Origin of the sequence: Burkholderia sp. BCC1972 (genome assembly GCF_905339605.1) — a bacterium.
Taxonomy (GTDB): domain Bacteria; phylum Pseudomonadota; class Gammaproteobacteria; order Burkholderiales; family Burkholderiaceae; genus Burkholderia.
Map to the genome: position 1 here is coordinate 228,624 of NZ_CAJPGH010000005.1, position 57,671 is coordinate 286,294.

Sequence of the window (57,671 nt, forward strand, 5' to 3'; positions counted from 1 at the left end):
CCGCGGCGCCCGACACGTTCACGGCTGCGCCGACGTCATGGTTGCCGAAGTGATGGATCGCGCTTTTCGTCGACTTGTCGCCGAGCTCCGCGTGCAGGCGGTCCCAGTAGTAGTTGTTGATGATGCCGGTCAGCACGCCGCCGCGGTTGACGGCCGCCGTCACGCCTTCGTCGTCGTCGAAGACCTGCGCGTTGGCCTTCAGGCCCTTCAGCCATTGCAGCGTCGCGGCCTCGCCGTGCAGCGCGAGCACCGCGCTCACGAGCGGCAGGAAGTCCGCATCGCTCGGCGCGACGCCGACCTTGCCTTTCCATTCGGGTTTCGCGAGATCGAGCAGCGACGCGGGCAGTTGTTGCGGCTGGAGCTTCGCGGTGTTGTAGACGAGCACGTTCTCGCGTGCGAGCACGCCGACCCAGTTGCCGTCGGCCGGGTTGAAGCGCGCGGGCACTGCCTGCAGCGCGGCGCCGTCGGTCTTCGCGAGCAGGCCCTTGCGGTCGAGAAGCACGAGCTCCGGCGAGTTCTCGGTGAAGTACACGTCGGCCGGGGTGCGGTCGCCTTCCGCGACGATCTGCGCGGCGAGCGCGGGGCCTTCGCCCGAGCGCACCTTCACGGTGATGCCGCTCTGTGCTTCGAAGTCCTTGACGAGCTGGTTGACGACCTGCTCGTGCTGCGCGTTGTACAGCGTAAGCGTCGCGGCATGCGCGCGCGTGGCGTGCAGCGCGCCGGTCAGCATCAGCGCGGCGGCCGCCGCGGCGATCAGGTGCCGCAGCGGGCGGCTAACGGGAAAAGTGTTCATGTCGTCGTCGTGAGTTGCGTCCGGGCGGGCCGGGGAAAGAGGTGCGCGGCGTCGCGATGCCGTTACGCTTCGAACAGCGCGGCGCCGATGTACGAACCGGGTTGCGCGCCCGGCGGACACGCGAAGATCGCGCTGCCGACGTGCGTGGTGAACTGGTTCATGATGTCCAGCTTCGCGAGCTTCTCGTTGATCGGGATGAAGCCCTTGCGCGGGTCGCGCTGGTGCGCGACGAACATCAGCCCCGCGTCGTACTCGGTCTGCTGGCGCCACGGCGGCCAGCGCTCGATGTAGAAGTTCGCGCTGTCGTTGTACGAATACGCGCGGCGCAGGATCTGCGCGCCGTTGTTCACCTGCGGCGACGCAAGACGCGCATGCGCGTTGTCGGGGATCACCGGATTGCCGTCCTTGTCGACCGCATCGAGGTCGAGTGCCTCGAACTCCTGCTTGCCGCCGATCGGCGCGCCGCTGTACTTCTTGCGGCCGAACACCTGCTCCTGGAAGCCGAGCTCGGTGTTGTCCCAGTGTTCGAGCGTGATGCGGATGCGGCGCACGACCGTGTAGGTGCCGCCGTTCATCCACGCCGGGCCTTCGTTGCCGGCCCACACGAATGCGTTCATCGCGGCCGGATCGTCGCGCGACGGGTTCATCGTGCCGTCCTTGAAGCCCATCAGGTTGCGCGGCGTCTCGCCCGGCTTGCCGGACGTGAAGCCGGCCTGGCCCCAGCGCATCTGCACGGCGTTGCCGCCGAGGCGCACGAGCTGGCGCACCGCGTGGAACGCGACCTGCGCGTCGTTCGCGCACGCCTGGATGAACAGGTCGCCGCCGGTCTTCTCCGGGATCAGCTGGTCGCCGTTGAAGCGCGGCAGGTCGACGAGCGCGGCCGGGCGCTGCTTCGCGAGGCCGTAGCGGTCCTTGCCCGCGACCGCGAACAGCCCGGGCCCGAAGCCGAACGTAATCGTCAGCCGCGACGCGCCGATGCCGAGCGCGTCGCCCGAGTCGGCCGGCGCGACGTCGTCGCCGCCGGTTGCCGGCAGCGGCTGCGCGGTGTCGCCGCGCGTCAGGCGCGCGGCCGCGTCGGTCCACGTCTTCAGCAGCGCGATCACGTCCGCGCGCTTGGTCGTCGTGAGGTCGAGCGCGGCGAAGTACGCGTTGCGCTGCTGCGGCGTCGTGATGCCGCCCTGGTGCTTGCCGTAGAACGGCTCGATGTCGTCGTCGTGCGCGTGCGCGTCCGGTGCCGCAGCGGGCGCCGCATCGGCCGCGCGGGCGGCCGGCATCGTGCTCGCCGCGAGACCTGCGGCCACCGCGGCGCCGCCGGCCTTCAGGAAGCCGCGGCGCGCGGGGCGCGACGGCGGGTTCAGTTCGTCTGCCATGGTCGGTTCCGTTACTTCGCGAGCATCAGCGTGTTGACGTCGTCCTGGACGTAATAGAAGCCGTCGCCGGCCGGCGTCATCGCGATCCCGAACAGGTCGCCGTTGCCGGGCGGCGATTGCGCCTTGTCGGTATCGATCCAGCGCGCATAGAGCTGCTTGCCGGCGACCGGATCGATCTCGACGACCTGGCCGTTCAGTGCGTTGGTCGCGAGCAGATGGCCGTTCGGCGCGGTCGCGAGCGCGAGCGGGCGGCGCAGGAAGCCGTCGGCCGTGACCTGGCGGCCGACGCCCGCGCTCGTGTCGCGCGTGAGCGGATCGTCGATCTCGACGACGCGGTTGCCGATCGCATCGGATACGTACAGCTTCTTCTGGTCGCCCGACAACGCGAGGCCGGTCGGGCCGACCAGGAACACGCCTTTGTCGGCCTGCGCGCCGAGGCCGCTCGCGACGATCGTTTCCTGCTTGATGACGGGCGGCTTGCCGGCCGGCACGTCGAGGTCCAGACGCAGCACGGTCGCCTGCTTGTAGACGGGCGGGTTGCCGTCCGCGCCGCCGACGCCGAAGCCGGCCATGCTGACGAACAGCGTCGCGCTGTCGCCGCGGTCGACCACGGCCATGTTGCCCCACGGGTCGTTGATGTTCGCGCTCGACCACGTCGACGCGATCTTGCCTTGCGGATCGAGCACGATCAGGCAGCCGGCACCCTTCGTCGACGTCGTGCCGTCGTTGCTCGGCGTGCTGCCGACGATCACCCAGCCCGACCTCAGCATCGTCATCGCGGTCGACAGGCCGACGCCGCCGGGGCACGCCTTCAGGTCGCGCGGGATCGATGCGAACAGGCTCAGCTGCTTCGTTGACGGGCGATAGTCGACGATCGTGCTGCCGGTGCCCTGCAGGTTCGCCGCGTTGTTGAAGTTGTCGACGAGCACGTCGCCTGCCTGGATCGTGCCGGCCGACACCGGCGCGACCGCGATCGCATACGGGTTCTGGTCGCCGTTGTCGGGCACCGTGTTGACGAGCAGCGTATGGCGATGCAGCGTCTCGAGGAAGCCTTGCGGCTCGGCGAACGCGCCGGCGGCGGCCGTCAGCGCGACGGCGGCCAGCGCGCCCGTCGCGAGGCGGCGAAGCGGGGCGGATTGAATCATCGGGATCTCCTGGGGAGCGCGCCGCGCCGGCGGCGCGCGAAAACGGGGTGGCGTAGGGCGACTGGCGTGCGCGTGCGGCGCTCAGAACGTGATCGTCGTGCGTGCGCCGAGCACGAACGTGTTGCGCAGCGGCTGGGTCGCATCGCTCGGGTTCTGGCCCGCGCCGGCATTGAACGTGTACTGCGCATCGGCCGCGATCACCCACCACGGGTTGACCTGGTACTGGTAGGTCGCCTCGACCGTCGTCTCGCGGGTGCGCACGCCGTACGGGCCGGCCGCGAACGTCCGCGCGGCCTGGTCGAGGTCGGTTACGTGGCTGCCGACCTGGATGTACGTGACGGCGAGGCCGACGCTGTCGTTGTCGCGGCCGTCGAACGGCGCCTTCAGCACGATGCCCGCGTTCGCCGCGAAGCTCACGAGGTTGCGGTCGCCCGGCGCGCCCATCACGCGCGCGAACACGCCGAGGCTTTTCGCGCCGGTCGGGTCGGGGCGCCAGATCATCTGGTCGGCCACCGCATAGAAGCTGTAGTCGCCGTGATGCTGCTGCGCATTGCCGTTCGAAGCAGGATCGGCGAGCGACAGCCCGTCGGTGCCGATGCCCTGGTCCGCGAAGCGGCCGTTGTGATACCAGACGCCGATCTTGTAGGTGCCCGGCAGCCCGTTCGAGTGGCCGGTGTCCATTTCGCCGTCGGACGGCTGGTTCAGCGCGTATTGCAGCTCGCCGATATAGAGCGTGCCGTTGTGCAGGTTGAAGTTCGTGCCGCTCAGGTTGCCGGGGTTGTTGCCGAGCGGATCGCCGTCGAACACGCCCGCGAGCGCGGTGAGCTTCGGCGTGATCTGCGCGCGCACGCGCACGCCGAGGCCCGCGAGCGGATAGGCGGGGCCGCCGTTCGGCAGATCGTACGACGGCAGCGCGGGCCAGCCGAACATCGTGTTGACGAACGTGTTCGCATACGTGCTGACCATGAATTCCTGGTCCAGGCTTTGTTGGCCGATCTTCACGTCGACGCGCTTGTCGAGGAACGACTGCTGGTACCAGAGCTCCCACAGGCGCGTCGTGTCCTGCGCCTCGATGCCGCTCGCGGTGTTGAGCGTGCCGAGATTGCGCGCACTCAGGTTGCTGCCGTGGATCTGCAGCGCGCTGACGTTGAAGGTGCCGCCGGGCAGGCCGATCGCCTTCTGCGTATCGACCGTCAGCGTCGCGGTCGTCAGCCCGTCGTACGTGCCGCCGCGGTTCAGGCCGCCGCGCAGGTTCGCGAGGTATTCGCTGGTTTCGGTGATCTGCAGCGTCGCGCCGTACTTGCCGAGCCACGGGCGGATGCCGCCCATGTCGCCGAGCAGGCTCTGGCGCGTCCAGATGCCGGTCCACATGTCGGTCGGCTTCGCCTGGATCGCGAGGTCGGCCTCGGGTGCTTCGGGCTGCGCATCGACCGACGCGGCGGCGAACGCGGCGCCGCTCGCGAACGATGCACACGCGAGGACGGCCGCACAGGCGGCGGGGCGCATCCTGGCACGGACGCGGTCTCCATGGAACGACACAACCTTCATATCAAATCCCTGTTTCTAATTGGTTTGGAGTCCTGCTTGTCGGTCGCTGTCCCGACGCTCGGCACCGATCGGCCAGGGCATGAAGAAGAGCGCAACGCGGCGCATCGTAGGAGTCTCAAATGAGAAAGTCAATGTAAACGAGAATGATTCGCATCTAAATTACTGAATGTAATGGGATGCCTTACGGAAGAGGCCCGATGGGTGTTTTTCGGGAGGAGGAACGTAAATATCGGCGTAATGAAAATGAATGCTTAGATGCGTAGCGATGGATCGCCGGGGAGCGGGCGCGACGGTCGTCGGGCGCGGTGAGCGGGCATGTTGCGGCGGACGGAATCGGCGCCTGTGCAGGTTTTTCGATGCGATGCCGCCGGTCGCAGGAACTCCGTGCTTACCCGGTGTCCAAACGGGGCTGGATGCGAATCGCGGGCCGCGCGGGCTCGTGTGTCGGGCCGGGTAGCGTGGGTCGGAGTCTTGTTTTGAAAGGGTTTTTTGTGATTTTCGGGTGTTTTCCCCGCTGCGGTGCCGCGTTGAAAATTCGTCCGGTTTCCCTTCTTGAATTTGTCAAAACCCGTCCATATAATTAGCACTCGCTGCACGAGAGTGCTAACAATTCTCTGCCGGGCGACAAGCCGGGCAGATTCCCTAAGCGTTCTTCAATCTCAGTCAAGAGAGGAGTGAATATGAACCTTCGTCCTTTGCACGATCGCGTGATCGTCAAGCGCCTGGATCAGGAAACCAAGACCGCCTCGGGCATCGTGATCCCCGACGCCGCTGCTGAAAAGCCGGACCAGGGCGAAGTCCTGGCCGTCGGCCCGGGCAAGCGCGACGACAAGGGCGCCCCGATCGCGCTCGACGTGAAGGTCGGCGATCGCGTCCTGTTCGGCAAGTACGCAGGCCAGACCGTCAAGGTCGACGGCAACGAACTGCTGGTCATGCGCGAAGAAGACATCATGGCCGTGGTCAACGCCAAGTAAGCGTCCTCCGACGGTACATATTCCCAAGAATTCAAGGAGTTAGAAGATGGCAGCTAAAGACGTCGTATTCGGCGATTCCGCCCGTTCGAAGATGGTCGAAGGCGTGAACATTCTCGCCAACGCAGTCAAGGTCACGCTGGGTCCGAAGGGCCGCAACGTGGTGCTCGAGCGCAGCTTCGGCGGCCCGACGGTCACCAAGGACGGTGTGTCGGTCGCGAAGGAAATCGAGCTGAAGGACAAGCTCCAGAACATGGGCGCGCAAATGGTCAAGGAAGTCGCTTCCAAGACCAGCGACAACGCAGGCGACGGCACGACGACGGCAACCGTCCTCGCGCAATCGATCGTCCGCGAAGGCATGAAGTACGTCGCATCGGGCATGAACCCGATGGACCTGAAGCGCGGCATCGACAAGGCAGTCGCAGCGGCTGTCGAAGAGCTGAAGAAGATCAGCAAGCCGTGCACGACCAACAAGGAAATCGCACAGGTCGGCTCGATCTCGGCGAACAGCGACACGTCGATCGGCGATCGCATCGCTGAAGCGATGGACAAGGTCGGCAAGGAAGGCGTCATCACCGTCGAAGACGGCAAGTCGCTGGCCGACGAACTCGACGTCGTCGAAGGCATGCAATTCGACCGCGGCTACCTGTCGCCGTACTTCATCAACAACCCGGAAAAGCAAGTCGCCGTCCTCGACAACCCGTTCGTGCTGCTGCACGACAAGAAGGTGTCGAACATCCGCGATCTGCTGCCGGTGCTCGAGCAAGTCGCGAAGGCTGGCCGTCCGCTGCTGATCATCGCTGAAGACATCGAAGGCGAAGCGCTCGCGACGCTGGTCGTGAACAACATCCGCGGCATCCTGAAGACCGTTGCGGTCAAGGCGCCTGGCTTCGGTGATCGTCGCAAGGCGATGCTGGAAGACATCGCGATCCTGACGGGCGGCCAAGTGATCGCCGAAGAAACCGGCCTGACGCTCGAGAAGGCAACGCTGGCAGAACTGGGCCAGGCGAAGCGTATCGAAGTGGGCAAGGAAAACACGACGATCATCGACGGCGCAGGCGAAGCCGTGAACATCGAAGCACGCGTGAAGCAAGTGCGCGCGCAAATCGAAGAAGCGACGTCGGACTACGACCGTGAAAAGCTGCAAGAGCGCGTGGCCAAGCTGGCCGGCGGCGTTGCAGTGATCAAGGTCGGTGCTGCGACCGAAGTCGAAATGAAGGAAAAGAAGGCACGTGTCGAAGACGCACTGCACGCAACGCGCGCAGCTGTGGAAGAAGGCATCGTGGCAGGTGGCGGCGTTGCGCTGATCCGCGCTCGCACCGCGATCGCAGGCCTGACCGGCGCGAACGCCGACCAGAACGCCGGCATCAAGATCGTGCTGCGCGCAATGGAAGAGCCGCTGCGCCAGATCGTCACGAACGGTGGCGAAGAAGCCAGCGTCGTCGTGGCGGCAGTGGCTGCCGGTACGGGCAACTACGGCTACAACGCAGCAACGGGCGAGTACGTCGACATGGTTGAAGCCGGCGTCGTCGACCCGACCAAGGTCACGCGCACCGCACTGCAGAACGCAGCTTCGGTTGCAGGCCTGCTGCTGACGACGGACGCAGCTGTCGCAGAACTGCCGAAGGAAGATGCACCGATGCCGGGCGGCATGCCGGGCGGCATGGGCGGCATGGGCATGGACATGTAATCGACTTCGGTCGATGGTGTCCGGGGCGCGCAGCGATGCGCGCTCCAGCCAAAAGAAAAGACCCGCAGCGATGCGGGTCTTTTTTATTGGCGCGAGGATTTTGGTGCAAGGTGGAAAGTGGACCGCGCGATGACCGTGTCATTGACGCGGCGTGATCAAGGTGTAGTAGGGGCGTGTTTTAACGACGAAGCGGGGATTGGCCGAGAGCGCGTTGACCACGGCAGCATAGCGTGTGCGAGCGTGGTCCAGTTCAGCCGACGATGGCGGCCATCGATGGGCATTCCATAGCAGATCGACATAGCTGATGGCAACGGCATTTGCACTACGGTCCGTCAGCACGTGTTCGATGTTGTCGGCGAGCATCGCCGTGTCGGACGAAAACAGCGTCGAGATGGATGCAGGCCAGTGCGTTTGCGCGAGCGCGACGTTCTTGTCACCACCAACGTTGTACGTGCGCGTATCGGACGTCGCGGCCAGATAGGCGGCCAGAAAGTCGTTGCCCTGTGGAACGAATGCCGTGATGCCATCTTTCGGAGCGTCCTGCCGGAAGTCTGCAACGATTGACCGATCGAGCATCGCAAACTGGTCGCGGAAGTCCAGCGGTGCATGTAGCGGCACCTGCCGCTCGTAGTGACGCACTTCGGAATACACGAGGCGGGAATCCGGATTCGGCAGGTTCGATGTGAGCATCAGACCCAGCAGCAACCACGCAACGTTGTGTTTGTCGCGGCGCGACAGCTCCGTGATCAGCAGGATGAACAGCGCCCAGAACGCGAACGCAGTCAGTGCGCTCCAGCGGTAGGATGCGCGCATGTTCTTGAAGCCTGGTACGTGAGTCGACAGATAGGCCGTTCCGGTGGGCGCGATAGCGTATTCGGGTGGCATCGTCGCCTGGAAATTGCCTGCGGCCCGGTCGGCATCGGGGCGTACGGAATCGACTTTCAGGGACGGGCCGAGTGCGAGGTACGTTGCCAGGATGCCAAGCACCAGCAACGGGACGCCGCAGGCGCGGTCTTTCGTCAGCGCGAGTCCGGCCACGCCCGCAATGACGACAGGCGAGACGAACGTGGTGAACCACACGGATGCGTCGCCGAAGTACGCTGCGTCGCTTCTCGGGGCGCTCACGCGCAGCGCATCCCATAACCACAAGAGCCCTTGCGTCGGCCGGACGAGCATGGTGACGTCCACGCCGAAGCCGCGAAATACGGACAGCGGATCGGCGGCGAAGCTTTGTGTGCCGACATATTGCTGGTAAAGCACGAACGCGATTCCAAAGCCCGCGGCATATAGCGGCACACCGACTGCGAGCCGGCGTATCCTGCGGCCGCCCGGCTGCGCGATCCGGCCCGCGTACTGGACGAGTGCGCCGAAAGCGAACATGACGAACGTATAACCGTCGGTGAAGACGGCCAGGCAGGCGACGGCGACGAGTGTCATCCCCAACATCGCGATCGTCCGCGAGCCGTTCGTATCGATCGCGTTGCAAAGGCGATGTGTTGTCCATAAGTAAAGCGGTAACAGCGCGATGCCGATCGACAGCATCGAATATCCGGAGTGGGCCCATACGACAGGCATGGTCGCCCACACCACGGCAAGCGCCAGCGCATATCGTGCCGGGGCGCCCAGTGCCGACGCGTAGCCGCTTGCGCCCCACAGCGCGAGCGCCAGGAACAGCAGCATCGTCGCGCTGTAGGCGTCCGCGGGATTCAGCCGCGTGGCGGCAAGCAGTGCACTCTCGACGAACGCGCCAGACAGGCCGAACGCGATCGGCGCGGGAGCAGGAAGGCCGAACTGGTGGGCGAATATCGATGGCCAGCCGCTGTTGGCGAATGACTGTGCGAACGACGAAACCCATAGCGCCTGGCCGAGCGTCGGAAGAGCCACGAAGGGCACGGCACCGTAGACAACGACGACCACGGCCAGCGCTACCACGAACAGTAGTGACTTGAGCAAGGTCGGTCGGAATGGCAGCGGGTTTCGTCGAGTGTCGCGCATGCGTGATCAGTGCGGGTGCTTGGGAGCGAGCGTTGCGCCGATAAAGAACAGCAGGTCGCCAGCGACCGTCACCATTCGGCCGAAGACAATCGCAGTGATGAGATCGGCTTGGCCGACGACACCGTGCATCAACCCGTAAAGGACGGCTTCGCGAACGCCGACGCCGGCGGGGGCGCCGGGCGTGACGAGTCCGGCGAACCACGCGATGACGTAGGCGCCGCACACCGGTAACCAGAAAGCACCGCCGTGCGTGTCGATCTTCGCATGTTGCGACGTGATTGCAAGCAGCAGGCTGAAGATCAGGCCGGCGACGAGCAGAAACGTGGCATGCAGCGATACCGCCTGCGCAACGCGCGGGGACCAGCGGGTTCCGATTCCCCACACGGCGATCGCGAGCACGACGGCGAATGCGGTGACGGCGGGTTCGACGCCGATGGCAGGCCATCTGAGTGGGGCCGCGAGCAGGGCAAACGGAACGGCGGTCGATGCAATGACCGCGAGTTCCCATCCGATCGACTTGGCAACGGGCCAGGCCGGTATGCCGGCGGCAATGCTGATCGCTTGCCGGCCGGCAAGGTGGAAAATGTTGCCCGGCGTGTATTTGGCCAGTTGTGAGACGCCGTACGTCCTGATGGCCCAGGTGCGCGACCGCGCGACACCGTGGTGGGCAAGCAATTGGCGCCACGCAAGCGCAAGCAGCAGGCCGCAGGCGCCGTAGCCGGCACTAAGTGACGCGACAGCGCTCCATGTCGCGACAGAGAAGGCGTCGAGCGAAAGCTGGCGACTGTACTCGAGCAACTTCGCGCCGACGAACAGGGTGCCAAGCGCACCCAGTGCGCTACCGGCGAGGTGCACCCAGCGCCGCTCCCGTTTGCCGAACTTCACTACGGGGTCGTGCTGCGAGGACGGCAGAGCAACATCGTCCACGGCAATGGCGTACGCACGCACACGATATCGAAGCGCGTGGAAATGAATGCGATGAATGCCCGTTTCGACCAGCGTTGAACGTGACCGGGCGTGTTCCCGAGTGCGGAAATATACTTGCCGCGCGCGAGATTCATTGCGCTCCAGACCGGTTCGCGCGGTACGCTGAAAATCACGTGGCGTGCGCCGAGCGCGTGGATGTTGTGCAACGCGATTTCCGGCTGCTCGAGATGTTCCAGCACTTCGCAGCAGACGACGAGATCGGCGTGGACGTCCTGCGCTTCGATTCGATAGACATCCTGACGGGAGAAATACGAAGGGTCGACGCCTTGCGCAACGGCGTTTTCCCGAGCGAGCTCGATCACGCGACCGGAGAAATCGCTGCCCGTTGCCTGCAGGCCTTGCTGCCGCCACTGGAGGACCCAATAGCCCTCGCCGCAACCGATTTCATGGATCGACGACGGTGCGGCTCGTGTCACGACGTCGGTCAGTGCGGCGTCGAAACCTCGCATGAGACGTCGCACGATCGGATTCGTCGAGCCGTACTTGTCGAAATTGTTGCCGACGACAATGCCTTGTTCTGCCATGCCGCGCGCCATCTTCATCGGACGACCCCGAACGCGCGCGGCGCTTCCTTTTCCATCGAGGCTGCCTGCTCGCGATCCGTTTGCATCTGCTTGACCGCGAATCGCACGTCCTCGAGGAGCTTGCGGTTCGTGGACAGGAGGTCTGCGATGATGGCGATCAGCAGCGTCTGGAAACCGGCGCCGACGAGTATCGACGCAAGAATGAGTGACTGGACGTGTCCGGTGCCGTTGCCGGTCGCCCAGAAGTACATGAAGCGCAGCCCGGTCAATACGCCTGCGCCAAACAGGATCGCGCCCAGCGAACCGAAGAATGTGGCAGGCCGGTAGATGACGAAGATCCTGAAGATCGTATGGACCGAACGCGTAACGTACGAACCGATGCTTTTGACCAGGCGTGACGGGCGCAGGAACCCGTTGACGCGAATCGGCACCGAGACGATCGACATGTTGCGTTGACCGGCCTGGATGATCGTTTCGAGCGTATAGGTGTAGTCGCTGAATACCGTCAATCGTTGGGCGGCACGGCGGCTGTATGCGCGAAATCCGCTGGTTGCATCGGGAATGTCGGTGCGGCTGACCGCGCGGACTACCCAGCTGCCGATTTTCTGAAGTGATTTCTTGATTGGCGAGAAATGATCGATTTCGTCGATTGGCCGTGAACCGACCACGATATCGGCTTCTCCCGCATAAATGGGCCGAATGAGCGCAGGAATGTCGGCTGCATTGTATTGGTTGTCCGCATCCGTATTGACGATGACATCGGCTCCGCGTTGCAGGCAGGCTTCAAGTCCGGTCGTGAAGGCGCGCGCCAGACCCTGGTTGTGTGGGTGTCGAACGATGTGATCGACGCCGGCGGCACGCGCTACGTCGATCGTCGAATCGGTGCTGCCGTCATCGACGATCAGCCATTCGACCCTGTCAAACCCCGGGACCCGGCGAGGCAGTGCGGCCAGTGCAATCGGCAACGTGGTGGCCTCGTTGAAACATGGGATTTGAATAATTAGTTTCATCGCCAATGACCGGTAGATTCACCCCCCAAGCTGCCGGATTTTTGGTCGCTGAACTTCAATATTGTTTCCGGCCGATATCGACGAAATATAAATCAAACCGAATTCACAAAAAATTACGATAAATTACTTTTGCCGACCGATCGCTTTCTATCGATCTCGGATCATGCGCGACGTTGCAGTGCGGAAGACGATTGATCACGCGTGGGAGAACAGGCCGGACGCTACGTGTGTCGTCCTGTTTGGCCAGTGAACGGAGCGAGGGATTGGGGAGGGGGCGCTACCAGGAGCGAGCGGGCAATGCCGGCGGACCCGCGCTAGTAGCAGGTGCACCGGTCGAGTGCCTGTCCATTGGCTCAGTGCCGAGCGATTCTCGGCGAGCTCTTGCTTCCTTCCGACATCGGACGCTCATTGTCTTCATTGCTGCGCGCCCAGAAAAACCGGTCGGGCAGGTACGCGCCCATGCCGGGCCGGAACGCGTCGCGCACGGCCTGGTACAGGTATTCCTGCGCCTCGCGAACCGCCTCGGGCGGCTCCTGGCCGTTCGCGAGCAGCGCCGCGATGGCTGCGCCGAGCGTGTCGGTGATGCCCATCAGCCGGTGCGGCGAGCGATCCCACATGTCTTCGCGAAGCTGGCCTTCCTCGCCGTACAGCGTGTTGACGAGCCGGTGCGAACCCGTCTCCGACGACAGGATGTACTCGCAACCCTGCGACAGCAGGTGCGACACGGCCGCATCGAGATTCGGCGCCTCGGCGTCGCCGTCCGGCTGCGCGAGCGCGATCAGTGTCGCGTGATCGGCCACCAGCAGCGTGGTTTGCGGCGCCAGCAGGTCGGCGATCGATTCGCGCAGGTCGTCGGCCGCGAGCACGTGCTCGTCGTCGAGCGTGAAATCCGGCGCGAGCACGAGCGGCACGCCGTCGTAGTCGGCGACGACCTCCGCGATCGCGCTGACGACTTCCGCGCGCGTCGCCGCGCCGATCTTGAACGCGGCAACCGGCATGTCTTCGAGCAGCATGCGCGCCTGGGCGGCGACGACGTCGGGGTCGAGGCCGGTCACTTCTTCGCAGGCGGCCGAGTCGCGCACGGTGTAGCCCGTCAGGACGGACACGCCGTGACAGCCCATGCTCGCCAGGGTCATCAGATCGGCTTGGAGGCCGGAGCCGCCGGTGGGATCGGACAGGCCGAAGGTGAGGACGATCGGAGGGGCGTTGCTGGACATGTAAAAATGGGGCAAGAGAAAAACGGGAAAGCGACGGAGATGCGGACGGCGAGGCGAGTGGCCGTTTTCGGCCCTGTGTTGCCCGGCAGGCCGCACTTTTCAGCCATTATGCGGTGGAATCCGGCCCGCACGACGGATTTTTTAGCGCAGCGCAACGTAGTCGCCGTCCTCCAGCGCGATTGCTAGGCAGTCCGGCCCCGACACGGTACCATCATGGCTCCCGAATTTACCGACTTTTCCCGACGCGGCTAAGATGGAATACAAGAGCTGGATGTGCCTGATTTGTGGCTGGATTTATGACGAAGAAGCCGGGCTGCCGGAAGAGGGCATTGCCCCGGGCACGCGCTGGGAAGACGTCCCGATCAACTGGACGTGCCCCGAATGCGGCGCCCGCAAGGAAGACTTCGAGATGGTCCAGATCTGACCGGACCGCTGGCCCACGGACACCCCGCTCAGGCCTCGCACCGGCCCGGCGCTCGCGCGCCGCGGTTTGCGCGAGCGACTTGACGATGACAGGCGCGCGTGTCCATGACGTCCGATCCGGCGAACGTTCCCCTCCCTGACGCACTGCCCAACCCGCGTGGCGGCGCCGTGCGCGCGGCCGATGCATGGCTTGCGGCGGCTGCCGACGCATTCGAGCGCCACGACGATGCGGCTGCGCCGCTGTCTGCTGCCGCGGCCGTGCTGGCGGAAGCCGGCTGGCTGCCGGCCGCGCGGTTCGCCGGGCAACTGGCGGCCGCCGCGCCGCTGGTCGCCGCCGAGCCGACTTCGGCCGGCTGGCGTGCCGCGCTGCGCGATTTCCGCGCGGCCGTCGGGCGCCACAACCTGCGCGAGCTCGCCTGCTCGCCCGTTCTCCTCGACCATTTCCGTGCATTGCGCGCGCAATGCGCCGCCGACCTGCGCGCCAGCGCGCCGCTCGATGCGCTCGCGCTCGTCGGCCGTGCGGTGCCGCCGGCCACGCTGCGCGCGCTGCCCGACGCGCTCGCGGCCCGGATCCGCGCCCGCTACGAGCAGGCGCTGCTCGCCGTGCTGCGCCCGGAGCACGGCGCGCCAGACGCGGCGCTGGACGAGCTCGATGCGATGCAGGTCGCGCTCACCGACGACGGGCCGTACGATTTCTGGCGGCTCGCGAACGCGTGCCTGCGCGCGCTGCGCGCAAGCGGCGCGCCCGAGCTGAAACGCTTTCTCGCACGGACCAACCTGCTGCTCGGCGAGCATGCGCAGGGCCGACGCAGCGCGCCGCCCGAGCTCGTGCGCGAAACGGTGGCGCTGCTGTGGCGCGATTTCGCGCTGTTCGGCGCTGCGGCCGAGGACGTCGCGTTCGTCGACATGCTGCACGACTACGGGCTGACGGTCGACTGGCACGTCGCCGGCACGCCGGCGTCCGAGGCGTTGTGGGAAGCCGACGCCGCGCGGGCCGAGCACGATGCGGTTGCCGTCGCGCCGACCCGCGCGCTCGGCGTCGTGACCGTCAACGCGCATGCCTATGAGGATTTCCTGCAAACGGCCGATGCGTCGATGGCCGATCTCGCGGCCGACCCGGCCAGGGCCGACGCAGGCGCTGCCTGGCACGCATCCGGCGCCGCCTACCGGGTCGGCACGGCCGCGTGCGCGCTCGGGCTCGGCCACGCGGCGCTGCTGGCCGACACCCTCGGCCTCGCGTGGCGCCGTGCCGCCCACGGCGTGCCGCTCGCCGACGGCGGCCTCGATGCGCAGGGCCACGCGTCCGACATGCTGCGCGCGGCGTTGCTGAAGATCGCGGCCGGCGTTGCGCCGCCGGACCTCACCGCGGCGTCCGAAGCGCTCGGCACGGCGCTCGGCCGGACCTGACGGACAAGGGGACGGACACCTGGCGGCGCCCCTTGCCGCGCGGGGCAGCAACACGCTGCCGACAGCGCCCGCGCGCGTGTTAGAGTGCCGTGTGATCCGCGCGCGCCGTTGCCAGCGTGGCGCGGCGTTGCTTGTTGATCGCGGCCCGGTCAGGTCGCGGCGTCTTTGCTAAAATTCAAACCATGTCAAAGCCTTCCGATCGCATCAATCTCACCAACCAGTTCCTGATCGCCATGCCCAACATGGCCGATCCGACGTTCTCGGGAACGGTGGTCTATCTTTGCGATCACAGCGAGCGCGGTGCGCTCGGCCTCGTCATCAATCGTCCTACCGACATCGATCTCGAATCGCTGTTCAACCGTATCGACCTGAAGCTCGACATCGAGCCGCTGCTGCACATTCCCGTGTACTTCGGCGGCCCGGTCCAGACCGAGCGCGGCTTCGTGCTGCACGAGCCGGTGGAAGGCGCGAGCTACAACTCGTCGATGTCCGTCGACGGCGGGCTGGAGATGACGACGTCGAAGGACGTGCTCGAGGCGGTCGCGACGGGCACCGGCCCGAAGCGCTTCCTGCTGACGCTCGGCCATGCCGGCTGGGGCGCAGGGCAGCTCGAGGAAGAAATTTCCCGCAACGGCTGGCTGACGGTGGCCGCCGATCCGCGCATCGTGTTCGACACGCCGGCCGAAGAGCGCTTCGAAGCCGCACTCGGCCTGCTGGGCGTCAGCTCGTCGATGCTGTCCGGCGAAGCAGGGCACGCATGAGTGGCGCGAGCGCGCGCGATGCGACGCTCCTGGCGTTCGACTACGGCGAAAAACGGATCGGCGTCGCGGTCGGCAACGCGCTGACGCGCTCGGCCCGTGCGCTCGTCGTGATCCAGAACCTGAACCGCGAACACCGCTTCAAGGCGGTCGGCGACCTGCTGGCCGAATGGCGGCCGGACGCGCTCGTCGTCGGCTTGCCGATGCATCCGGACGGCACGCCGCACGACATGACGCAGCAGGCGAAGCGCTTCGGCAACCAGCTGAACGGCCGCTTCGGGCTGCCCGTCACGTGGGTCGACGAGCGCTATTCGTCGGTCGAGGCCGAGGCCGGGCTGCGCGAGCGCAACGTGCGCGGCCGCGCACGCGCGGAGATGCTCGATGCCGAGGCCGCACGCGTCATCCTTCAACAGTATCTCGATCAATTGTCCGACCATGAGCACCATTGATGCCGAGGCGCTTTACCGCGTCCTGCTCGACCAGATCCGCGCCGCGTACGGCACGGCGTTCGCCGAACCGGGCGGCCCGCGGCTCGCCGGCATTCACAGCGGCGGCGCATGGCTGGCCGAGCGCCTCGCGCGCGACCTCGGTGCACCGGCGTTCGGCGTCGTGAACGTCGCGCTGCATCGCGACGACTACGCGAAGAAGGGGCTGCACAGCCAGGCCAGCCCGACGTCGCTGCCGTTCGACGTCGACGGCGCGCGCATCGTGCTCGTCGACGACGTGCTGTACACCGGGCGCACCGTGCGCGCGGCGCTCAACGAACTGTTCGACTACGGCCGTCCGGCCGCGGTCGAGCTCGCGGTGCTGGCCGATCGCGGCGGCCGCGAGCTGCCGGTCGCCGCACGCTTCGCGGGCGGCACGCTCGACGTGCCGGCCGGCGCGACGCTCGTGCTCGCGCGCGACGACGCGCAGTTCACGCTGCGCGTCGACACGCACGGCGCCTGAACGACACGCGAACCGTATCCCGGGCCGCTGGTTTGCACCGCGGCCCGTTTGCATAGTTGGAATCACGCACACCATGACCACCGACACCACTGGCCGCACCGGCAATCCCGCTGCGGCCGCGAGCCCCGACCGGTTCCGCTACGGTTTCCTGAAGGGCAACCCGCAGCTCACGAAAAACGGCGAGCTGAAGCACCTGCTGTCGATAGAGGGCCTGCCGCGCTCGATCGTCAACCATATCCTCGATACGGCCGAGCAGTTCGTCAGCGTGACGGACCGTGAAGTGAAGAAGGTGCCGCTGCTGCGCGGCAAGTCCGTCTTCAACCTGTTCTTCGAGAACTCGACGCGCACGCGCACGACCTTCGAGATCGCCGCGACGCGCCTGTCGGCCGACGTGCTGAACCTGAACATCAATGCGTCGTCGACGAGCAAGGGCGAGTCGCTGCTCGACACGATCAACAACCTGTCGGCGATGCATGCCGACCTGTTCGTCGTGCGCCATGCGTCGAGCGGCGCGCCGTACCTGATCGCCGAGCACTGCGCGCCGCACGTGCACGTGATCAACGCCGGCGACGGCCGCCATGCGCACCCGACGCAGGGCCTGCTCGACATGTACACGATCCGTCACTACAAGCGCGACTTCACGAAGCTGCGCGTGGCAATCGTCGGCGACATCCTGCATTCGCGCGTCGCGCGCTCCGACATCCACGCGCTCACCACGCTCGGCGTGCCGGAAGTGCGCGCGATTGGCCCGCGCACGCTGCTGCCGGGCGGGCTCGAGCAGATGGGCGTGAAGGTGTTCCACAACCTCGACGAAGGGCTGAAGGGCGTCGACGTGATCATCATGCTGCGCTTGCAGAACGAGCGGATGAGCGGCGCGCTGCTGCCGTCCGCGCAGGAGTATTTCAAGACGTGGGGCCTGACGCCCGAGCGCCTCGCGCTCGCCGCGCCCGACGCGATCGTGATGCACCCGGGCCCGATGAACCGCGGCGTCGAGATCGATTCGCAGGTCGCCGACGGCCCGCAGTCGGTGATCCTCAACCAGGTCACGTTCGGCATCGCCGTGCGGATGGCGGTGATGGGCATCGTCGCCGGCAACAGCGATTGAGCCCGCTTTCGCGCCTCCTCATTCACGCAATCAACGCATTCACAGACAGCGCATGAAGATTCATATCAAAGGTGGCACGCTGATCGATCCGGTCGCCGGCACCGAGCGGCAGGCCGACGTATTCGTCGCGGCAGGCAAGATCGCCGCGATCGCCGAGGACGGCAAGGCGCCGGCCGATTTCAACGCCGCGAAGACCATCGACGCGTCGGGCCTGATCGTCGCGCCCGGCCTCGTCGACCTGTGCGCGCGGCTGCGCGAGCCCGGCTACGAACACAAGGCGACGCTCGCATCCGAGATGGCCGCGGCCGTCGCGGGCGGCGTCACGACGCTCGTGTGCCCGCCGGATACCGACCCCGTGCTCGACGAGCCGGGCCTCGTCGAGATGCTCAAGTTCCGCGCGCGCAACCTGCACCAGGCGAACGTGCATCCGCTCGGCGCGTTGACGGTCGGCCTCAAGGGTGAAGTGATCACGGAGATGGTCGCGCTGACCGAGTCCGGCTGCGTCGGCTTCACGCATGCGAACGTGCCGGTGCGCGACACGCAGGTGCTGCTGCGCGCGCTGCAGTACGCGAGCACTTACGGCTATACGACGTGGCTGCGTCCGCTCGACGCGTTCATCGGCCGCGGCGGCGTGGCCGCGAGCGGGGCGCTCGCGTCGCGGCTCGGGCTGTCCGGCGTGCCGGTCGCGGCCGAGACGATCGCGCTGCACACGATCTTCGAACTGATGCGCGTGACGGGCGCGCGCGTGCACCTCGCACGGTTGTCGTCGGCGGCCGGCCTTGCGCTCGTGCGCGAGGCGAAGGCCGAAGGGCTGCCCGTGACCTGCGACGTCGGCGTGAACCATCTGCATCTGATCGACGTCGACATCGGCTACTTCGATTCGCAGTTCCGGCTCGATCCGCCGCTGCGCAGCGAGCGCGACCGCGAAGCGATCCGCGTGGCGCTCGCCGACGGCACGATCGATGCGATCTGCTCCGACCACACGCCGGTCGACGACGACGAGAAGCTGCTGCCGTTCGGCGAAGCGACGCCCGGCGCGACGGGGCTCGAGCTGTTGCTGTCGCTGACGCTGAAGTGGGCGGACGAGACGCGTACGCCGCTCGCGCAGGCGCTGCGCCGCATCACATCCGCGCCGGCCGATGTGCTGCAGTTGCCGGCAGGCCGCCTCACCGAAGGCGGCGCGGCCGACCTGTGCGTGTTCGACCCGCGCGCGCACTGGCGCGTCGAGCCGCGTGCGCTGAAGAGCCAGGGCCACAACTCGCCGTTCCTCGGCTACGAACTGCCGGCTACCGTGCGCGCGACGCTCGTGGCCGGGCAGGTCGCGTTCGAGCGCCACTGAACCACGCCGGACCCTCGCCATGACTGCCCTTCGCAAGCTGCGTCTCGTCTTTCACCTGTTGCGCGGCATGGCGATCGTCGCGCTGCGTTTTTCGCACGTCACGCCCGCGCGGCGCGCCGAGCTGATACGCCGCTGGTCGCTCAAGATGCTGCGAATCTGCGGGATGCGCCTCGTCGTCCATAACGACGGCGCACGCCTCGACGCGAGCGCGCTCGTCGTCGGCAACCACGTGTCGTGGCTCGACATCTACGCGGTCAACGCGTGGCGGCCGACGCCGTTCGTGTCGAAGGCCGAGGTGCGGCAGTGGCCGGTCGTCGGCTGGCTTGCCGAGAAGCTCGACACCGTGTTCCTGCAGCGCGAGAAGCGCACCGAGGCGATGCGGATCATGCACGAGATGGCCGAGCGCCTGCGCAACGGCGGGCTGATGTGCGTGTTTCCGGAAGGGACGACGTCCGACGGCCAGGAGCTGCTGCCGTTTCATGCGAACCTGTTCCAGTCGGCGGTATCGGCCGGCTGCGCGGTGCAGCCGATCTGCCTGATGTACGAGGATGCGCAGCGGCGGCAGTCGGTCGCACCGGCCTACACGGGCGAGCTGTCGCTCGGCAAGTCGCTCGACATGGTGCTGCGCGGCGGCCCGCTCGTCGCGCATCTGTACGTGTGCGATCCGATCGCGCCGGGCGGCGACCGGCGGGCGACGTCCGCGGCGGCGCGCGACGCGATCGCGGCCTCGCTGGCGACGCTGCAGGAAAAAGTCGGCAAGCCGTCGGCCGAGTCGCTCGCGGAACTGCAGAAGCATGCGTATCCGGCGACCGAACTCGGTGGTGGGGCGGCGGGTGATGCGGCGGCCGATGAGCCGGTGCCGGGGCGGGAAGGGTGACGTGCCGCTCGGGGGTGGTCAGTCGAGATGGTCGGCGATGTGCCGCGTGTCGATCTCGAGGGCCCCTGATGCGTGCTGCCTGACGACGACATAGTCGTCGTATTCCGGTTGTTCCGACGAATACGCGCTCAGGTAGGCGCGATTGTCCCAGTGAGAAATCTCTGGTGACGATGCGCGCTGGTAGACGTCCGACGCGGGGTGGTCGTTGTTCTGCTGCTCGTGCGGATACCAGTCGAGATGGCGACCGTCGAACGGCGTATAGACGCGCATGCCCAACTTTAGGCGCCGGAATGGCTGTGCCGTGCGATGTACGGCAAAGGTCGTGTCGATCGGCGCGCGCAGGTACGCGATCTCCCGGCTGCCGATTGTGCCGATTTCGGGACGCTGGTGCCAGAATTGGCTGATATGGCGGTTCATCACGCGCCCGAACAGCGGGTAGCTCTTGCGGATGTCGTCGATTTTCAGCATCGGCCCGGCACATTCGATGTCCGGAAACGCATTCAGCAACTCGAGATAGACCGCGATTGCGTCTGGGCTCGATGCAGCGAGGTCGATGTCGCAGTCCGTCACGATGTACGGGCCCGGCTCCCGGGACGAAAACACTGCCGACACGGTTTCATCGACGAGATTCAGTTCGTTGGCATCTGAAATGGGGGCTCGCCTGAACACGCGGATCCCGTCGTGCTCGAGTTCGTCGAGCACGCGCAGCGTGTCCGGATCATTGCTGCCGTTATCGTGGACGGCAATCTCCACGGGCACGCGCTGCTGCCGGTACGATGCGATGACGCGTCGGAGCATCGCGCCCCGGTTGTACGAAATGACGATCAGCGGCAGCGGCTGGAATCCGGGTTCGCCGGGCAGCGCTTCCCGGAAGTTGAACGTTGCCGGTAGGTACCGGCGGCCTTCGCGTTGACCGTGCTCGAGATAGTGCTGCACCGGGTCCACACCCGCGGCGCGTACGTCGAGATGCAACTGCAGATAGGCTTCGGCGGAAAAGTCGGGTGGCAGGCTGCTCATTGATGTCCTCGGTGTGCGGATATCCCGTACTGTCCGGAATTTTCCGCGTGAAGTCGAGGTGCGGAACATTCACGCCGTGTTGTGCGATGGCCGGCGCTCATTCGCCCGGTGTGCCGCACGCTTCGCACTCCACCTGTGTAACCGTGCGCTGGGCCGGATCGGCGGTCAGCCGCACGGCCGACAACTGGTTCCCCCATACACATCCCGAATCGAGTGCGACGACGTTGTCGCGCAGCATCAGGCCGAGTGCGGCCCAGTGTCCGAACACGACCGTCACGTCTTCCGTACGGCGCCCCGGCACGTCGAACCATGGCAGGTAGCCGGGCGGCGCGCTGTCGGGGCCGCCGTTCGCCTTGAATTCCATTGCGCCGTCGGGTGTGCAGAAGCGCACGCGCGTGAACGCGTTGAATGCGACGCGCATCCGGTCGCGTTTTTTCAGGTTCGGACTCCATTGATTCGGCTCGTTGCCGTACAGGCCTTGCAGCGTGTCGCGCCAGTCGGGCGCGCGCAGCGCGCGCTGGAGTTCGTCGGCGAGTTCGAGCACGAGCGTGGCGTCCCATTGAGGCAGCAAACCCGCATGCACGAGCAGCATCCCGTGCTCCGCGTGCACGAACGGGCGACGGCGGACCCAGTCGAGCAGCGCGTCGGCATCCGGCGCGTCGAGGATCTCGCCGATCGTGTCGCCAGGGCGTTCGGTACGCAGCCCGGCGGACACCGAGAGCAGGTGAAGGTCGTGGTTGCCGAGCACGACGGTCGCGCGCGGGCCGAGGTCGACGAGCGCGCGCAGCGCGGCGAGGGAACCTGGCCCGCGGTTGACGACGTCGCCGGCGATCCACAGCGGGGCGTCGGCGGGAGCCGCAAGCTTTTCGAGCAGCGACTGGAAAGCGGAATGACAGCCTTGGATGTCGCCGATGGCGATGGGGGTGCGGGTCATGAGAGGCAAGTTGTGACGAATCCGGGTGCTGATCAAAAAAGGGTGCGATCGCTTGCGGGCAACTTCGCGCGTAATCGGAGCAATTTTAACGTATTGATTTGAATGCGGATTTTTGGGCGGCAGAGGGTCCGACGGACTGTTTCAAGTTGTTAGCGGCATGGCTTTTGACCGAAGCCGCTTCTTATAATTGGCCGCTCCTCAACAAAATTAGCATTTCATGACTTTGGCGGTTAAGGTCAGCAGTTAGAATGCCCGCCTTGGGGGGACGCGCACGGTGACGTCGCGTTCGCAGTTCGTGGCGGCTCTTGCTTGAGGCACGCCATGTATGACTAAAGGGAGCCTCATGATTCTGGTGACGGGCGGCGCGGGTTTTATCGGCGCCAATTTCGTAATCGACTGGCTGCGTCAATCCGACGAGGCCGTGCTCAACGTCGACAAGCTTACCTACGCAGGCAACCTTCGTACGCTGCAATCGTTGAACGGAAGCCCGAAGCACGTATTCGCTCGCGTCGACATCTGCGATCGCGCGGCACTCGATACGCTGTTGGCCGCCCATCGGCCGCGCGCGATCCTGCATTTCGCAGCGGAAAGTCACGTCGATCGCTCGATTCACGGTCCGGCCGAGTTTGTTCAGACGAACGTGGTCGGTACCTTTACGCTGCTCGAAGCCGCGCGTCAGTACTGGAGTGCGTTGCCCGAGGTGGAGCAAGCCGGCTTCCGGTTCCTGCACGTGTCGACCGACGAAGTGTTCGGTTCGCTGTCCCCGGCCGATCCACAGTTCTCCGAAACGACACCGTATGCGCCCAACAGCCCGTACTCGGCGACGAAGGCGGGCTCCGATCACCTAGTGCGCGCGTACCACCATACATACGGTCTGCCGACGCTCACGACCAATTGCTCGAACAACTACGGGCCCTACCAGTTCCCCGAAAAGCTCATTCCGCTGATGATTGCCAATGCGCTCGCCGGCAAGCCTTTACCCGTCTACGGCGATGGTCAGAACGTGCGCGACTGGCTGTACGTCGGCGATCACTGCAGCGCGATCCGCGAAGTGCTCGCGCGCGGCGTGCCGGGCGAGACCTACAACGTCGGCGGCTGGAACGAAATGACGAACCTCGACGTCGTGCATACGCTGTGCGATCTGCTCGACAGCGCGCGGCCCAGGGCGCAAGGTTCGTATCGCGATCAGATTGCATACGTGAAGGATCGTCCGGGGCACGATCGCCGTTACGCGATCGACGCGCGCAAACTCGAGCGCGAGCTCGGCTGGAAACCGGCCGAGACGTTCGCGACCGGCCTCGCGAAGACGGTATCCTGGTATCTCGACAACCAGGCGTGGTCCGACGAGGTGGCATCGGGTGAATACCGCAAGTGGGTCGAGACCAACTACGCAGAGCGCGTTTGACAGGAGCGGCGATGACACGCAAGGGCATCATTCTCGCCGGCGGCTCAGGCACGCGGCTCTATCCGATCACGCACGCGGTCTCGAAGCAATTGCTGCCGGTGTACGACAAGCCGATGATCTATTATCCGCTGTCGACGCTGATGATCGCGGGCATCCGGGACGTGCTGATCATCTCGACACCGCAGGACACACCGCGCTTCGCGTCGATGCTCGGCGACGGCAGCCAGTGGGGGATGCATATCGAGTATGCGACGCAGCCGTCACCGGACGGGCTCGCGCAAGCGTTCGTCATCGGCCGGGACTTCGTCGGCAACGATCCGTCGGCGCTCATCCTCGGCGACAACATTTTCTACGGGCACGATCTCGCGAAGCAGCTCGAGCGCGCGAACGAGCGCGATGCAGGCGCGACCGTGTTCGCCTATCACGTGCACGACCCAGAGCGTTACGGCGTGGTGGAGTTCGACGGGAACTTCCGCGCGCTGTCGATCGAGGAGAAGCCCGCGAAACCGCGTTCTCAGTATGCGGTCACGGGGCTGTACTTCTATGACAACCGCGTGTGCGACATCGCGGCAGACATCAGGCCCTCGGCACGAGGCGAACTGGAAATCACCGACGTCAATTCGCGGTATCTCGCGGACGGCGCGTTGAACGTCGAGATCATGGGGCGTGGCTACGCGTGGCTCGATACCGGCACGCACGATTCCCTGATCGAGGCCGCGACGTTCATCGCGACGCTGCAGAAGCGTCAGGGGCTCGTGGTTGCGTGTCCTGAAGAGATCGCGTATCGCCGCAACTGGATCGACGCGGAGCAGGTGCTGAAACTGGCACAGCCGCTCGCGAAGAATGCCTACGGGCAGTATCTCCGGAACCTACTCACCCATCAGGTCGCATGGCAATCCACGTAACGTCAACGGTGCTGCCCGACGTCAAGCTCATCGAACCGAAGGTCTTCGGTGACGCGCGCGGCTATTTTTACGAGAGCTTCAACGCACGCGAATTCTCGCAAGGCGTTGGATCCGACGTCGAATTCGTTCAGGATAACCATTCGCGGTCGACCAAGGGTGTGCTGCGTGGGCTGCACTACCAGATCGAGCATGCGCAGGGCAAGCTCGTGCGCGTGATCGAGGGCGAGGTGTTCGACGTCGCGGTGGATATTCGCCGCAGCTCGCCGCATTTCGGCAAGTGGGTCGGCGTGGTCCTGTCGGCGGACAACCATCGTCAGCTTTGGGTGCCGCCGGGTTTCGCGCACGGTTTCATCGTGCTGTCGGAGGCCGCGCAATTCCTTTACAAGACCACCGACTACTGGTTTCCCGAGCACGAGCGCAGCATCGTCTGGAACGATGCGGAGATCGGCATCGCCTGGCCGATCGACGGTGAACCGGTCCTGGCGCCGAAGGACGCGGCAGGCAAGCGTCTGAGCGAGTCCGACGTCTATGCGTAAAAGCGACCTGAACGCCGTGCCGACGATCCTCGTAACGGGTGTGAACGGACAGGTCGGCTTCGAACTGCTGCGGACGCTGCAGGGGCTCGGCCGCGTGGTGCCGTGCGATCGGGCGACGCTCGACCTGTCCGATACCGATCGCGTGCGCGCATTCGTGCGTGACGTGAAGCCGTCGCTGATCGTCAACCCAGCCGCCTATACGGCGGTGGACCAGGCCGAGAACGACGTCGATGTCGCGCGTCGGCTGAACGCCGACGTGCCACGCGTCTTCGCCGAGGAAATGGCGCGCAGCGGCGGCGCGCTGGTTCACTACTCGACCGACTACGTGTTCGACGGCACGAAAGCGGGTGCGTACGAGGAAACCGACGCGACGAATCCCTTGAACGTCTACGGCGCGACGAAGCTCGACGGCGAACGGGCGATCGCGGCGACGGGATGTGCGCACCTGATCCTGCGAACGAGCTGGGTGTATGGCCGTCACGGCCGGAATTTCCTGCTGACGATGCTGAAGCTGGGGGCCGAGCGGCCGGCGTTGCGGATCGTCGCGGACCAGGTCGGTGCGCCGACCTGGGCGAGGACCATCGCGGCCGCCACGGCGCATATCGTCGCGCAGGGCGCGGCGTCGAGCGACACCGACTGGTGGGCAAGCCGCTCCGGTGTGTACCACCTCACGTCGGCTGGCGCGACCTCGTGGTGCGGCTTTGCCGAAGCCATCTTCGCGACCGCGAAGGTGGCGCCTGCGCCGCAGGTCGAGCCGATCGCGGCGAGCGAGTATCCGACGCCGGCGCAGCGGCCCGCGAATTCGAGATTGGCGCTGGACAAGCTGAGTGCGACGTTTGGGCTGCACATGCCGGACTGGCGCGAGGCGCTGGCGCTGTGTCTGGGCGAATGATCTCGGTCTGCCCGCATGCGTGCGACCGTCGAGCGGGCGCAGACCCGAATGGCGGTCGTGTCGGATCGATCGCAGGTGGACGGGCGCTGGCCGGCTTGACGACGACCGGTCCTGCGCATTCGGCCACGTTGAGGTGACCGTTCGGTAACGATTGGATGCCGATCGGGACCGATGTGGGGCCGGATGGTTGCGCGGCAAGCGTCTTCGGGCCTTTTCTGGCGGCCGTTCCGGGGTGACGGTCGTTTTCGGGGGATTGGCGCCGGCTATAATTCTGTTCCGGCCGAGTCTGGCATGACCGGCTGGCAACCACGCCGGCGGGTGTATGGATGTAAGTGGCGAAGGCGTTGGCTTCGCCAGCGAATACTAAATCTGGAGTGAATGTGATGTTAATCCCCGTCATCCTGTCCGGTGGTGCCGGTACGCGACTTTGGCCCGTTTCTCGCGAAGGGCATCCCAAACCGTTCATGAAGCTCGCCGATGGCGAGAGTCTGCTGCTGAAAACCTATCGTCGCGCCGCCGCGGTGGTAAGCGGCGGTGAGGATGTGCCGTGCGGAGAATTGCTGACGGTCACCAATCGCGACTACTACTTCATGAGCAAGGACGAATTCGTCGGCGCAGCGCTCGGAGAGCAGCGCCCTGGCGTATTCATGCTCGAGCCGGCCGGCCGAAACACCGCGCCCGCCGTGGCGATGGCGGCGCATCATGTTGCCGAAAAGTACGGGCGCGATGCGCTGATGCTGGTACTGGCGGCCGATCACCTGGTGCAGGACCAGAAAGGCTTCGTGGCCGCGGTCGCGAGCGCGGCCGAACTGGCGGAGCAGGGCCGGCTGGTGACGTTCGGCATCGTGCCGACGAGCCCGGATACCGGCTTCGGCTACATCGAGGCCGGGGAACCGGTCGGTGCCGGCCGTGCAGCGCTGCGCTTCGTCGAGAAGCCGGATGCTGCGAAGGCGGCCGAGTACCTGGCCGCCGGCAACTACCTGTGGAACTCGGGCATGTTCTGTTTCAAGGCCGGCGTCATTCTCGACGAGATGGCGCGTCATGCGCCGGACGTCGCCGCTGCCGCGGAATCGTGCTGGGCAGCTGTGCAGGAAGCGAACAAGGCGTCGACGCAGATGCTCGAGATTCCTGCCGAGGCATTCGAGAAAATGCCCGACATCTCGATCGACTATGCGGTGATGGAGCGCTCGTCGAACGTGGCGGTGGTGCCTTCGAGCTTCGGCTGGAGCGACATCGGTTCGTGGGGCGCGGTGCGTGACCTGGTCGAGCCGGACGAGGACAGCAACCGGGCCGTCGGCGACGCGATTTTTGTCGACAGCCGCAACATGTACGTGCAGACGCAGGATCGCGTGGTGGCGTCGGTCGGCGTGGCCGACCTGATGATCATCGATACGCCCGACGCATTGCTGGTCGCGCATCCCGACCGTGCGCAGGATGTGAAGCAGGTCGTCGCACGTCTGAAGAAACGCAATCACGACGCGTACAAGCTGCATCGCACGGTGAGCCGCCCGTGGGGCACCTATACGGTCCTGGAAGAAGGGCCGCGGTTCAAGATCAAGCGCATCGAAGTGAAGCCGGGCGGGAGCCTGAGCCTGCAGATGCACCATCACCGCAGCGAGCACTGGATCGTCGTGAGCGGGATGGCGAAGGTCGTCAACGGGGATCAGGAAATCTTCGTCCGGACCAACGAATCCACCTATATTCCTGCCGGCCACAAGCATCGCCTCGAGAATCCGGGCGTGCTGGACCTCGTGATGATCGAGGTGCAAAGCGGCGAATACCTGGGTGAAGACGACATCGTTCGTTTCCAAGATGTCTACGGGCGGGCTTGATGCTGGGCATGTTGAGAGCCCTTTGGGCCTATCGCGGCTTCATTCTGGGAAGCGTCAAGCGGGAATTTCAGTCCAAGTACCGTAATTCCCTGCTGGGCGCGGCATGGACTGTCCTCAACCCGCTCGCGATGATCGTCGTCTATACGGTGATTTTCTCGCGGGTCATGCATGCCCGGTTGCCGGGCGTGGACAGCACTTTCGCGTACAGCGTTCATCTGTGCGCGGGTGTGCTGCCGTGGGGCATGTTCGTGGAAGTCGTCAGTCGCGGACAGACTGCCTTTATCGACAATGCGAACCTGCTGAAGAAGCTGAGCTTTCCTCGGTTGTGCCTGCCGGTGATCGTGGTCGCCAATGCGCTGGTCGGTTTCGCGATCGTGTTCGCGCTGTTCACGGCGTTCCTGCTGATCAGCGGTAATTTTCCCGGCATTTCGTACCTCGCGGTTTTTCCGGTGCTGCTGGTGATGACGTTGTTCGCGATCGGTCTCGGTGTCACGCTGGGTGTGCTGAACGTATTTTTCCGCGATGTCGGGCAGTTCTTCGGGATCGTGCTGAACTTCTGGTTCTGGCTGACGCCGATCGTCTATTCGGTCAACATCCTGCCGGAGACCGTGAAGTCCGCGATGCGTTTCAATCCGATGGCACCGGTGATCCAGGCGTTCCAGGTCGTGCTGGTGCAGCGCGTATGGCCCGACTGGCAGACGCTTTGGCTGCCGGCCTTGCTGGGCGTCGGCCTGTGTCTTTTTGGCCTGGGCCTGTTCCGCAAACATGCGGGCGAAATGGTGGATGAACTTTGATGGGCACCATTACCGTTACCAATCTGGGCAAGGCCTACAAGCAGTATCCAACGCGCTGGTCCCGTCTCGTCGAGTGGATGGACCCGCGTCGCAAGGAGCATCACAAGCTTCATTGGGTGCTGCGCGACTTGAATTTCTCGGTGCAAGCGGGCGAGGCGCTCGGCATCATCGGCATCAACGGCGCGGGCAAGAGCACGCTGCTGAAAATGATCGTCGGAACCACGCAGCCGACCATCGGCAGCGTGACGATGACCGGGCGCGTGGCCGCACTGCTAGAACTCGGGATGGGGTTTCATCCGGATTTCACCGGGCGTCAGAACGTGATGATGGCCGGCCAATTGCTGGGCTATACCGTCGACGAGCTCACCGCGATGATGCCGGAAATCGAAGCGTTTGCCGAAATTGGCGAATACATCGATCAGCCGGTGCGTGTGTATTCAAGCGGCATGCAGATGCGTCTCGCGTTCAGTGTCGCGACGGCCCGCCGGCCCGACGTGCTGATCGTCGACGAGGCGTTGTCGGTCGGCGACGCCTATTTTCAGCACAAGAGTTTTGATCGCATCCGCGAGTTCGGCAGGCAGGGCACGACGTTGTTGATCGTCGCGCACGATAAGGCCGCGATTCAGGCCATTTGCGATCGCGCGATCCTGCTGAATGCCGGACGGCTGGAGATGGAAGGGCCGCCCGAGGCGGTCATGGATTTCTACAACGCGATGCTGGCCGATCGCGAGAACGGCGGTGTCAGGCAGGAGAAGCTGGACAGTGGCGCTGTGCAGACCATTTCGGGCACCGGCGAGGCGCTGATCGACGAGGTCACGTTGCTCGACCAGTCCGGCCAGCCGGTCGAGGTCATTGGCGTTGCGCAGCCCGTCGCTTTGCGCGTCAAGGTCAAGTGCGTGAAGGCGATTCCCGAGCTGGTCGTCGGATACATGATCAAGGATCGGCTTGGGCAGACGGTGTTCGGAACGAACACTTATCACCTCAAGCAGGTGCTGGTCGATCTCGCCGAAGGTCAGACGGTGGAATTGCGTTTCGAATTCCTGGCGAATATCGGTGTGGGCAGCTACTCGGTCGCCGTGGCACTGCATACGGGCGATGCGCATCTTGCAAATAACTATCAGTGGCGCGATCACGCGCTGGTGTTCAACGTCGTCAACATAAAGATGGATGACTTCGTCGGTGTGGCGTGGCTGCCGACGACGGTGAGGAGTTTGCCGTAGTGGACAGTTTTTATCGTGCGTTCGAGGACCGGCATCGCGGGTCGCGAGATCTCATCAAAAGCAGGCTGACGAAATACGCGGCATTCTTTCAGCCGCTGGCGGCATTGCATCCGGGGGCGATGACGTTCGACGTCGGGTGCGGTCGCGGCGAGTGGCTGGAGCTGATGATCGAAGCCGGTTTTGTCGCGTCGGGCGTGGATCTCGACGATGAGATGCTCGAAGCATGCCGTGAGCGAAATCTGCCGGTATCGAAGGGCGACGCGATCGAGCATCTCGCGACGCTCGAATCGAGCAGTCATGCGTTGATCTCGGCTTTTCATGTCGTCGAACACGTGAGCTTCGAGCAATTGAAGACGCTCGTGAGCGAAGCGTTACGCGTGTTGAAACCCGGTGGTCTGCTCATTCTCGAGACGCCCAATCCGGAAAACATCGCGGTGGCGACGTGCAACTTCTACATCGATCCGTCGCACCAGAAGCCGGTGCCGCCGCTGCTGCTTTCGTTCGTTGCCGAACACGCCGGGTTTGATCGTGTCAAGGTGGTGCGCCTGCAGGAACCCGAGGCGCTACACGATGCAGAGACGAAGGTTCACCTGTTGAACATCCTCGGTAGCGTGAGCCCCGACTACGCGATCGTCGCGCAGAAGGCAGCCGATTCGACGCAGGGCGCGTTCGATGCGGCATTCGATGCTGATTACGGTCTGACAATCGATGTCCTTGCCGATCGCTACGAAACACGGATTGCCTCGAGCCAATCTCATGTCGAGGCGAGAGTGGAACGTGCGGAGGAGGCGTTGCGGCAATCCGCAGAGCGGTGGAGCGAACTGGTTGACCGTCTGCAAACGGTGTCGGAGCAGTTGACGTCCGCGGAGGAGCGATATCAGCGCCTCGAGGAGCGAAATCGGCTGACCGACGAGTGGCGTCAGCTTGTCGACGAGCGGAGCCAGCTTGCCGATGCACGCAGCCAGTTGGTCGAAGAGCGGAGCCAACTGGTCGAAGAGCGGAGCCAGCTGGTCGACGGGGAACGCCAGCATCTCGAGCGCCAGGTGCGCGAACTGCAGGCGCGGCTTGAACAGGCCGAGGCCTTGATGCATCAGGCGAACGCGCAATTGCATGCGATGTATCACAGCACGTCGTGGAGAATTACCCGCCCGCTGCGCGCCGTAGCCCTTGTGCTGAGGGGACAGGGGAAGACGGTTTTCAAGACCGGACTGAAGCGTCTGATTCGGCGGGCTGCAAGCTTCGGCGAGCAGCACCCTTCGTTCAGGCGGTTCGCCGTTTCCGTGCTTAATCGATTTCCCGGCCTCAAGCAACGCCTGATCCCCGTTGTCTCAGGGACCGTGCGCCCCTATCATCCGCGACCTGATGTGCCGCCGGAAAGCCTGAGTCCGCGCGCGCAACAAATCCATGCTGCATTGGCTTTTGCAGCGAAGAGCTACAGCAAGAAGGAGGGGGTCTGATGCGGATCGTCATCGATATGCAGGGTGCGCAGAGCACCGGTTCTCGCAATCGAGGCATCGGCCGTTACACGCACGCGATTGCGAAAGGGTTGGTGCGGAATCGCGGCGAGCATGAAATTTTTCTGGCGTTGAGCGACCTGTTCCCCGAGACCATCGAGCCCATTCGCGAGGCGTTTTCCCACGTGCTGCCACTCGAAAACATTCGGGTCTGGCATGCTGCCGCGCCCGTGGCGCACGTCGAGAAATCCAACGATTGGCGGCGGCATGCTGCGGAACTGGGATTCGAGTCCTTCCTGTGCTCGTTGAAGCCGGATTTCATCTATGTCACGAGTCTGTTCGAAGGGCTCGGCGATGATGCGGTCACGAGCGTACATCGCCTGCAGCACGATATCCCGGTCGCGGTCACGCTGTACGACTTGATTCCATACATCAACCCCGATCCGTATCTGAACAATCCGGTTATCAAATCCTGGTATCTGGAGAAGATCGAGCATCTGCGTCGCGCTGATTTGTGGCTGGGTATTTCGGAGTCCTCGCGTCAGGAAGGTATCAAACATCTGGGGTTGCCCGCGGACTGCTCGATCAACATCGGCACCGATGCGGACGATGCATTCCAGTCCATCGACGTCTCTCCGGAACGTGAGGCGGCGTTACGAAAGCAATATGGGTTGACGAAACCGTTCGTCCTGTACACGGGCGGTATCGATCACCGCAAGAACGTCGAAGGCCTGATTCGGGCCTATGCACTTTTGCCGGAAGCGGTACGGCGCGATCACCAACTGGCGATCGTGTGTTCGGTGCAGCCTGCGAATCGGCAGGAACTCGAGCGTCTGGCGCAGCAACACGGCCTAAGCCAGGGCGAAGTGGTGCTGACCGGGTTCGTTCCGGACGAGGATCTGCTGTATTTCTACAACCTGTGCACGTTGTTCGTCTTCCCGTCGTGGCACGAGGGCTTCGGTTTGCCCGCACTGGAGGCGATGCGCTGCGGGGCTCCCGTCATTGGCGCCAATACCTCCAGTTTGCCGGAAGTTATCGGTTGGGACGACGCATTGTTCGATCCGCATTCCGACGCAGCGATCGCCGCTGCGATTCGGCGCGGCCTGACCGACGACGCGTTCCGCGAAGCGCTGATGCGGCACGGGAAAGAACAGTCGCGCCGGTTTTCGTGGGACGAAAGTGCACGCCGCACCGTTGCCGCCATGGAGCAGTGGCATGCTCGGGACAAGCAGCCGGCGCCTCGCCCCGAGTCGCGGCGCCCGAAGCTCGCCTATGTTTCGCCGCTGCCGCCGGCTCGTACCGGCATCGCGGACTACAGTGCCGAACTGCTGCCCGAGCTTGCGCATTTCTACGATATCGATGTCATCGTCGACCCCGATACCGCAGGGAATCCACGGTTCGACGGCGTAACGGTGAGATCTCCTCAGTGGTTTCTGGACAATGCCGACCTGTATGACCGAGTGGTCTATCACTTTGGCAATTCGTCCTTCCATCGCTACATGTTCCCGCTTCTGGATGTCGTGCCGGGCGTGGTGGTCCTGCACGACTTTTTCCTGTCGGGCATCGTGGCGGAAATGGACGGTCAGGGATGGCTGCCCGGCGGCTTGTCGCAGGCGCTGTACGAGAACCATGGCTACGCCAGTCTGGCCGAACGCCATCAACAAGCGGATCCCGCAGATATCGTCTGGAAGTACCCGTGCAGCCTCGAGGTGATTCAGAAGAGCCTCGGCCTGATCGTCCACTCCGCGAATTCGAAGCGCCAGGCCATGCGCTGGTATGGCGGCAACGTCGACGACTGGGTCGAGATTCCGCATATGCGCGCCAATGATGTCGACCTCGACAGGGCTGCTGCGCGTGCGGCGCTGGGTATTGCGGAAAGCGATTATCTGGTCTGCGCCTTCGGGTTGCTGGGGCCGATGAAGCTGAACCTTCAACTGCTGAAGGCCTGGGCAGCGTCCCGTCTGGCGAAAGACGCGACCTGTCATCTGGTTTTTGTCGGCGAGAACAACCCGGGGCAATACGGGCAGGAAGTGTCGCGCCTGATCCGAGAACTCGGTTCGAACGTCAACGTCCGGATCACCGGCTGGGCGGACATCTCGGTTTTCCGTCAGTATCTTGCCGCCGCCGATGTCGGCGTACAGTTGCGGACCTTGTCCAGAGGCGAGACGTCCGGCACCGTGCTGGATTGCATGAATTACGGCAAGGCCGTCATCGTCAACGCCAATGGCAGCATGGCCGATCTCGACGATGACGCCGTGTGGAAGCTACCGGACGCATTTACCGAGGAGCAGCTTGTCGAGGCGCTGGAGACCTTGCGCAGCGATACCGAGTTGCGGACGAAACTGGGGCGTACTGCGCGGCAGCTCATCGTGAGCCGCCATGCTCCGGCTCTGTGTGCGGAACAGTATCGGGATGCGATCGAGCGCTTCCACGTTGCCGGATTGGCTCATCCCGCGATCCTGGCGCGTGCGATCGTCGACGAGGCAGGAGTGGCCGAGGACAACCAGTTGCAGCAGGCTGCGGTGGCCATGGCCCGGAACGTCGTCCCGCGCAATGCCAAGCGGCAACTACTGGTCGATATCTCCGAACTCGTTCAGCACGATGCAAAGAGCGGCATTCAGCGCGTGGTGCGGAGTCTGGTCAAGGAGTGGCTGGAACATCCCCCCGTCGGGTTCAGGGTGGAACCGGTTTATGCGACGGCGGCACAATCGTATACCTACGCCCGTCGTTTTACGGCCAAGCTGATGGGTTTCGAAGACGCGTGGCTGCATGACGCGCCTGTCGATTATGGGCAGGGCGACCTGTTTCTCGGTCTGGACCTTGCGCCGGAACTCGTGCCTGCGCAGCGGGCGTTTTACCAGAAGCTTCGGCACCAGGGCGTGCAAGTCAAGTTTGTCGTGTACGACCTGCTGTGCATTTTCCTGCCCCAATATTTCGGGCCCGGCGTGGCGGAGAATTTCGGCAAATGGCTGGACGTCGTCGCGGAGAGCGACGGTGCGTTCTGCATTTCGGAGGCCGTTGCGGGCGATCTTGCCCGCTGGATGGCGCAGCATGCTCCCGAGCGTGCCGCCCGCTTCGCGATTGACTGGTTCCACCTGGGCGCGGATATTCAAAATTCCGTCGCGACATCGGGACTCCCTGCCGATGCCGGGCGCTTGCTCGAGACGCTCAAGAAATCTCCGTCGTTCCTGATGGTCGGAACGCTTGAACCCCGCAAGGGGCATGCCCAGATCCTGGATGCATTCGAGCGGCTCTGGCAGGAAGGTCGGCAGGTCAATCTCGTCCTGGTGGGCAAGCAAGGGTGGCTAGTCGGAGATTTGATTCCGCGGCTCAAGGGGCATCGGGAGCTCGGCCGCCGCTTGTTCTGGTTGGAAAGTATCAGCGACGAATACCTGGAAGCAGTTTATGCCGCGTCGTCGTGCCTGATCGCGGGTTCGTATGGCGAAGGTTTCGGCCTGCCGTTGATCGAGGCGGCCCAGCACGGGATCCCCATCATTGCCCGGGACATTCCCGTATTCCGGGAAGTCGCGGGGAATCATGCCTATTATTTCTCCAGTGAGACCGGCCAGGATCTGGCCGATGAAATCAACGCCTGGCTGGAACTTGAAAACAAGGGGCAGGCACCTTCACCCGAAGGCATGCCTTTCTTGACCTGGGCCCAAAGTTCTCGCGACTTGGCGAAGCTTTTTACAAAAAGCGCATCACTTTCGTAAGGAAAGAGCATCACTATGAAAACAGTCATCATCACCGGCATCACCGGCCAGGACGGCGCCTATCTCGCCGAACTCTTGCTCGACAAGGGCTACACGGTTTACGGCACCTACCGCCGTACCAGCTCGGTGAACTTCTGGCGTATCGAGGAGCTTGGCATCGCCAAGCATCCGAACCTGCATCTGGTTGAATACGATCTGACCGATCTGTCGGCGAGCATCCGCCTGCTGCAGACGACCGGTGCGACCGAGGTCTACAACCTCGCGGCGCAGAGCTTCGTCGGTGTATCGTTCGACCAGCCGGTCACGACCGCGGAGATCACGGGCGTTGGTCCGCTGAACCTGCTCGAAGCGATCCGCATCGTCAATCCGAAGGTTCGCTTCTACCAGGCGAGCACGTCCGAAATGTTCGGCAAGGTGCAGGCGATTCCGCAGATCGAATCGACGCCGTTCTACCCGCGCAGCCCGTACGGCGTGGCGAAGCTGTATGCGCACTGGATCACCGTCAACTACCGCGAAAGCTACGACATCTTCGGCTGCAGCGGGATCCTGTTCAATCACGAGTCGCCGCTGCGTGGCCGCGAATTCGTCACGCGCAAGATCACCGACTCGGTCGCCAAGATCAAGCTCGGCCAGCTCGACGTGCTCGAGCTGGGCAACATGGATGCGAAGCGCGACTGGGGTTTCGCGAAGGAATATGTCGAGGGCATGTGGCGCATGCTTCAGGCCGACGAGCCGGATACGTTCGTGCTGGCCACGAACCGAACCGAGACCGTGCGCGACTTCGTGCGCATGGCGTTCAAGGCGACCGGTGTGGATCTCGAGTTCAAGGGCAGCGACGCGAACGAGATCGCCGTTGACGTCGCAACCGGCAAGACGGTGGTTCGCGTCAATCCGAAGTTCCATCGTCCGGCCGAAGTCGATCTGCTGATCGGCAATCCGGAGAAGGCGAAGCAGAAGCTGGGCTGGGAACCGAAGACGACGCTCGAGCAGCTGTGCGCGATGATGGTTGAAGCGGATCTGCGACGCAATGAACGCGGCTTCTCGTTCTGACGCGCCGCGCGCGCTGGTCACGGGGCTCGGCGGCTTTACGGGCGACTACCTCGCGCAGTCGCTGCGAGCCGCCGGCTATCGCGTGTTCGGTACCGCGCACGGCGCCGAGGCGACCGGGCCTGACATGTATCGGGTGGACCTGTGCGACCGCGCGGAACTCGCGAAGGTCGTCGCCGACGTGCAGCCGGACGTGGTCGCGCATCTTGCCGCGATCGCGTTCGTTGCGCACGGTGACGCAGACGCGATGTATCGCACCAACGTGGTCGGCACGCGCAACCTGCTGGAAGCGCTCGCGAGCTTGGAGAGTCGCCCGAAGGCGGTTCTGCTGGCCAGCAGCGCCAACATCTACGGCAACGCGGCGGTCGAGATCATCGACGAAACGGTCGAACCGAATCCGGCGAACGACTATGCGGTCAGCAAGCTGGCGATGGAGTACATGGCGCGCCTGTGGCACGACAAGCTGCCGATCGTCGTTGCACGTCCGTTCAACTACACGGGTGTCGGTCAGTCGCCGCAGTTCCTGCTGCCGAAGATCGTCGGCCATTTCCAGCGCGGCGAGCGCGTGATCGAACTCGGCAACATCGATGTCGAGCGCGATTTTTCCGACGTGCGACGGGTGATTGATGCGTATCGACGCCTGTTGCAGCTCGCACCGGCAGGTGGCGTATTCAATGTCTGTTCCGGCCGGGCGACATCGCTGAAGGCGGTGATCGCAATGATGGAGCAGATCGCCGGCTACACGATCGAGGTACGCGTCAATCCGGCCTTCGTGCGCGCGAATGAAGTGCGCCGATTGCAGGGCGATGGCTCGCGTCTGCAGGCCGCTGTCGGGCCGCTCGAGGACATTCCGCTGGAAAGCACGCTGCGCTGGATGTTTGGCGGAGGGCGCGGGTGAAGGTTGGATTCGGCACGACCGCACTGGCCCGCAGCAGTGCGCATGGCGGTGTCGACGGCATTGGATCGTATACGCGCGAACTGGGGCGCGCGTTGCTGGCGCAGGGCGGGGTCGACCTGGTTCCTGCCGGCTTCGGTGCAGTTGCCGGCGACGACGTGTTTCCGGGTGCCCGGCCATCGGTGAATCTCGGCCGGCATGAGGTTGCGACGGTGCTGGGCGCGGTGACGTCGTGGACGGCCGTCGACGAGAAAGCGCTGCGCGCGGAACACGTCGACGTCTTTCATGCGACCGATCACCTGATTCCGAAGCTATCCGCGACGCCGGTCATCGCAACGCTGATGGATGCGATTCCGCTGTCGCATCCTGAGTGGACGACGATCCGGCTGGCGGCGCTGCGCCGTTGGCTGCTGCGCCGCTCGGGAACCTGGGCCGATCATGTGATTACGATCTCCGATTATTCGAAGCAGGAAATCGTCGAACATTTTGGTATCGCGCCGGAGCGAATCTCCGTTGTTCCGCTGGGGGTGCATCCGCGTTTCTTTGAACGGATCGACCGGATCGGGCGTGACGAGGTATTGAAGCGTCTCGGCTTGCCGGCGCAATTTTTTCTGTGCGTCGGAACCCTGCAGCCGCGGAAGAACCTCGAGCGAGTGCTCGATGCTCACGCGAGCTTGCCAGCCGATCTGCGCCGCGGCATACCGCTGGTGATCGTCGGTCGGGCCGGCTGGGGCTGCGAGCATCTCGTCGCGCGTCTGCGCGCAGAAGGGGACGGCAGCGTTCGCTGGCTCCAGTATCTGCCTGACCACGACGTGCGCGCGCTGATGCAGTCGGCGAGCGCGCTGGTATTTGCATCGCTGTGCGAGGGCTTCGGATTGCCGGTCGTGGAAGCCTTCGCGTCGGGGCTGCCGGTCGTGGCGTCGAACACGACGTCCGTACCCGAAGTCGCGGGCCACGCGGCGATCCTGGTCGATCCGCTCCGTATCGACGAAATCGCGGACGGCATGCGAATGATCGTCGAGCAGCCGGGCAAGGCAGACGCGCTTCGCGAGGCTGGCCTGACGCGGGCACGCGCGCTGAACTGGCCGGCCTGTGCACAGAAGACGTTGGCCGTCTACGAAACTGTCCTGGGCGCGACACGTCGTTCATGAATCAATTTGCATCGGGGAGCGCTGCGTGAAGTTGGGGGTGGATATCACCTGGATGGTGGGCAATTACCGCGGCATGGGGCGCTACGCCCGACAATTGGTGGAGCCGGTTGGCGCGTCGGTGTTGGGCCTGGGTCCAAGCGGCGTACGTGCCGACGAGTGGCCGTGCGTCAGCGCGGGGCGCGGGTTCTTCCCGTGGTGGGAGCAGGTCGAATTGCCCCGCCTGTGCCGTGAGCAGAAGCTCGACTACCTGCTGTGCCCGTACAACACGGGGCCGCTGCGGTCCACCGGCAACACACGGGTAGTCGCGGTCGTCCACGACCTGATCTACCTGAAGCCGTGGCATGTACTGCCGCCTGCTCGGTCGCTGTACCAGACCGTCGGGCGCATGTACCGTCGTCAGGTGGTGCCGCGGCTCGTGCGGCGGGCTGACGCCGTGCTCACCATCTCGCGGTTCACGCAGCGTGAGTTGATGGATCGGTTCGGGTTGCGCGAGGCGGATGTCCCCGTCATTCCGTGCATGATTTCGGACGACTGGTTCGCGTCGCCGGTGAGTCGGGTCGCGCGCCAGCCGTACCTGTTCACGGTGGCGGGCGAGGTGCCGAGCAAGAACGTCGATCGTCTGCTGCAGGCCTTTGCCGTGGCGCGGCCTGCTCTTGGCGACGATGCACGGCTGAGGATCGCCGGGATCAAGGCCGATCACCACGCGCATTTTTACGGTCGGGCGGACGCCCTCGGGTTGACGGGTGTCGTCGAACTACTCGGCTATGTGTCGCGGGAGGAGCTGCGCGAGCAGTACCGCCAGGCCCGCGCATTCATCTTTGCTTCGTTATTCGAAGGGTTCGGGATTCCATTGCTGGAAGCGATGGCGTCCGGGACGCCCGTCGCGTGCAGCAACACGACGTCGATGCCTGAAATCGTCGGCGACTGCGGTCTGCAGTTCGATCCTTATTCGGTGGAAGACATGGCGGAACAAATCCGCAGGGTGTGGGACGACAGTAAGCGATTCGATGTAGCGGCCGGCGCCGGCATGGACCGCGCGCGTACCTTCTCGGCGTCCGCCGTTCGTCCGTCGATTCAGGATTTCTGGGCGCGTCTGTCATGAGCGGGGACAAAAAGAAGTTGCTGGTGCTGACGCCCCGGTTTCCGTATCCGGTGATCGGCGGCGACAAGCTGCGGATCTACCATCTCTGCCGCGTGCTGTCCCGCCATTACTCGTTGACGCTGCTGAGCATGTGCGACACCGACGAAGAGATGCACGCCGCGTTGCCGGACGATGGCGTGTTCGATCGGGTCGAACGGGTTTTCCTGTCCCGCCGGCGGTCGTACATCAACACGTTGCTCGCGCTGCCCACGCGCACGCCGCTGCAGGTCGCGTACTACCGGAGTCGTGCGTTCGAGAAGGCCGTGGCGCGATTGCTGCCGTCGCACGACGGCGCATTCGTGCATCTCGTGCGCTGCGCCGAATATGTCCGCAAATCGGGCAAGCCACGCATCCTGGAAATGACCGATGCGATCTCGCTCAACTACAGCCGTGTGAAGCAGTTGAAGAATGCGCGTGGGTTGAAGTCGCGCGTGTTCGGCATCGAGGCGAAACGCCTGCTCGACTACGAGCGCACGATCGTCGACGATTTCGACCTGTCGGTGCTGGTTTCGAGGACCGATCGCGACTACCTGTTTCCGGGGGCGTCCGCCGCGAAGGTGATGGTGTGCTCGAACGGTGTCGATCTGTCGAACCTGCCTTACACGGCGCGGAGCACGGCGAGCCGGATCCTGATCTTCATCGGCGACATGCGTACGGTCCAGAACCAGGACATGTGTCACTTCTTCGCGGACGCCGTGCTGCCGTTGCTGCGCAAGCGCGCCGACTATCGTTTCCGGATCGTCGGGTCCATCGCCCCCGCACTGGCCGAACAATTTCGCGCGTACGACGGCGTCGATGTGACCGGCCGCGTGGAGTCGGTCGCGCAAGCCGCGTTCGACGGCGCGATCGGCGTATGCCCGATGCGCATTGGCGCTGGCGTGCAGAACAAGATTCTCGAGTACATGGCACTCGGGTTGCCCGTCGTCACTACGTCACTGGGCCACGAGGGCCTGGGTGCAGAGAGCGGCCAGGATCTGTTGATTGCGGACACGCCGGAGGAATTCGTCGACCGCATCGAGCGGCTCGTCGCCAACGAGGCTGCGGCGATCGAGATGGCGGCGCGGGCGCGCACCTTCGTCGAACGCGAGCACGGATGGGAGCGGATGGTCGCACCGCTCGTCGACAAGGTGGGCGCGTTGCTGGCCTGAGCCGCAGCCCGCCCGGTTTGCAGGCACAAGCGCTGCTGCGGACGCGAGGTGCGCGGCTTGGTTGCGGCCGGTCGGCACGGTTACAATGGCCGCGAATTCATGCGGCACCATCGGCACGCGCGGCTCACGGTTGCCGGTCGGGATTGCGCGCCGGCGATGTCGCTGTCTCGCGAGCAGGCCGGAGCGCGCGCGTTTGTCATCTGATTCGGAACCCGAACATCACATCATATTTCCATATGGTTGTAACCGGCCATGCATGCATCGACGCACCGCCGGATGCCGGTCGGACGGCGCCGATGGTCGATCGCAGCGGCGATCGACTTTTTCTCCGTCTGCGAGATTCCGGCGTGTTCGTTTCTGCCTCACGGTCGGGTGGCCACACACGTCGGCAGGCGCTGCCGGCCGGTGCAACCGCCATGACGCCCATTCACAGGGCCGTCAGCCGACCGGGCGGGAGGCGGCGATGACCCACCTCGTCGTCACCGGCGCGAACGGCTTCGTCGGCCGCGCAGTCTGCCGCCGCGCGCTGGAAGCCGGGCACACGGTTACCGCCCTGGTGCGGCGTCCGGGCGGCTGCATCGACGGCGTGCGCGAGTGGGTGCACGACACCGCCGATTTCGATGCGCTGACTGAAGCGTGGCCCGCCGACCTGGCCGCCGATTGCGTGATCCATCTCGCCGCGCGCGTACACGTGATGCGCGACGAGTCGCCCGATCCCGACGCCGCGTTCGACGCCACCAACGTCGCCGGCACGCTGCGTCTCGCCGAGGCGGCACGCCATCACGGCGTGCGCCGCATCGTGTTCGCGAGCAGCATCAAGGCGGTCGGTGAAGGCGACGGCGGGGTGCCGCTGTCCGAGGCTTCCGAACCCGATCCGCAGGACGCATACGGCCGTTCGAAACTGCGGGCAGAGCGCCAGCTCGCGCAATTCGGCGCGTCGGCGGGGCTCGACGTCGTCGTCGTTCGTCCGCCGCTCGTCTACGGCCCGTCCGTCCGCGCCAACTTCCTGCGGATGATGGACGCGGTCGCGCGCGGGATGCCGTTGCCGCTCGGCTCGGTTTCGGCGCGCCGCAGCATCGTCTACGTCGACAACCTCGCCGATGCGCTGCTGCGTTGCGCAATCGACCCGCGCGCGGCCGGCGAATGCTTTCACGTCGCCGACGACGATGCACCGTCGGTCGCGGGCCTGCTGCGCCTCGTCGGCGACGCGCTTGGCCGGTCGGCCCGGCTGATCGCGGTGCCGCCGGCGCTGTTGCGTGTGCTCGGCAAGCTGACGGGTCGCAGTGCGGCCATCGACCGGCTGACCGGAAGCCTGCAGCTCGACACGGGCCGGATCAAGCGCGTGCTGGGCTGGCATCCGCCCTATACGACCCGCCAGGGCCTCGAAGCGACCGCCGCATGGTATCGTTCGCGCGATACACGAAAATAAAGCCACATGCTTCTCGCGAATCCCACCTGGCTCACCACGGCCGCGGTGGCTCTGGCCGCCGCGTTCGCCTCGACGACGATTCTCCGCGTACTGCTCGCCACCGGGTTGGCCTGGCGTCTTGCCACTGACGTTCCGAACGATCGTTCGCTCCATACGCTGCCGACACCGCGCGTCGGCGGATGGGGCATCGTGCCGGTCTGCGTCGTCGCACTGCTGGCGCTGGCGCCGCGACTCTGGCTGATTGCCGTCGCCGCCGCAGGACTCGCCGCGATGTCGCAGATCGACGACCGGCGCGGGTTGCCGGCCCGTGTGCGGTTCTCGGCGCACCTCGCGGCAGTCGTCGCGCTGGTCGTCGTGTACCCTGCCGATGCACCCTGGTGGCTGCTCGCGGGCGTGGGTTTCGCGATGGTGTGGCTGACGAACCTGTACAACTTCATGGACGGTGCCGACGGCCTCGCGGGCGGCATGGCGCTGTTCGGCTTCGGCGGGTACGCGGTCGCGGCGCTCGGCGGCGCGCATCCGTCGCCCGATCTCGTCGTGGCGGGCGCGGCGGTCGCCGGCGCGGCGCTGGGCTTTCTACTGCTCAATTTCCACCCGGCGAGACTGTTCCTCGGTGACGCAGGCTCGATTCCGCTCGGATTCCTGGCCGGTGCGCTGGGCTACTGGGGCTGGCGTACCGATGTCTGGCCGATCTGGTTCCCGGCGATGGTGTTCGCGCCCTTTATTGCCGATGCATCTGTAACACTTTTGAGACGCTTGTTACTCGGAGAAAAGTTCTGGCAAGCGCACCGCGAGCACTATTATCAAAGGATGGTCCGATCGGGCGTTAGCCACGGTCGGACCGCTCTTTATTGGTACCTCATCATGCTCGCGGGCATAATTGTCGCCGTGTGGGCAAAGGGCCGCCCCGAACTGCAGCAATGGCTGTCGTTCCTCGCGTGGTATGGCGTCCTGGCATGGTTCGGATGGTTGATCGACATGCGTTGGCGCCGGTTTCAGGCGGCCGCCGAAAACAATTCTTGAGGTTTCCCGCCGATGTTGCGTTCCAAGGCATCTTGGCTGTCATTGAGTGCTTTCCTGTTCGACCTGACGGCGGTTGTGGCCGCGTGGTTGTTCGCTTATCTCGTTCGTTTCAACGGCAGCGTTCCGCATGATTTCCTGAGCGGCGCGCTGATGGCGTTGACCTGGGTGCTGCCCATCTTCGCGCTGATGTTCCACGGGTTCGGCCTGTATCGCGGCCTGTGGGTGTTCGCGAGCCTGCCCGACCTGATGCGCATCGCGAAGGCGGTGGTCGGCGGCGGCGTGATCGTGATGATCGGCGCCGTGATGTTCCAGCCGCAGCCGATCATTCCGCGCTCGGTGCTGCTCGTGTCGCCGCTGATGCTGTTCCTGGCGATGGGCGGCGCGCGCGCGCTGTATCGTGCGACGAAGGAGTACTACCTGTACGGCGGGCTCGTCGGCAAGGGCAAGCCGGTGCTGGTGCTCGGCGCCGGCACGGCCGGCGCGAGTCTTGCGCGCGAGCTGTCGCGTTCCGGCGAATGGCGCCTCGTCGGCCTGCTCGACGACGACGTCACGAAGCAGGGCCGCGAAATCTACGGCTACAAGGTGCTGGGCTCGTTCAACGACCTGAAGCATTGGACCGATGCGATGAAGGTCGAGTACGCGATCATCGCGATTCCGTCGGCGTCGGTCGAGACGCAGCGTCGCGTCGCGACCCTGTGCGTGCGTGCCGGCGTGAAGGCGATGGTGCTGCCGTCGCTGACCGCGCTGATGCCGGGGCAGGGCTTCCTGTCGCAGGTCCGGAACATCGATCTCGAGGATCTGCTCGGCCGCGATGCCGTGACGATCGACACGCCGCACGTCGAGGCGCTGCTGCGCGGCCGCGTCGTGATGGTGACGGGCGCGGGCGGTTCGATCGGCTCCGAGCTGTGCCGGCAGATCCTGCGCTTCGCGCCGGCGCAACTGGTTGCATTCGACCTGTCCGAATACGCGATGTACCGGCTCACCGAGGAGCTGCGCGAGCGATTCCCCGACTTGCCCGTGCTGCCGATCATCGGCGATGCGAAGGATTCGCTGCTGCTCGACCAGGTGATGTCGCGCCATGCGCCGCACATCGTGTTCCATGCGGCCGCCTACAAGCACGTGCCGCTGATGGAGGAGCACAACGCGTGGCAGGCACTGCGCAACAACGTGCTCGGCACGTATCGCGTGGCGCGCGCGGCGATTCGCCACGACGTGCGTCACTTCGTGCTGATCTCGACCGACAAGGCCGTCAATCCGACCAACGTGATGGGCGCGAGCAAGCGCCTCGCCGAAATGGCCTGCCAGGCATTGCAGCAGACGAGCGGGCGGACGCAGTTCGAGACGGTGCGCTTCGGCAACGTGCTCGGCAGTGCGGGCAGCGTGATTCCGAAATTCCAGCAGCAGATCGCGAAGGGCGGCCCGGTGACGGTCACGCACCCGGAGATCACGCGGTTCTTCATGACGATCCCGGAAGCGTCGCAGCTCGTGCTGCAGGCGTCGAGCATGGGGCAGGGCGGCGAGATCTTCATTCTCGACATGGGCGAGCCGGTGAAGATCGTTGATCTCGCGTGTGACCTGATTCGCTTATACGGCTTCTCGGAAGAACAGATCCGCATCGAATTCACCGGGCTGCGGCCCGGAGAGAAACTCTACGAGGAACTGCTCGCGGACGACGAGGCGACGACGCGCACGCCGCACCCGAAACTGCGGATCGCGCGGGCGCGCGAAGTGCCGGACAATCTCCTCGACGAGTTGCTGCCGTGGCTGATGCAGCACCGCGTGCTGTCCGACGACGAAGTGCGGCGTGACCTGCGGCGCTGGGTGCCGGAGTATCAGACGGCGATTACGCCGGTGCTGCAGAGCGTGCCGAAGCGGGCGGTTTCCGGCGAGTGATCGCGTCGACCGGTCGTCGCATCGCCCAAACCAGGTGTCTCGCGGAATCCATGCCGTTCAGTAGCGTACTGGACGGCATTTTTGTTTGCGGGGTTTGCTGGCCCCCTTGATTGCATGTCACCTGCAGGAAATGCGCGGCGACATTATTCGAATTAATGCAGGGTTTAGTCCGTTCGCACCCGCGCGCCGAGCTTATTTGACTGCTGGCTGATTTCTGCATATGGTTCATCAACGGAATTGAATTTGGCTGGAACGCCAATTGGCAATCGGATGCTGCATTAAAGAAATGGATTGAAAAAAATTTAAATAAATAATCCAGAACAGAGACCAATCCGATGGAGACCGAGCACATTGCCAGATCGGTGATCGCGGCACTCGCGGTGCTCGCGCTTGCAAGCTGCGGGGGCGGCGACAGTCCGACGGCGGTCACTGCGCAGGCGTACAAGTTGTCGGAACTGCGGGCCGCGGGCAATGTCGTGGGTTTGGCGCCGTTAAGCGCCACGACGTCCGTTCATGTTGCGTTGGTACTCAAGCTCAACAATGAAGTCGCATTAGACAGGTTTTTGCAGCAGGCAAGGACTCGTGGCAGCGCCAATTTCGGCGCCGTGCTGACTTCGGCGCAGGTCGTCGCGCAGTACGCTCCCACGGCCGAACAGGTCTCGACTGTGAAGGCCTACCTGCGAAGTAATGGCTTCACTAACATCAAAGTAGCCGGCAACAACATGATCGTCGAAGCCGATGCCGCGGCCAATGTGGTATCCGGCGTGTTCAGGACGACGCTGGTGCCGGTCGCGATGGCGGATGGCAGCCGGACGCATGTCAACCTCACCGCCGAGACAGTGCCCGATGCGATCAGCGGGGTTGTTCAATCGGTTTTGGGACTGGATACGGCGACCCGCTTGCATACGCACAGCGTCGTCCGGGTTCCGCTCGCGGGCGGTGCGCAAAATGCAAACGCGCCGTCGACAGCCGCAATCACGGTAGGTCATAACCCGACGGCTTTTCCAGGCATCTATTCCGTCGGCAGCGCTCCAGCGGCCCGCGATATCACGGTGGGGATCATTGCCGAAGGAAACCTGACACAGCCGCTTATCGACCTGACCACCTTCGAAAACAACAACCAGCTTCCCGCGGTACCCGTCTCGGTCTTCAATGCCGGGATACCAAGTGCGGACACGCACGCGAACGTCGAATGGTCGCTCGATAGCCAGAGCATTGTCGGAATGTCCGGCGGCCTCAAGCAACTCGAATTCTACGTGGCGTCATCCTTCGCGTGGATCGATATGGCTTCCGCCATCAATCTGGCGGTGGCAGGCAATACCTCCCGGGTCATCAACATGTCCATTGGCGGATGCGAGAACCAGGCACCAACGGCATCGATCGATCTGCTGCTCAAACTCGCCGTCGCGCAAGGGCAGACTTTCTCGGTCAGCTCGGGGGATTCGGGCAGCGTCGCCTACGGCTGTTCCGGCACCTCGGTCGAATATCCGGCAAGCTCCCCCTATGTCGTAGCCGTGGGTGGCACAAGCCTGTATACGAACGCGAATGGAAGCTATGCCGGCGAGACGGCCTGGGGCGACAGCGGTGGCGGCATCAGCGTCGTGGAGCCCATTCCCGCTTGGCAGTCGAACCTGTCCCAACTCAATGGGCGGGCCTATCGGGGCGTCCCGGATCTTGCGTTTGATGCCGATCCCCAAAGCGGTGCGCAGGTCATTGTCGGTGGACAACTGCAGATCGTGGGAGGGACAAGTCTGGCCGCGCCCCTGTTTGCGGCAACCTGGGCGCGCATGCTCTCCAACTCGTGCGCGACGGCCCCGGGATTCGCTGCGCCCACGTTATACAGCGTGCAAGCAACTACTCCGGCCATCTTTCGCGATGTCACTTACGGGTCGAACGGCGCATACAGCGCCGGCCCGGGATGGGACTTTGTCACCGGCTGGGGCACGCCGAACATAAGCGTCCTGCATTCCGCAATATGCGCTCCAACGTCTCCCATCTACGGCGGTGTCGTGAATGAAGGTACGACACTCAACCCGGGACAAACGCTGTACTCGCCGTCCAGGAACCATGTACTCACCATGCAATACGACGGCAACCTCGTGCTTTACAACACGACCAATGGCGTTGCGGTGTGGAATTCCCGAGCTTCCGGAAATGCAGGCGCCTATGCGGCCTTCCAGACTGATGGCAACTTTGTGGTCTACAGCGCGAGTGGCAGGGCGCTCTGGTCGTCGTCGACCAATGGCACGTCTCATGCTCAATACCTGTCCGTTCAGGACGACGGCAACATGGTGATCTACGAATCGGATGTTCCGGTATTTTCCACCGCGACTGCTACGACGGGATATGTCAATTCCTCGAGCGGCCCTGCCGTCTGGAAGGGCGGCGTCACCATCAGCAGCGGCCAGGGCTTTACTTCAGGCAACGGCGCAAACGTGCTGGTCATGCAGGGGGACGGCAATCTGGTGCTGCTTCGCCAAGGCGTTCCGCAGTGGAATTCCGGTACGTTCGGTCATGCGGGCGCATATGCCTCGATGCAAACGGATGGCAATCTGGTCGTCTACAGCTCGACGCACACGCCGCTCTGGTATTCCAGCACCAGTGGAAATCCGGGTGCAGTCACGTACATCCAGGACGACGGTAACGTCGTGATCTATACGCAAGTGCCGCACTGGAGCACCAATACATCGGGAAGCTAGTGTCCTGTTCGTTGCGTGGGCGCGCCTTGATGCACTGGAAACCGCCGGCTTCGGCCGGCGACAGGCCGCTCAATGCCCGCGCCTTTCCTTGCGCACCACCATCCACCGCGGCGCCCTGAACCTTACGATGCTGAGATAAAGCCACACATACGTCAGCGCGAACAGCACGACGAACACGAACAGGTGCACCGTATGCCGCCAGAACAGCGTCGCCGGAATCACCGCGACGAGGCACAGCAGCCACAGATAAGGTGAGGTCAGCGAATTCCGCCGCGTCAGGTCGTGCGCATGCTTCGTCCCCACGGCCCAGCGCATCAGCCGCTTGTACACCAGCATGTGCAGATGCACGCCGTCCGGAATCCCCGGCGACATCCCGCGGATGAATTTCTTCCGGTAGATCGAGAAACAGGTCTCGAAGATCGGGTACATGAACAGCAGCACCGGGTACCACGCCGACACCTCGTGGTTGCGCATCACGAGCATGATCGCGAGCTCCGCGAGCATGAAGCCGATGAAGTACGCGCCGCCGTCGCCGAGGAAGATCAGCCCGGCCGGGAAATTCCACAGGAAGAAGCCGAGCACGGCGCCCATCATGATGATCGACGCGGACATCACGACCGGGTCGTTGACGTGGAATGCGACATACGCAAGCGACGCGAACATCATGAAGCTGACCATCGATGCGAGCCCGTTGAACCCGTCGATGATGTTGATCGCGTTCGCGAGCGCCGCGACCGCGAGCACGGTGATGAACGCCGAGATGACGACGTAGCCGAGCAGGAAATCGAGCGGCGGCACGCTGATGCGCTTGACCGCGATACCGAGCAGCCAGAACGCCAGCGCGGCCGCGCCCATCGTGCAGAGCAGCCGTGCGCGCGGCGACACGCGCTTGGTCAGGTCCTCGACGAGGCCGGACAGGAAAGCGGGCAGCCCGCAGGCAGCGATCCCGAGAATGCTGCCGGAGATCGTCGGATAGCGCCGGGACAGCACCAGCGCGGCAACGACGACCCCGGCGAGGATCCCGATGCCTCCGACCCGCGGCACGGGCCGCACGTGGAATTTCTGCACGCCGGCCAGATCGCTGTCGACCGAGAATTTCTCGTGAAGGTGCGCATAGCGCACGATGAACAGCGTAACGAGCAGGGAGACGATGAAGCCGGACGCGAAGCTGAGCATGGGATCGCTCGAAAAATGGACAGCGGATTATACAAAACCGCGCGGGTTCCCCTCCTGCCATCGCCAGTGATCGGCACACATTTCTTCGATACCGAGCGTCGCGCGCCAGCCGATGATGTCGGCCGCGGCCTGCGGGTTCGCGTAGCACTCGGCGATATCGCCCGGACGGCGCGCGACGAGCTCGTACGGCACCGGGCGGCCCGACGCCTTCTCGAACGCACGCACGACTTCCAGCACGCTGTAGCCCTGGCCGGTGCCGAGGTTCACGACGAAGCTCGCGTCGCGCTTGGCCAGCGCGTCGAGCGCGGCGATGTGCCCCTTCGCGAGATCGACGACGTGGATGTAGTCGCGCACGCCCGTGCCGTCCGGCGTCGGGTAGTCGGAACCGAACACGCGCAGCTTGTCCAGCTTGCCGACCGCGACCTGCGCGACGTACGGCATCAGGTTGTTCGGGATGCCGGCCGGATCCTCGCCGATCAGGCCGCTTGCATGCGCGCCGACCGGGTTGAAGTAGCGCAGCGTCGCGATGCGCCACGACGGATCGGACACCTCGAGATCGCGCAGGATCTGTTCGGCGATCAGCTTCGACTGGCCGTACGGGTTCGTTGCCGACAGCGGGAACGATTCGTCGATCGGCGAGCGCTCGGGCACGCCGTACACGGTCGCGGACGAGCTGAACACGAACTGCCTGACGTTGCGCTCGCGCATGACCTTGAGCACGGCGAGCAGGCCGCCGATGTTGTTCTGGTAGTACTCGAGCGGCTTCGCGACCGATTCGCCGACGGCCTTGAGCGCCGCGAAATGGATGGTCCCGGTGATCGGGTGCGCGTCGAACACCTTCGCGAGCGCGGCTTCGTCGCACACGTCGACCTGGTGGAACGCGGGCGTCTTGCCCGTGATCTGCTCGATGCGCCGGACGGACTCGGCCTTGCTGTTGACGAGGTTGTCGACGATCACGACATCGTAGCCGTTGTCGAGCAGCTCGACGGCCGTGTGCGAGCCGATATAGCCCGCGCCGCCGGTAACGAGGATGGTGCCTTTAGCGGTCATTGCAGATGCGCTCCTTCAGAGGGTGATACCGGTCAACGAACGAATGGTCTGCCGGTAGCGTTCGACGACCTGCTGCTCGTCGAATTCCGCCGCGACCTTCTTCCGGCCGCGCGCGCCCATCGCGTCGCGGCCGGTCGTTCCGAGTTCGATCATGCGGAGCAGTTGCTCCGCGAGGCTTGCGCTGTCGCGCACGCGGCACAGGAAGCCCGTTTCGCCGTCGGCGACGACGTCGCGGCAGCCCGGCACGTCGGTCGCGACGATCGGGCGGCCCATCGCCGAGGCTTCCATCAGCGTGCGCGGCACGCCTTCGCGGTACGACGGCAGCACGACGCAGTCGGCCGCCGCGATGTGCGGGCGCACGTCGTGCGCCTCGCCGAGATAGTCGATGATGCCTTCGCCGACCCACGCGTCGACGTCCGCGCGGCCGATCGCGCTCGGGTTGTCGACGCCGAGCGGCCCGAGCAGCTGGAAACGTGCGGTGGGGAAGCGGCCGCGCACGATGCGCGCGGCTTCCACGTATTCGCGCACGCCCTTGTCCCACAGCAGCCGGCCGATCAGGATGAAGACGGGCGCGTCGCCGGCAGGCAGCGGCACGGGCGCGAACTGTTCGAGATCGACGCCTTCGCCGTGCAGCAGCCGTGCGCGGTCGGGATGCGCGAGCAACTGCTCGTCGGTGAAGGTCGCGAGATCGTCGCGGTTCAGGAACCACACTTCACGCGGGAAGCGGAACGCGAACCGGTACAGCCGTTTCGCGACACTCGCCGCACGGCTCTTCTGGATGAAGACGTAGCCGAGCCCCGTCGTCACCGCGATCGACGGCACGCGCGCGAGCCACGCGGCGACCGACCCGTAGATGTTCGGCTTGATCGTGTAATGGAACACGAGATCGGGCCGCAGCGCGCGGTAGTGGCGCACCAGCGCCGCGAGCGTGCCGAGATCCTCGCGCGGGCTCGTGCCTTTCGACGCGACCGCGAGCGCCACGTAGCGGCAGCCCATCTGCTCGAGCAACGGCACGGTGCGGTCGTGCGGCGCGATCACGATGACCTCGGCGCCGCGCGCGACGAGCGCACGGATCAGCCCGTGGCGATACGTATGGATCGCCCAGGCCGTGTTGCAGACGAGCGCGATGCGCAGCGGGGAAGTGGCGGACATGAAAAAAAGAAAAAATAAACCGTCGAAATTGCCGAAAGGGCCGGATGCGCGTCAAGCGGACGGCCGCGCGGCGAACAGCGTCTGCTTGATCCGCTGCAACGTACGGTACGGCGTCACGAAATGCAGCAGGTTCTTGGCGAGGCCGGCCCAGTCGTACGGGTTCAGCGCATTGAAGTGGCTCAGCAGCAGCGTGAGCGTCGACACCAGCTGGCGCCGGCGCTTGGTCGCACTGATCCCGCCCTCGTTCAGTTCGTAATACAGGCCGAGTTCCGGCAGGTTCGCGCAATCGTAGCGTTGCATTAACCGTAAAAAAAGATCGAGATCCTCGGCTGCGCGGTATTTCGCGCGATAGTTGCCCACTTCGCGCACGGCGTCGATACGCAGCATCACCGAAGGATGCACGAGCGGCGAGCGCAGGAAGCGCGTGCGGCGCAGCGTGCGCGGATCGGCGGGCGGCGTCAGCATGAAACGCGGTTCGCCGGCGCGCGACACGACCTGCGTCCACATGCCGACGCAGGCCACGCGCGGGTTGGCGCCGAGATACGCGCGCTCTTTCGCGAGGCGCCGGGGCGCGGCCAAGTCGCCCGCGTCGATGCGGGCCGCATAGCGGAAGCCGCGCGCCGCGAGCGCGTCGATGCCGGCCGCGAGCGCGCGCTCGATGCCGCCGTTCTGCGGCATGCGCAGTACCTCGATCGCGAGGCCGGGCAGGTCCGGCGCGACGATCGGCGGCGTGCTGCCGTCGTCGACGATCAGCACGTGCACGGGCGCATCCTCGCGAAACGACGCGAGGGTCCGGACGACGTCGTCGTGCCCGTTGTAGGCCGGCATCAGCACGGCCACGTCGTCGAGCGGGGGCGGGCAGTCAGGGGACGTCATGTTCGCAGCTTGAAACGGATGTAATAAAAGTTGACGGCGGCCGCGGCCAGGTAGCCGGCGGCCAGCCCGACGAGCGCGCCGTACAGGCCGAGCCGCGGGATCGCGAACAGGTTGACGAGCACGGCGATCGCCAGCGCGAGCAGCCATTTCGACAGCAACACGAATTTTGCTTGATATTTGAGAACGATAAGATTGCCTATCGCCTCGATGCCGGCCGGCACGGACAGCCAGACGGCCCAGCGGAAGATGTCGACCGACGCCTCGTAGCCGCGGCCGAACACCTTGCCGACGATCAGCGGGGCGGCGGCGTCGAGCACGAGCGCGCCGGCCGTCATCAGGCCGGCCGTCATCGCGATCAGCCGGACGATGTTGCGGCGCAGCCGCGCGACGTCCTGCACGCGGTAGACGAAGGCGGGCGCGATGGTTTGCGCGAGCATCAGCGCGAGCGTGATCCAGTTCTCGTTGAGCTGCTGCGCGGCCGAATAGCGGCCGAGATCGGCGAACGACACGTGACGCTCGAGCATCAGGCGGTCGAGCTTCAGGAACAGGTACATGCAGATGAGCCCGAGCCAGAACACGGTGCCGGCCGTTGCAAAGTGCCTGAACAGCGGTCTGTCGAACGTCCAGCCGAGCGCGCCGCCGTTACGATGGCGGTAGTACAGCAGCAGCGCGAAGCCGATCGCGGCGGCCTCGAGCGCCCATAGCCACGCGAAGCGGGCGGGGCCGGCGGCCGCGCGCACCAGCAGCCACACGAGCAGCGCCTTGGCGAGTGCCGTGACCATGCTGGTGACGAGCTGCGGCTTGCTGTAGGTCATGCTCTGCAGCCACGCGTTGATCACGCCGACGAACGGCTCGCGGAACACCATCGTGACGGCGAGGCCCGCGAGCATCGCGCCGACCAGCGGATCGAACGCGCCCGCGGCGATCGCGATCCAGGTCGCGACGAGCGCGGCGGCCGACACGGCGATGCGCAGCGCGAACGCGCTGCCGAGCACCGCGCCGAGTTGGGCGGGCGGGCGCTGGACGATGGTCGGGACGAGGATTTCCGCGCCGCACACCCAGGTGAGCGGCGCCAGTACCAGGAGGAGCGTATTCGCATACTGCCATTTGCCGAACACATCTGGCCCGAAATAACGGGCCAGCAGGCCGCTGATCGCGATCGCGACGCCGATCTGCGTGAGCCGTTCGAGCCCCAGCCAGACGAGGTTCGCGACGGCTTTCGCGACGTCCGGGTTGCCGAAGCGCTTCAGCATGCGGCGCAGCGGCGCGCGCACGGGGCGGCCGTCGGGACGCCCGAGGGCTGCGGATTGGCGGCGGCGGAGCGGCTAGGCATTAAAATGGGCGATATGCGCGTCATCAAAACCCGCGATTATAAGTGGGATCGCGACCGCTCCAGCCGTTCCGTTCCTTGTTTTGCGGGGCCGCATGTATCATGCGCGGCACCGGCGAGAGGCGGCCAGCCAAGCCAGACAATTTTCCATGCACGCAACTGAGAGAGAAGAGAATCGATGATCTCCCAATCCATCTTCAAGGCATATGACATCCGTGGCGTGGTCGGCAAGACACTCGACGTCGACACGGCGCGCGGGATCGGCCGGGCATTCGGCAGCGAAGTGCGTGCACAGGGCGGCGACGCGGTCGTCGTCGCGCGCGACGGCCGCCTGTCCGGGCCGGAACTCGTCGGCGCACTCGCCGATGGCCTGCGTGCGGCCGGTGTCGACGTCGTCGACGTCGGCATGGTGCCCACGCCCGTCGGCTATTTCGCGGCGAACGTGCCGCTGGCGCTGAAGGGCGGCGAGCGCCGCGTCGATTCGTGCATCGTCGTCACGGGCAGCCACAACCCGCCCGACTACAACGGCTTCAAGATGGTGCTGCGCGGCGCCGCGATCTACGGCGAGCAGATCCAGGCGCTGTACCGCCGCATCGTCGACGAGCGCTTCGAGACGGGCAGCGGCACGTATGAGGAAATCGACGTCGCCGATCAGTACATCGCGCGCATCGTCGGCGACGTGAAGCTCGCGCGGCCGCTGAAGCTGGTCGTCGACGCCGGCAACGGCGTCGCGGGCCCGCTCGCGACGCGCCTGTTCAAGGCGCTCGGTTGCGAACTCGTCGAACGCTTCACCGACATCGACGGCACGTTCCCGAATCACCATCCCGATCCCGCGCACCCGGAAAACCTGCAGGACGTGATCCAGGCGCTGAAGGACACCGATGCCGAGCTCGGCTTCGCGTTCGACGGCGACGGCGACCGCCTGGGCGTCGTCACGAAGGACGGCCAGATCATCTATCCGGACCGCCAGCTGATGCTGTTCGCGGAAGAAGTGCTGTCGCGCAATCCGGGCGCGCAGATCATCTACGACGTGAAGTGCACGCGCCACCTCGCGCAATGGATCAAGTCGAAGGGCGGCGAGCCGCTGATGTGGAAGACGGGCCACTCGCTCGTGAAGGCGAAGCTGCGCGAGACGGGCGCCCCGCTCGCCGGCGAAATGAGCGGCCACGTGTTCTTCAAGGATCGCTGGTACGGTTTCGACGACGGTCTCTACACGGGCGCGCGCCTGCTCGAGATCCTCGCGAAGACGGCCGACCCGAGCGCGCTGCTCAATGCACTGCCGGACGCGATGAGCACGCCGGAACTGCAGCTCTGGCTCGACGAAGGCGAGAACTTCCGCCTGATCGACAAGCTGCAGAAAGAGGCGAAGTTCGACGGCGCCGAGGAAGTCGTGACGATCGACGGCCTGCGCGTCGAATACCCGGACGGCTTCGGCCTCGCGCGTTCGTCGAACACGACGCCGGTCGTCGTGATGCGCTTCGAAGCCGAGACGCAGGAAGGGCTCAAGCGCATCCAGGAAGACTTCCGCCGGGTGCTGACGGCCGCGAAGCCGGACGTCAAGCTGCCGTTCTGAACGTCGGCGGCCTGCGGGCCGCCCGCCGTGCGACGGCCGGTTCACCGGCCGCGCCCATCCCGAAAAGCGGCGCACGCCACGGGCGTGCGGCCGCTTTTTGCCTGTCTGGCCCGCCGGGCGAGATAAAATCCCCCCTTTATGCCTGTCGCCGGCTGCCAGCCGGCGTTTTTTCAGCGTGCAAAAGATCCTGATCGTGCGCGTGTCGTCGCTGGGCGACGTCGTGCACAACATGCCGGTGATCGCCGATATCCGGCGCCGCCACCCCGATGCGCAGATCGACTGGCTCGTCGAGGAAAGCTTCGTCGATCTCGTGCGGCTCGTCGACGGCGTGCGCAACGTGCTGCCGTTCTCGCTGCGCCGCTGGCGCAAGAAGCCGTTCTCGGGCGCCACGTGGCGCGAGATCCGCGCATTTCGCAAGCGCCTCGCGGCCGAGCAGTACGATCTCGTGATCGACTGCCAGGGCCTCATCAAGACGGCCTGGGTCGCGAGCTGGGCGCGCGGGCCGCTCGTCGGGCTCGGCAACCGCACCGACGGCGCCGGCTACGAATGGCCGGTGCGTTTCTTCTACCGCAAGCGCGTGCCGATCGCGCCGCGTACGCACGTGGTCGAGCGGTCGCGGCAACTGGTCGCGGCCGCGCTGGACGACCCGGCGCCGACACCGGCCGATCCGGTCGACTTCGGCCTCGACACGCGCGCGGCGGCGCTCGCGGTGGCCGCGCTCGGCCTGAACCTGCCGGTGCCGTACGTGGTGTTCGTCCATGCGACGTCGCGCGCCGACAAGCAGTGGCCGGACGCAGCGTGGATCGAGCTCGGCCAGGCGCTCGTGCGGCGCGGCGCGTCGCTCGTGCTGCCGTGGGGCAACGACGCGGAGCGCGCGACCAGCGAGCGGCTCGCGAAGGAATTCGGCGATGCGGCGATCGTGCCGCCGAAGCTGTCGCTGCCGGCCGTGGTCGGCCTGATCGACGGCGCGGCCGCGACCGTCGGGGTTGATACAGGTCTGGTTCACATCGCGGCCGCGCTGAAGCGTCCGACGGTCGAACTGTACAATTTCGCGACGGCCTGGCGGACCGGCGGCTACTGGTCGCCGAACGTCGTCAATCTCGGCACGGCGGGGCAGCCCCCGTCGATCGCGCAGGTGAAGTCGGCGCTCGCGGGCTTCGGTCTCCTGTAACGCTGTCACACACGCGAACCGATCATGAGCGAATCCCAGATCATCGAAGTCCCGTCCGCCGACTGGAGCGGACACAACCTGTCGGCGCCGCGCGAGCAGTTGCTGGCCGCCGTCGAGGAAGGCAAGGTGCTGTATTTCCCGCACCTGCGCTTCGCGATCGAAGGCGGCGAGGAAGCGCTGCTCGATCCGGCGCTCGCCGATCCGAAACGCAAGAACATCAGCCTCGCGCCGAACGGTGGCGCGCTCGCCGGCGTGCTCGGCGACAGCGTCACGCAGTCGGCCGTGCGCGCGCTCGTCGCGCGCTTCCAGCAGCAGGCCGGCACGCTCGTCGACGGCCTCTTTCCCGAATACCGCGGCAAGCTGCGCGTCGCGCCGACGAGCCTGCGGCTGATGCAGGTCGAGACGCGCCAGACGTCGTGGCGCAAGGACGACAGCCGGCTGCACGTCGACGCGTTCCCGTCGCGGCCGAACTACGGCGAACGCATCCTGCGCGTGTTCACGAACGTTAACCCGGCCGGCGTGCCGCGCGTATGGCGCGTCGGCGAGCCGTTCGAGGACGTCGCGAAGCGCTTCCTGCCGACGATCAGGCCGCAACTGCCGGGCGCCGCGTGGCTGCTGAACCTGCTGCACGTGACGAAGTCGCCGCGCAGCGCGTACGACCACCTGATGCTGAACCTGCACGACAGCATGAAGGCCGATCTCGACTACCAGAAGACTTGTCCACAGCAAACGATGCCGTTTCCGCCGGGCAGCGTGTGGATATGTTTCTCGGATCAGACTTCGCACGCTGTGATGTCCGGCCAGTTCATGCTCGAGCAGACGTTCTTCCTGCCGGTCGACGCGATGGTCCGCCGCGAATGCGCGCCGCTCGGCATTCTCGAACGCCTGAAGGGCAGGGCGCTGGTTTGAGCGCGCACCTGCTTCGACGTAACACGAGGGCCGCCGCATGCTGAGGGTGATCTATCGCGCGCTGTGGTGGCTCGTCGCGCCGGCCGCGGTCATCCGGCTCTACGTGCGCTCGCGCAAGGAGCGCGGCTATCGCGAGCACATCGGCGAACGCTTCGGCCACGTGGCCGGCCGCTCGCGCGACGACCGCACGCCGCTGATCTGGGTGCATGCGGTGTCGGTCGGCGAGACGCGCGCCGCGCAGCCGCTGATCGACGCGCTGACGCACGCGCGCCCCGATGTGCGCATCCTGCTCACGCACATGACGCCGAGCGGCCGCGCGACCGGTGAACAGATCTTCGGCGATCGTGTGCTCCGCTGCTACCTGCCGTACGACATGCCGGGCGCGGTGCGGCGTTTCCTGCACGCATGGCGGCCGACGCTCGGCCTCGTGATGGAAACCGAGGTGTGGCCGACGCTGATCGACGAGTGCCGTCGCGCGGACGTGCCGCTCGTGCTGACCAATGCGCGGATGTCCGCGCGTTCGTTCCGGCGCGCGGCGAAGTTCGGCGCGGCGACGCGCGACGTGTTCGGCGGCTTCTCGCGCGTGCTCGCGCAGAGCCCGGCCGATGCGGAGCGGCTGACGTCGCTCGGCGCGCGCAACGTGACCGTGCTCGGCAACCTGAAGTTCGACATGACGACGCCGCCGGAACTCGCGGCGCGCGGCCATGCGTGGCGCGAGGCGATCGGCACGCGGCCCGTGTGGGTGGCCGCCAGCACGCGCGAGAACGAAGAAGCGCTGGTGCTGCAGGCGTTCGCGGAAATGCGCACGCCCGGCGCGCTGCTGGTGCTCGTGCCGCGTCATCCGCAGCGTTTCGCCGAAGTCGAGGCGCTCGTCGCGCGCGGCGGGCTCAAGTCCGTGCGCCGCTCGGTGTGGGCTGCCGATGCGGCCGCGCTCGCTGCTGGCCGGCCGGCTGCCGAACGGCTGCCGGACGACGTGACGGTGCTGCTCGGCGATTCGATGGGCGAGCTCGGTGCGTACTACGCGGCCGCCGACATCGCGTTCATCGGCGGCAGCCTGCTGCCGCTCGGCGGCCAGAACCTGATCGAAGCGTGCGCGGTCGGCGTGCCGGTGCTGATCGGCCCGCACGTGTTCAACTTCACGCAGGCGACCGCCGACGCGGTCGCGGCCGGTGCGGCGATGCAGGTCGCGGATCCGCTCG

The 57,671-nt window shown here is 65.1% G+C and carries 48 protein-coding genes (2 of these 48 cut by a window edge); 32 read left to right on the forward strand and 16 right to left on the reverse strand.

The window, feature by feature from the left end; genetic code table 11:
- The 4 genes from U5798_RS10495 to U5798_RS10510 form a co-directional block, all read right to left on the reverse strand.
- Nucleotides 1-793: the 5' portion of an iron ABC transporter substrate-binding protein gene (locus U5798_RS10495; RefSeq protein ID WP_124449188.1), read on the reverse strand. 242 nt of this gene lie to the left of the window's left edge; 793 of the gene's 1,035 nt are visible here — the first part of the coding sequence; its start codon is at nucleotides 791-793; its stop codon lies beyond the left edge, outside the window.
- Between the two features lie 62 nt (nucleotides 794-855).
- Entirely contained in the window at nucleotides 856-2,163 is a 1,308-nt protein-coding gene (gene efeB, locus U5798_RS10500) for an iron uptake transporter deferrochelatase/peroxidase subunit (RefSeq protein ID WP_124449186.1), read from the reverse strand.
- 11 nt (nucleotides 2,164-2,174) lie between these two features.
- Nucleotides 2,175-3,308, reverse strand: coding sequence for a hypothetical protein (locus tag U5798_RS10505; protein WP_322081993.1), 1,134 nt, complete (start codon nucleotides 3,306-3,308; stop codon nucleotides 2,175-2,177).
- An 81-nt stretch (nucleotides 3,309-3,389) separates the two neighbouring features.
- Nucleotides 3,390-4,814 (reverse strand): carbohydrate porin, encoded by a 1,425-nt coding sequence (locus U5798_RS10510; protein ID WP_322081994.1) that lies wholly within the window; start codon nucleotides 4,812-4,814, stop codon nucleotides 3,390-3,392.
- A 722-nt stretch (nucleotides 4,815-5,536) separates the two neighbouring features.
- Between U5798_RS10510 and groES the strand changes: the two genes are divergently transcribed.
- Together groES and groL are read left to right on the forward strand one after the other, a co-directional pair.
- Entirely contained in the window at nucleotides 5,537-5,830 is a 294-nt protein-coding gene (gene groES / locus U5798_RS10515; RefSeq protein WP_011351136.1) for a co-chaperone GroES, read from the forward strand.
- A 46-nt stretch (nucleotides 5,831-5,876) separates the two neighbouring features.
- Entirely contained in the window at nucleotides 5,877-7,517 is a 1,641-nt protein-coding gene (gene groL, locus U5798_RS10520) for a chaperonin GroEL (protein WP_043181578.1), read from the forward strand.
- Between the two features lie 138 nt (nucleotides 7,518-7,655).
- On the opposite strand, the gene U5798_RS10525 is transcribed toward groL, so the two are convergent.
- The 5 genes from U5798_RS10525 to U5798_RS10545 all read right to left on the reverse strand — a co-directional run bounded on the left by U5798_RS10525 (nucleotide 7,656) and on the right by U5798_RS10545 (nucleotide 13,250).
- On the reverse strand, nucleotides 7,656-9,512 hold the full coding sequence (locus U5798_RS10525; RefSeq protein ID WP_322081995.1) for a hypothetical protein: 1,857 nt from the start codon (nucleotides 9,510-9,512) through the stop codon (nucleotides 7,656-7,658).
- Nucleotides 9,513-9,518: 6 nt separating this feature from the next.
- Complete coding sequence (locus tag U5798_RS10530) at nucleotides 9,519-10,397, reverse strand: hypothetical protein (protein ID WP_322081996.1); 879 nt, start codon at nucleotides 10,395-10,397, stop codon at nucleotides 9,519-9,521.
- On the reverse strand, nucleotides 10,397-11,023 hold the full coding sequence (locus tag U5798_RS10535; protein ID WP_322081997.1) for a class I SAM-dependent methyltransferase: 627 nt from the start codon (nucleotides 11,021-11,023) through the stop codon (nucleotides 10,397-10,399). The genes U5798_RS10530 and U5798_RS10535 overlap by 1 nt, the downstream gene beginning before the upstream one ends.
- A 14-nt stretch (nucleotides 11,024-11,037) precedes the next feature.
- Nucleotides 11,038-12,033: a glycosyltransferase family 2 protein gene (locus tag U5798_RS10540; RefSeq protein ID WP_322081998.1), complete on the reverse strand. Its 996-nt coding sequence runs from the start codon at nucleotides 12,031-12,033 to the stop codon at nucleotides 11,038-11,040.
- Nucleotides 12,034-12,386: 353 nt separating this feature from the next.
- Nucleotides 12,387-13,250 carry a hydroxymethylpyrimidine/phosphomethylpyrimidine kinase gene (locus tag U5798_RS10545; protein ID WP_322081999.1) on the reverse strand — a complete coding sequence of 288 codons (864 nt, stop codon included), beginning with the start codon at nucleotides 13,248-13,250 and terminating at the stop codon, nucleotides 12,387-12,389.
- Nucleotides 13,251-13,503: 253 nt separating this feature from the next.
- Between U5798_RS10545 and U5798_RS10550 the strand changes: the two genes are divergently transcribed.
- The 8 genes from U5798_RS10550 to U5798_RS10585 all read left to right on the forward strand — a co-directional run bounded on the left by U5798_RS10550 (nucleotide 13,504) and on the right by U5798_RS10585 (nucleotide 20,107).
- Nucleotides 13,504-13,674 (forward strand): rubredoxin, encoded by a 171-nt coding sequence (locus U5798_RS10550; RefSeq protein WP_004186709.1) that lies wholly within the window; start codon nucleotides 13,504-13,506, stop codon nucleotides 13,672-13,674.
- 104 nt (nucleotides 13,675-13,778) lie between these two features.
- Entirely contained in the window at nucleotides 13,779-15,080 is a 1,302-nt protein-coding gene (locus U5798_RS10555; protein ID WP_322082000.1) for a hypothetical protein, read from the forward strand.
- 182 nt (nucleotides 15,081-15,262) lie between these two features.
- Nucleotides 15,263-15,841: a YqgE/AlgH family protein gene (locus tag U5798_RS10560; RefSeq protein WP_006491354.1), complete on the forward strand. Its 579-nt coding sequence runs from the start codon at nucleotides 15,263-15,265 to the stop codon at nucleotides 15,839-15,841.
- The gene (gene ruvX / locus U5798_RS10565) at nucleotides 15,838-16,287 is read left to right on the forward strand and encodes a Holliday junction resolvase RuvX (RefSeq protein ID WP_011351144.1); all 450 of its coding nucleotides are present in this window, start codon (nucleotides 15,838-15,840) and stop codon (nucleotides 16,285-16,287) included. The genes U5798_RS10560 and ruvX overlap by 4 nt, the downstream gene beginning before the upstream one ends.
- Complete coding sequence (pyrR, locus tag U5798_RS10570; RefSeq protein WP_322082001.1) at nucleotides 16,274-16,786, forward strand: bifunctional pyr operon transcriptional regulator/uracil phosphoribosyltransferase PyrR; 513 nt, start codon at nucleotides 16,274-16,276, stop codon at nucleotides 16,784-16,786. Before ruvX ends, pyrR begins: the two co-directional genes overlap by 14 nt.
- Before the next feature lie 73 nt (nucleotides 16,787-16,859).
- A complete protein-coding gene (locus U5798_RS10575) occupies nucleotides 16,860-17,891 on the forward strand; it encodes an aspartate carbamoyltransferase catalytic subunit (RefSeq protein WP_006476735.1) in 1,032 nt (343 codons plus the stop codon).
- A gap of 52 nt (nucleotides 17,892-17,943) precedes the next feature.
- Entirely contained in the window at nucleotides 17,944-19,230 is a 1,287-nt protein-coding gene (locus tag U5798_RS10580) for a dihydroorotase (RefSeq protein WP_322082002.1), read from the forward strand.
- A gap of 19 nt (nucleotides 19,231-19,249) precedes the next feature.
- Complete coding sequence (locus U5798_RS10585) at nucleotides 19,250-20,107, forward strand: lysophospholipid acyltransferase family protein (RefSeq protein WP_322082003.1); 858 nt, start codon at nucleotides 19,250-19,252, stop codon at nucleotides 20,105-20,107.
- Between the two features lie 18 nt (nucleotides 20,108-20,125).
- Here the strand turns inward: U5798_RS10585 and U5798_RS10590 are convergent, their stop codons facing one another.
- Nucleotides 20,126-21,193, reverse strand: a complete 1,068-nt coding sequence (locus tag U5798_RS10590; protein WP_322082004.1) for a glycosyltransferase — start codon at nucleotides 21,191-21,193, stop codon at nucleotides 20,126-20,128.
- A gap of 28 nt (nucleotides 21,194-21,221) precedes the next feature.
- Entirely contained in the window at nucleotides 21,222-22,058 is an 837-nt protein-coding gene (locus U5798_RS10595) for a symmetrical bis(5'-nucleosyl)-tetraphosphatase (protein WP_322082005.1), read from the reverse strand.
- Nucleotides 22,059-22,401: 343 nt separating this feature from the next.
- Here U5798_RS10595 and rfbB point away from each other — a divergent pair, with 343 nt between their 5' ends.
- From rfbB to U5798_RS10685, 18 genes are all read left to right on the forward strand, one after another.
- Nucleotides 22,402-23,463 (forward strand): dTDP-glucose 4,6-dehydratase, encoded by a 1,062-nt coding sequence (rfbB, locus tag U5798_RS10600; protein ID WP_322082006.1) that lies wholly within the window; start codon nucleotides 22,402-22,404, stop codon nucleotides 23,461-23,463.
- Nucleotides 23,464-23,474: 11 nt separating this feature from the next.
- The gene (gene rfbA / locus U5798_RS10605) at nucleotides 23,475-24,368 is read left to right on the forward strand and encodes a glucose-1-phosphate thymidylyltransferase RfbA (protein WP_322082007.1); all 894 of its coding nucleotides are present in this window, start codon (nucleotides 23,475-23,477) and stop codon (nucleotides 24,366-24,368) included.
- A complete protein-coding gene (gene rfbC / locus U5798_RS10610) occupies nucleotides 24,353-24,904 on the forward strand; it encodes a dTDP-4-dehydrorhamnose 3,5-epimerase (RefSeq protein ID WP_322082008.1) in 552 nt (183 codons plus the stop codon). Before rfbA ends, rfbC begins: the two co-directional genes overlap by 16 nt.
- On the forward strand, nucleotides 24,897-25,796 hold the full coding sequence (gene rfbD / locus U5798_RS10615; RefSeq protein ID WP_322082009.1) for a dTDP-4-dehydrorhamnose reductase: 900 nt from the start codon (nucleotides 24,897-24,899) through the stop codon (nucleotides 25,794-25,796). The genes rfbC and rfbD overlap by 8 nt, the downstream gene beginning before the upstream one ends.
- Nucleotides 25,797-26,179: 383 nt before the next feature.
- On the forward strand, nucleotides 26,180-27,628 hold the full coding sequence (locus U5798_RS10620) for a mannose-1-phosphate guanylyltransferase/mannose-6-phosphate isomerase (RefSeq protein ID WP_322082010.1): 1,449 nt from the start codon (nucleotides 26,180-26,182) through the stop codon (nucleotides 27,626-27,628).
- The gene (locus U5798_RS10625; RefSeq protein WP_322082011.1) at nucleotides 27,628-28,422 is read left to right on the forward strand and encodes an ABC transporter permease; all 795 of its coding nucleotides are present in this window, start codon (nucleotides 27,628-27,630) and stop codon (nucleotides 28,420-28,422) included. The genes U5798_RS10620 and U5798_RS10625 overlap by 1 nt, the downstream gene beginning before the upstream one ends.
- Nucleotides 28,422-29,642, forward strand: a complete 1,221-nt coding sequence (locus tag U5798_RS10630; protein WP_322082012.1) for an ABC transporter ATP-binding protein — start codon at nucleotides 28,422-28,424, stop codon at nucleotides 29,640-29,642. Before U5798_RS10625 ends, U5798_RS10630 begins: the two co-directional genes overlap by 1 nt.
- A complete protein-coding gene (locus U5798_RS10635) occupies nucleotides 29,609-31,099 on the forward strand; it encodes a class I SAM-dependent methyltransferase (RefSeq protein ID WP_322082013.1) in 1,491 nt (496 codons plus the stop codon). Before U5798_RS10630 ends, U5798_RS10635 begins: the two co-directional genes overlap by 34 nt.
- Nucleotides 31,099-34,809 carry a glycosyltransferase gene (locus U5798_RS10640; RefSeq protein ID WP_322082014.1) on the forward strand — a complete coding sequence of 1,237 codons (3,711 nt, stop codon included), beginning with the start codon at nucleotides 31,099-31,101 and terminating at the stop codon, nucleotides 34,807-34,809. The genes U5798_RS10635 and U5798_RS10640 overlap by 1 nt, the downstream gene beginning before the upstream one ends.
- Before the next feature lie 15 nt (nucleotides 34,810-34,824).
- Nucleotides 34,825-35,859, forward strand: coding sequence for a GDP-mannose 4,6-dehydratase (gene gmd / locus U5798_RS10645; RefSeq protein WP_174919555.1), 1,035 nt, complete (start codon nucleotides 34,825-34,827; stop codon nucleotides 35,857-35,859).
- On the forward strand, nucleotides 35,837-36,754 hold the full coding sequence (locus U5798_RS10650) for an NAD-dependent epimerase/dehydratase family protein (RefSeq protein ID WP_322082015.1): 918 nt from the start codon (nucleotides 35,837-35,839) through the stop codon (nucleotides 36,752-36,754). The genes gmd and U5798_RS10650 overlap by 23 nt, the downstream gene beginning before the upstream one ends.
- Nucleotides 36,751-37,902, forward strand: a complete 1,152-nt coding sequence (locus U5798_RS10655) for a glycosyltransferase family 1 protein (RefSeq protein ID WP_322082016.1) — start codon at nucleotides 36,751-36,753, stop codon at nucleotides 37,900-37,902. The genes U5798_RS10650 and U5798_RS10655 overlap by 4 nt, the downstream gene beginning before the upstream one ends.
- A gap of 25 nt (nucleotides 37,903-37,927) precedes the next feature.
- The gene (locus U5798_RS10660; RefSeq protein WP_322082017.1) at nucleotides 37,928-39,004 is read left to right on the forward strand and encodes a glycosyltransferase family 1 protein; all 1,077 of its coding nucleotides are present in this window, start codon (nucleotides 37,928-37,930) and stop codon (nucleotides 39,002-39,004) included.
- On the forward strand, nucleotides 39,001-40,191 hold the full coding sequence (locus U5798_RS10665) for a glycosyltransferase (RefSeq protein WP_322082018.1): 1,191 nt from the start codon (nucleotides 39,001-39,003) through the stop codon (nucleotides 40,189-40,191). The genes U5798_RS10660 and U5798_RS10665 overlap by 4 nt, the downstream gene beginning before the upstream one ends.
- A gap of 463 nt (nucleotides 40,192-40,654) precedes the next feature.
- On the forward strand, nucleotides 40,655-41,620 hold the full coding sequence (locus U5798_RS10670; protein WP_322082019.1) for an SDR family oxidoreductase: 966 nt from the start codon (nucleotides 40,655-40,657) through the stop codon (nucleotides 41,618-41,620).
- Nucleotides 41,621-41,626: 6 nt separating this feature from the next.
- Nucleotides 41,627-42,643, forward strand: coding sequence for a glycosyltransferase family 4 protein (locus tag U5798_RS10675; RefSeq protein ID WP_322082020.1), 1,017 nt, complete (start codon nucleotides 41,627-41,629; stop codon nucleotides 42,641-42,643).
- Between the two features lie 12 nt (nucleotides 42,644-42,655).
- Nucleotides 42,656-44,536, forward strand: coding sequence for a nucleoside-diphosphate sugar epimerase/dehydratase (locus tag U5798_RS10680; protein WP_322082021.1), 1,881 nt, complete (start codon nucleotides 42,656-42,658; stop codon nucleotides 44,534-44,536).
- A 335-nt stretch (nucleotides 44,537-44,871) separates the two neighbouring features.
- Entirely contained in the window at nucleotides 44,872-47,235 is a 2,364-nt protein-coding gene (locus tag U5798_RS10685; RefSeq protein WP_322082022.1) for a protease pro-enzyme activation domain-containing protein, read from the forward strand.
- 69 nt (nucleotides 47,236-47,304) lie between these two features.
- Here the strand turns inward: U5798_RS10685 and U5798_RS10690 are convergent, their stop codons facing one another.
- From U5798_RS10690 to U5798_RS10710, 5 genes are read right to left on the reverse strand one after another with little or no spacing between them, the layout of a single operon-like run.
- Nucleotides 47,305-48,411, reverse strand: a complete 1,107-nt coding sequence (locus U5798_RS10690; RefSeq protein ID WP_124449136.1) for an MraY family glycosyltransferase — start codon at nucleotides 48,409-48,411, stop codon at nucleotides 47,305-47,307.
- 27 nt (nucleotides 48,412-48,438) lie between these two features.
- A complete protein-coding gene (galE, locus tag U5798_RS10695) occupies nucleotides 48,439-49,461 on the reverse strand; it encodes a UDP-glucose 4-epimerase GalE (protein WP_124449135.1) in 1,023 nt (340 codons plus the stop codon).
- A gap of 15 nt (nucleotides 49,462-49,476) precedes the next feature.
- Complete coding sequence (locus U5798_RS10700; protein WP_124449133.1) at nucleotides 49,477-50,613, reverse strand: glycosyltransferase family 4 protein; 1,137 nt, start codon at nucleotides 50,611-50,613, stop codon at nucleotides 49,477-49,479.
- A 51-nt stretch (nucleotides 50,614-50,664) separates the two neighbouring features.
- The gene (locus U5798_RS10705; protein WP_124449131.1) at nucleotides 50,665-51,489 is read right to left on the reverse strand and encodes a glycosyltransferase; all 825 of its coding nucleotides are present in this window, start codon (nucleotides 51,487-51,489) and stop codon (nucleotides 50,665-50,667) included.
- Complete coding sequence (locus U5798_RS10710) at nucleotides 51,486-52,742, reverse strand: lipopolysaccharide biosynthesis protein (RefSeq protein ID WP_322082067.1); 1,257 nt, start codon at nucleotides 52,740-52,742, stop codon at nucleotides 51,486-51,488. Before U5798_RS10710 ends, U5798_RS10705 begins: the two co-directional genes overlap by 4 nt.
- 255 nt (nucleotides 52,743-52,997) lie before the next feature.
- On the opposite strand from U5798_RS10710, the gene U5798_RS10715 reads away from it, so the two are divergent.
- From U5798_RS10715 to waaA, 4 genes are all read left to right on the forward strand, one after another.
- Complete coding sequence (locus U5798_RS10715) at nucleotides 52,998-54,392, forward strand: phosphomannomutase/phosphoglucomutase (protein ID WP_124449127.1); 1,395 nt, start codon at nucleotides 52,998-53,000, stop codon at nucleotides 54,390-54,392.
- A gap of 175 nt (nucleotides 54,393-54,567) precedes the next feature.
- Nucleotides 54,568-55,563 (forward strand): lipopolysaccharide heptosyltransferase I, encoded by a 996-nt coding sequence (gene waaC, locus U5798_RS10720; protein ID WP_124449125.1) that lies wholly within the window; start codon nucleotides 54,568-54,570, stop codon nucleotides 55,561-55,563.
- Between the two features lie 24 nt (nucleotides 55,564-55,587).
- On the forward strand, nucleotides 55,588-56,472 hold the full coding sequence (locus U5798_RS10725) for a Kdo hydroxylase family protein (RefSeq protein WP_124449123.1): 885 nt from the start codon (nucleotides 55,588-55,590) through the stop codon (nucleotides 56,470-56,472).
- A 37-nt stretch (nucleotides 56,473-56,509) separates the two neighbouring features.
- Nucleotides 56,510-57,671, forward strand: the 5' portion of a protein-coding gene (gene waaA / locus U5798_RS10730) for a lipid IV(A) 3-deoxy-D-manno-octulosonic acid transferase (RefSeq protein WP_124449121.1). The gene runs 200 nt beyond the window's last position; the window shows 1,162 of its 1,362 coding nt (coding positions 1-1,162); the start codon lies at nucleotides 56,510-56,512; its stop codon lies off the right edge, out of view.

Excerpts from the sequence above, each read along its gene's own strand:
- U5798_RS10710 (WP_322082067.1), bottom strand. The coding sequence starts at position 52,742 with ATGCTGAAGCGCTTCGGCAACCCGGACGTCGCGAAAGCCGTCGCGAAC.
- groES (WP_011351136.1), top strand. The coding sequence starts at position 5,537 with ATGAACCTTCGTCCTTTGCACGATCGCGTGATCGTCAAGCGCCTGGAT.
- U5798_RS10550 (WP_004186709.1), top strand. The coding sequence starts at position 13,504 with ATGGAATACAAGAGCTGGATGTGCCTGATTTGTGGCTGGATTTATGAC.
- efeB (WP_124449186.1), bottom strand. The coding sequence starts at position 2,163 with ATGGCAGACGAACTGAACCCGCCGTCGCGCCCCGCGCGCCGCGGCTTC.
- ruvX (WP_011351144.1), top strand. The coding sequence starts at position 15,838 with ATGAGTGGCGCGAGCGCGCGCGATGCGACGCTCCTGGCGTTCGACTAC.
- U5798_RS10620 (WP_322082010.1), top strand. The coding sequence starts at position 26,180 with ATGTTAATCCCCGTCATCCTGTCCGGTGGTGCCGGTACGCGACTTTGG.
- U5798_RS10595 (WP_322082005.1), bottom strand. The coding sequence starts at position 22,058 with ATGACCCGCACCCCCATCGCCATCGGCGACATCCAAGGCTGTCATTCC.
- U5798_RS10525 (WP_322081995.1), bottom strand. The coding sequence starts at position 9,512 with ATGCGCGACACTCGACGAAACCCGCTGCCATTCCGACCGACCTTGCTC.
- rfbA (WP_322082007.1), top strand. The coding sequence starts at position 23,475 with ATGACACGCAAGGGCATCATTCTCGCCGGCGGCTCAGGCACGCGGCTC.
- U5798_RS10705 (WP_124449131.1), bottom strand. The coding sequence starts at position 51,489 with ATGACGTCCCCTGACTGCCCGCCCCCGCTCGACGACGTGGCCGTGCTG.
- U5798_RS10665 (WP_322082018.1), top strand. The coding sequence starts at position 39,001 with ATGAGCGGGGACAAAAAGAAGTTGCTGGTGCTGACGCCCCGGTTTCCG.
- U5798_RS10725 (WP_124449123.1), top strand. The coding sequence starts at position 55,588 with ATGAGCGAATCCCAGATCATCGAAGTCCCGTCCGCCGACTGGAGCGGA.
- U5798_RS10685 (WP_322082022.1), top strand. The coding sequence starts at position 44,872 with ATGGAGACCGAGCACATTGCCAGATCGGTGATCGCGGCACTCGCGGTG.
- U5798_RS10690 (WP_124449136.1), bottom strand. The coding sequence starts at position 48,411 with ATGCTCAGCTTCGCGTCCGGCTTCATCGTCTCCCTGCTCGTTACGCTG.
- U5798_RS10545 (WP_322081999.1), bottom strand. The coding sequence starts at position 13,250 with ATGTCCAGCAACGCCCCTCCGATCGTCCTCACCTTCGGCCTGTCCGAT.
- galE (WP_124449135.1), bottom strand. The coding sequence starts at position 49,461 with ATGACCGCTAAAGGCACCATCCTCGTTACCGGCGGCGCGGGCTATATC.
- U5798_RS10715 (WP_124449127.1), top strand. The coding sequence starts at position 52,998 with ATGATCTCCCAATCCATCTTCAAGGCATATGACATCCGTGGCGTGGTC.
- U5798_RS10510 (WP_322081994.1), bottom strand. The coding sequence starts at position 4,814 with ATGCGCCCCGCCGCCTGTGCGGCCGTCCTCGCGTGTGCATCGTTCGCG.
- U5798_RS10535 (WP_322081997.1), bottom strand. The coding sequence starts at position 11,023 with ATGGCAGAACAAGGCATTGTCGTCGGCAACAATTTCGACAAGTACGGC.
- gmd (WP_174919555.1), top strand. The coding sequence starts at position 34,825 with ATGAAAACAGTCATCATCACCGGCATCACCGGCCAGGACGGCGCCTAT.
- groL (WP_043181578.1), top strand. The coding sequence starts at position 5,877 with ATGGCAGCTAAAGACGTCGTATTCGGCGATTCCGCCCGTTCGAAGATG.
- rfbC (WP_322082008.1), top strand. The coding sequence starts at position 24,353 with ATGGCAATCCACGTAACGTCAACGGTGCTGCCCGACGTCAAGCTCATC.
- U5798_RS10575 (WP_006476735.1), top strand. The coding sequence starts at position 16,860 with ATGACCACCGACACCACTGGCCGCACCGGCAATCCCGCTGCGGCCGCG.
- rfbD (WP_322082009.1), top strand. The coding sequence starts at position 24,897 with ATGCGTAAAAGCGACCTGAACGCCGTGCCGACGATCCTCGTAACGGGT.
- U5798_RS10675 (WP_322082020.1), top strand. The coding sequence starts at position 41,627 with ATGCTTCTCGCGAATCCCACCTGGCTCACCACGGCCGCGGTGGCTCTG.
- U5798_RS10680 (WP_322082021.1), top strand. The coding sequence starts at position 42,656 with ATGTTGCGTTCCAAGGCATCTTGGCTGTCATTGAGTGCTTTCCTGTTC.
- U5798_RS10670 (WP_322082019.1), top strand. The coding sequence starts at position 40,655 with ATGACCCACCTCGTCGTCACCGGCGCGAACGGCTTCGTCGGCCGCGCA.
- U5798_RS10555 (WP_322082000.1), top strand. The coding sequence starts at position 13,779 with ATGACGTCCGATCCGGCGAACGTTCCCCTCCCTGACGCACTGCCCAAC.
- U5798_RS10585 (WP_322082003.1), top strand. The coding sequence starts at position 19,250 with ATGACTGCCCTTCGCAAGCTGCGTCTCGTCTTTCACCTGTTGCGCGGC.
- U5798_RS10640 (WP_322082014.1), top strand. The coding sequence starts at position 31,099 with ATGCGGATCGTCATCGATATGCAGGGTGCGCAGAGCACCGGTTCTCGC.
- U5798_RS10630 (WP_322082012.1), top strand. The coding sequence starts at position 28,422 with ATGGGCACCATTACCGTTACCAATCTGGGCAAGGCCTACAAGCAGTAT.
- U5798_RS10625 (WP_322082011.1), top strand. The coding sequence starts at position 27,628 with ATGCTGGGCATGTTGAGAGCCCTTTGGGCCTATCGCGGCTTCATTCTG.
- U5798_RS10540 (WP_322081998.1), bottom strand. The coding sequence starts at position 12,033 with ATGAAACTAATTATTCAAATCCCATGTTTCAACGAGGCCACCACGTTG.
- rfbB (WP_322082006.1), top strand. The coding sequence starts at position 22,402 with ATGATTCTGGTGACGGGCGGCGCGGGTTTTATCGGCGCCAATTTCGTA.
- U5798_RS10505 (WP_322081993.1), bottom strand. The coding sequence starts at position 3,308 with ATGATTCAATCCGCCCCGCTTCGCCGCCTCGCGACGGGCGCGCTGGCC.
- U5798_RS10590 (WP_322082004.1), bottom strand. The coding sequence starts at position 21,193 with ATGTTCCGCACCTCGACTTCACGCGGAAAATTCCGGACAGTACGGGAT.
- U5798_RS10560 (WP_006491354.1), top strand. The coding sequence starts at position 15,263 with ATGTCAAAGCCTTCCGATCGCATCAATCTCACCAACCAGTTCCTGATC.
- U5798_RS10650 (WP_322082015.1), top strand. The coding sequence starts at position 35,837 with ATGAACGCGGCTTCTCGTTCTGACGCGCCGCGCGCGCTGGTCACGGGG.
- pyrR (WP_322082001.1), top strand. The coding sequence starts at position 16,274 with ATGAGCACCATTGATGCCGAGGCGCTTTACCGCGTCCTGCTCGACCAG.
- U5798_RS10700 (WP_124449133.1), bottom strand. The coding sequence starts at position 50,613 with ATGTCCGCCACTTCCCCGCTGCGCATCGCGCTCGTCTGCAACACGGCC.
- U5798_RS10580 (WP_322082002.1), top strand. The coding sequence starts at position 17,944 with ATGAAGATTCATATCAAAGGTGGCACGCTGATCGATCCGGTCGCCGGC.